We start from the raw sequence: 56,507 nt of genomic DNA on the forward strand, positions 1-56,507 counted from the left end.
GGCATCCGGCTCGGCTCGTTCGTCCTGATCCGCGACGTGATCGAGGAGGAGCTCGAGCAGGTGTTCGCCGGCAAGCGATCGGCGCAGGCCGCGATGGACAATGCCGTCGAGCGCGGCAACCGCCTCTTGCGCCAGTTCGAGCGTGCCAATCCGGACCGGTGAGGGAATGCGTTGTCTTACCTCCCCTTGAAAAGGGGAGGTCGCTTTGCTCGCCAGAGCAAAGCGGGTGGGGATCTGCTCTCTCCACGAGCGATCACGCCTGTGGCAGACCCCCATCCCGACCTTCCCCTTTCAGGGGGAAGGAGAAGAGTTCGTAGCTCGGATGAAGCGAAGCGAAATCCGGGGCCGGTCTTTTAGGTGGCGCAGAATCCCGGATTGCGCTGCGCTGCATCCGGGCTACGATGACATCGCGAATGCCGCTTCCTCTCCTCACCGACTACGACAGCTACCGCGCCTGGCGCGGCGACACGTCGCGCTGGCTGCCGGTCGCGCGCGATATTGCTGACGGCCACGGGCTGTCGTGCTTCGCGCAGCACGTGTTCTCGACCGGCACCAATCTGGTGGTCGGGCTGGACGATGGCCTGATCCTCAAGCTCTTCCCCCCGTTTCTGCGCCCGCAATTCGTCTCCGAGCGCGGCGCGCTGGCCGAGTTGCGCGGACGGCTCGGCATTCCGATCCCCGACCTTGTCGCGCAGGGCGAACGCGACGGCTGGCCCTATCTCGTCATCACCCGCCTGTCCGGCACCGTCGGCTCGGAGGTCTGGCCATCGTTGTCGGAAGCCGAGCGCGAGCGCGTGCTCGCCGAGATCGGGGCCGTGATCGCCGAGGTGCAGCGCGTGCCGCCCGGCGGCTTGCTCGCGATCGAGCCGCGCTGGGAGGCCTTCATGCGCACCCAGATCGCGCAGTGCCGGGCGCGGCACGAACGGCTCGGCCTGCCGGCGAAGTTCCTCACCTCGCTCGACGATCTGCTGCGTGACGCCACTGAGCTGATCCCGATGCACGCGCCGCCGGTGATCCTGACCGGCGAATACATTCCGGAGAACTTTCTGCTGGGGCGCCGGGCCGACGGCTGGCACGTTGCCGGCCTGTTCGACTTCGGCGACGTCCGGACCGGATGGGGCGAGTATGACCTGCTCGGCCCCAGCGCCTTCATGGCCGCCGGGCATCCGCGGCTTGTGCGCAGCCTGTTCGATGGCTTCGGCATCTCGCGCACTGATGTGACGTTCGCGCTGAAGCGGCGGCTGATGGCACTGCTAATGCTGCACTCGGCCAGCGATCCGCTCCGGCACATCTGCATCGAAGGCTGGCCGGACCGGGTCGATGACTTCGTGCAATTGCAGGAGCTGATCTGGCCGGATTAGCGCGCTTCAGCGCGCGGCCTTCATTGCCGGCCACAAAGCAAGCAGGAGCCATTTCTTGCTCATCTATTGAGCATATGGCCTGCCTTTGTATGCAATCGGCGATCCGAGATTTTGCCCGATCACGATACCGGTCGACATTTTCTCTCGTTCCGGCAAGATATTAGCAGGACATAAGGTTTCGTTAAGGGTTGGCACAATCCTTGCGATCCGAGTTCCAAGGCCGTTTCCCAAGGCGTTGGAGCATCACATGAAGCGTCGCGACTTCCTCAAATCGGTGTCCGGACTGGCAGCGGGGGCGTTGGCGCCGACCGCACCCGCGATCTGGTCGCCGGCCAAGGCCGATGCGCGCTCCGAGACGCTGCTGATCGTCTCCGAAGGCGGCCCCAACAATCTCGACATCCATGGCGTCGGCACCAACGTGCCGGGCTACGAGGTGTCGTGGAATTGCTACGACCGCCTGATCAGCCACGAGATGAAGAGCGGCCCTGGCGGCGTGCCCTATTACGACCGCGACAAGTTCAAGCCCGAGCTCGCCGAGGACTTCAACATCGGCGACATGTCGGTCACCTTCAAGCTGCGCAAGAACGCCAAATTCCACGACGGCACGCCGGTGACGGCGAAGGACGTCAAATGGTCGCTCGACCGTGCCGTCAGCGTCGGCGGCTTCCCGACCTTCCAGATGAGCGCGGGCTCGCTGACCAAGCCCGAGCAGTTCGTGATCGTCGACGACAACACGGTACGCGTCGACTTCCTGAAGAAGGACAAGCTGACGATCCCCGACCTCGCTGTCATCGTGCCCTGCGTCGTCAACTCCGAGCTGGTGAAGAAGAACGCCAGCGAGAAGGATCCGTGGGGCCTTGAATTCACCAAGCAGCAGACCGCGGGCTCCGGCGCCTACAAGGTGACCAAGTGGACCGCCGGCACCGAAGTCGTCATGGAGCGCAACGAGGATTGGGTTTGCGGTCCGCTGCCGAAGATCAAGCGCGTGATCTGGCGCATGGTGCCGCAGGCCGGCAACCGTCGTGCGTTGCTCGAGCGCGGCGACGCCGACATCTCCTATGAGCTGCCGTTCAAGGATTTCCAGGAGATGAAGGCGAACGGCAAGCTCAACGTGGTCTCGCTGCCGTTCTCCAACGGCATCCAGTATATCGGCATGAACGTGACCAAGCCGCCGTTCGACAATCCCAAGGTACGGCAGGCGATGGCCTACGCGATGCCGTATCAGAAGATCATGGATGCGGTGCTGTTCGGTCTCGCCAACCCGATGTTCGGCGCGGCAAAGGATAAGCCGACCGAGGTCGCCTGGCCGCAGCCGACGAAGTACTACACCGACATGGAGAAGGCCAAGGCGCTGCTCGCTGAAGCCGGCTACGCCAACGGTTTCGAGACCACGATCTCGTTCGACCTGAATTTCGCCGGGGTCAACGAGCCGCTCTGCGTGCTGGTGCAGGAGAGCCTCGCGCAGCTCGGCATCAAGACCACGATCAACAAGGTGCCCGGCGCCAACTGGCGCACCGAGCTCACCAAGAAGGAAATGCCGCTGTTCACCAACGTGTTCTCGGGCTGGCTCGATTACCCCGAGTACTTCTTCTACTGGTGTTATCACGGCAACAATTCGATCTTCAACACGATGAGCTACAAGTCGCCGGAGATGGACAAGCTTATCGACGGCGCGCGCATCGCCGCCGCGAATGGCGACACCGCGGCCTACGATACCGACGTCAAGGGCTTCGTCGACCTCGCCTTCGCCGACATCCCGCGCATCCCGCTCTATCAGCCCTTCGTCAACGTCGCGATGCAGAAGAACGTGACGGGCTACCAATACTGGTTCCACCGCCGCCTCGACTACCGAGCGATGGCGAAGGGGTGAGGCGCTCATGCTTGCGATGATCGGCAAGCGGCTGCTGTTCGCGATCCCCTCGCTGATCGGGGTCGTGATCGTGACGTTCCTTTTGACGCGTGCGCTGCCGGGTGATCCCGCGGTGTATTTTGCTGGCCCCGCGGCCACCAAGGAGGCGGTCGACCAGATCCGGAAGAAGCTCGGCTTCGACAAGCCGCTGATCGAGCAGTTCGTGCGCTACACCACCGATCTCGCCCACGGCGATCTCGGCTCATCGCTCACCACGGGCCAGCCGGTGGCGGCCGAACTGCGCAGCCGCCTGCCGGCGTCGGCCGAGCTCACTCTGCTCGGCCTTGTCGTCTCCATCGTGATCGCGATCCCGCTCGGCGTGCTGGCGGCGACGCGGCCGGGCTCCTGGATCGACCATCTCTGCCGCGTCACCACCACGGCCGGCGTGTCGCTGCCGGTGTTCTTCACCGGGCTCGTGCTGGTCTATGTGTTCTATTTCCGGCTCGGCTGGTCGCCGGCGCCGCTCGGCCGGCTCGACGTGTTCACCAGCGCGCCGCCGACGGTCACCGGCTTCTATCTCGTCGACGCGCTGATCGCGCGGGACTTCGAGGCGTTTCGTTCTGCGCTCAGCCAATTGATCCTGCCGGCGGTGACGCTCGCGATCTTCTCGCTGGCGCCGATCGCGCGGATGACGCGCGCCTCGATGCTGGCGGTGCTGGCGTCCGACTTCGTCCGCACCGCGCGCGCCAGCGGCCTGTCGCCCGGCAAGGTGATCGTCACCTACGCCTTCCGCAACGCGATGCTGCCGGTCATCACCACGCTCAGCATGGTGTTCTCGTTCCTGCTGGGCGCCAATGTGCTGGTGGAGAAGGTGTTCGCCTGGCCCGGCATCGGCTCCTACGCGGTCGAGGCGCTGATCGCGTCCGACTTCGCGCCGGTGCAGGGCTTCGTGCTGACCATGGCGGTCATGTACGTGCTGCTCAATCTGATGATCGACATCCTCTACGGCGTGATCGATCCCCGCGTCAGGCTGGAGGGCTAGAGCATGAGTACCGTAGCTCCAACCGTCGAACCCGCAGGTCCCGCCCGCTCGTCCGGGCTTGCCGCGGCTCTTGAGCAGACCCGCTACGTTTTGAGCGAAAACAAGGTCACCGGCTTCGCCTTCGCGCTGCTGGTCCTGATCCTGTTTGCCGCGCTGTTCGGGCCCTACGTCGTGCCGTACGACCCGCTCGCCTCCGACACCGCGGCAGCGTTGAAGCCGCCGTCGGCCGCGCACTGGTTCGGCACCGATCAGCTCGGCCGCGACATCTTCAGCCGCGTCATCGTGGCCACCCGGCTCGACACCTTCATCGCGGTCGCCTCCGTGGTGCTGGTGTTCCTGATGGGCGGGCTGGCCGGCATCGCCGCCGGCTATTTCGGCGGCTGGACCGACCGCATCGTCGGCCGCATCGCCGACACCATCATGGCGTTTCCGCTGTTCGTGCTGGCGATGGGCATCGTCGCGGCGCTCGGCAACACCGTGCAGAACATCATCATCGCGACCGCGATCGTGAACTTCCCGCTCTATGCCCGCGTCGCGCGCGCAGAAGCCAACGTCCGCCGCAACGCCGGCTTCGTGCAGGCGGCGCGGCTGTCCGGAAATGGCGAATACCGCATCCTGCTCGGGCACATCCTGCCGAACATCATGCCGATCATGATCGTGCAGATGTCGCTGACCATGGGCTATGCGATCCTCAACGCCGCGGGCCTGTCCTTCATCGGGCTCGGCGTCCGGCCGCCGACCGCGGAGTGGGGCATCATGGTCGCCGAGGGCGCGGGCTTCATGGTGTCGGGCGAATGGTGGATCGCGCTGTTCCCGGGCCTTGCGCTGATGATCGCGGTGTTCTGCTTCAACCTGCTTGGCGACGGCCTGCGCGACATCGTCGATCCGCAGCGGAGGACGTGACGATGATCTCCAGCCTGTGCCACCTCTTCCTTCGCCTCGCCCCGCCTGCGGGGAGAGGCCGGATCGCATGGAATGCGATCCGGGTGAGGGGGAGTCTCCGCGAACTCCTCGGCCAGTTGAGTTCGCTGCTAGAGGCCCCTCACCCTAGCCCTCTAAGAGCGAGCTTCGCTCGTCTCGACCCCGTAAGAACAGGGAGAGGAAACAAAGCGCGTCAGCGGAGAACATGATGCCTGTCTCGATCCGGTGTCATGCTACCGCTGCACTACTTTGCATGTGGTTGTTTTGCGGATTTTTGGATGACGCACCCTATGAGGAGGGATGCGCATGACCGCCCAGCCGCTGCTCGACGTCAGCGACCTCACGGTCGAGTTCACGACGCGTCGCGGCATCGTCAAGGCGGTGCAGCACGTCGACATATCGGTCGGCAAGGGCGAGACCGTCGGCATTGTCGGCGAGTCCGGCTCTGGCAAGTCGGTGACCTCCTATGCCGTGATGCGCATCCTCGATCGCGCCGGCCGGATCGCCGAGGGCTCGGTGATGTTCTCCGGCATCGACGTCAAGGCAGCGACCGAGAGCCAGATGCGCGATCTGCGCGGCCGCGAAGTCTCGATGATCTTCCAGAACCCGCGCGCCGCGCTCAATCCGATCCGCAAGGTCGGGCACCAGATCGAGGACGTGCTGCGCCAGCATGTGCAGCAGGCGCAGGTCACCGATCGCGGCGAGAAGGCGATCGAGGCGCTGGAGCAGGTCAAGATCGCGCGCGCACGCGAGCGCTACCACGCCTATCCGTTCGAGCTGTCCGGCGGCATGTGCCAGCGCGTCGTCATCGCGCTGGCGCTGGCCTGCAATCCGCAGCTTCTGATTGCCGACGAGCCGACCACCGGGCTCGACGTCACCACCCAGAAGGCGGTGATGGATCTGATCGTCGAGCTGACCCGGCGCCGATCGATGTCGACGATCCTGATCACGCATGATCTCGGCCTTGCCGCCGCCTATTGCGACCGCGTCGTGGTGATGGAGAAGGGCCGTGTGGTCGAGACCGCCAAATCCGCCGACATCTTCGCCGCGCCCCGGCACGCCTACACCAGGAAGCTGATGCGCGCGACGCCGCGGCTCGGGGTGTCGCTACGGGATCTGTTGCCGGAGGAGGATCCTCTCGCCTCTCCCCGCGTGCGGGGAGAGGCCGACACGCTCGGCAGCGCACTTGCGCGCCAGAGCGTGGCGGGTGAGGGGGGCTCTCCGCGGGTCGTGCCCGCGGATCCGGCCCCTCACCCCAACCCTTTCCCCGTAAAGAACGAGGAGAGGGGGCCGATAGAGCCCCTCCTATCAGTCGAAAAGCTCGTGAAGGAATATCCGCGCCAGGGCGCGGGCGGGATGCTGGCAAAACTGTTCGGGCGCAAGCCGCCGGTCGAGGAAGAGACCTTCCGCGCGGTCGACGGCATCAGCTTCTCGATCGATCATGGCGAGAGCGTCGGGCTGGTCGGCGAATCCGGTTGCGGCAAGTCGACGACGTCGATGATGGTGATGCGGCTGCTGGATCAGACCTCCGGCCGCATCATGTTCGACGGCGAGGACATCGGCGGCATCGCACCGCAGTCGTTCGCGCGGCTGCCGCGGCGCAGCCAGATCCAGATGGTGTTTCAGGATCCGACCGATAGCCTCAATCCGCGCTTCACCGCGGCGCGCGCGATCGCGGACCCGATCATGCAACTCGGCGACATCAGGGGGCGTGACGCGCTCCGCGCCCGCTGCGAGGAGCTCGCGCGGCTGGTCGGCTTGCCGGTCAATCTGTTGGACCGCTTCCCGCACCAGCTCTCCGGCGGCCAGAAGGCCCGCGTCGGCATCGCACGCGCCATCGCGCTGCACCCGAAGCTCGTGATCCTCGACGAGCCGACCGCGGCACTTGACGTCTCGGTGCAGGCGGTGGTGCTCAATTTGCTGCAGGACCTCAAGCAGTCGATGGGCATGAGCTATTTGTTCGTGTCGCACGACCTCAACGTCGTGCGCCTGCTGTGCGATCGCGTCATCGTGATGCGCGCCGGCCGCATCGTGGAGCAGGGTGCATCCGAACACGTCTTGGGCAATCCGCAGGATGCCTATACAAGGGAGCTGCTGACGGCGATTCCGCATCCGCCTCTGCCGGCGTCTTGACACATGATCCGGAAAAGTGGGGACCGGTTTTCCGAATGGATCATGCGCAAAATCGTTATTGGGAGCGAAATGACCGATCATCTCGACGACTATATGAACGCCGTTGCCCGCGCGATGGCGTTGCCGCTGGAGGACGCCTGGCGTCCGGCGGTGCGCGCCAATCTCGAGGTCTCGCTGCGGCTGGCTCGGCTGGTCGATGACTTCCCGCTGCCGGACGACGTCGTGTCGGCCGCCGTCTATTCGACCTGAGACGGCGATGTCCGAAACTCCCGTTCCCATGTCGGCCGCCGAGATCGCGCAGGCCGTATCGAGCCGCAAGATCACGGCTCTTGCTGCGACCGAGGCTGCGCTGGCGCGGATCGCGGCGCATGACAAGGTGCTCAATGCCTTCACCGACGTCACCGCCGATCGCGCGCGTGCCAGGGCCAGCGCGGTCGATGCCGCGATCGCCGCCGGTCAACCGGTCGGCCCGCTCGCCGGCGTGCCCTTCGCAGTGAAGAACCTGTTCGATGTGCAGGGTCTTCCGACCCGCGCCGGCTCGAAGATCAACCGCGATCTGCCGCCGTCGCCGCGCGACGCGACGCTGATCGAGCGGATGGAAGCGGCCGGTGCGGTGCTGGTCGGCGCACTCAACATGGGCGAATACGCCTACGACTTCACCGGCGAGAACGTGCATGACGGCCCGTCGCGCAATCCGCATGATCCGGCGCGGATGACCGGCGGCTCCTCCGGCGGCTCCGGCAGCGCCGTCGGCGGCGCGCTGGTGCCGATCGCGCTCGGCTCCGATACCAACGGCTCGATCCGCGTGCCGTCGTCATTCTGCGGCACGTTCGGCCTGAAGCCGACCTATGGCAGGCTGTCGCGCGCGCGGTCCTATCCGTTCGTCGCCAGCCTCGATCATCTCGGCCCGCTGGCGCGCAGCGTGAAGGATCTCGCGCTCGCCTATGATGCCATGCAGGGACCTGATGCCGATGATCCCGCCTGCATTGTGCAGTCGGTCGAGCCGACCTTGCCGTTGCTTGCCAATGATATTGGCGGGCTGCGAGTTGCGATCGCCGGCGGTTATTTCCAGCAGAACCTGTTTCAGGAGGCGACAGAGGCAGTCGCGCGCGTCGCGAAGGCGCTCGGTGCCACGCGGACCGTGGAGATTCCCGAAGCGGCACGCGCCCGCGCTGCGGCCTACATCATCACCACGACCGAGGGTGCCGCGCTGCATCTCGATCGCCTGCGCAAGCGTCCCAACGATTTCGATCCGGCGGTGCGCGACCGTCTCATTGCGGGCGCGATGATACCGGCGGTCTATGTCGACAAGGCGCAGAAATTCCGCCGCTGGTATCGCGCGAAGGTGCTGGAGGTGTTCCAGTCGGTCAATGTGATCCTGGCGCCGGCGACGCCGTGCACCGCGCCGAGGATCGGTCAGGCCAGTTTCACGCTCGACGGCGTAGAGCTTCCGGTGCGCGCCAATATCGGCATCCACACCCAGCCGATCTCCTTTATCGGCTTGCCGGTGGTCGCCGTGCCGGTGCCGCTTGAACCGATGCCGATCGGCGTGCAGATCATCGCGGCGCCCTGGCGCGAGGACGTGGCGCTGCGGGTTGCCTATGCGCTGGAACAGATGGGCGTTGCGGCCGCGCCGGCGCCGAGAGGGATCGGCGCATGATCCGGAAAAGTGGGAACCGGTTTTCCGATAAGATCATGTGCAACTAAGAGGAAGCCATGGAAATCGATCTTCCTGATGTGGTCGCCGAGGTCACGGCGCAGTTTGAGCGCTACGAGAAGGCGCTGGTGTCGAACGACGTCGCGGTGCTCGACGAGCTGTTCCACGACGACCGCCGTACGCTGCGTTACGGCATTGGCGAGAACCTCTATGGCTATGCCGAGATCATGGCGTTTCGCGCCGGACGCTCGCCGGTCGGGCTGATGCGCAAAATCGAGCGGACGGTGATCACGACCTATGGCCGCGACACCGCGATCGCCTCGACGCTGTTCTACCGGGACAGCGCACCGAGTAGAGTGGGGCGGCAGATGCAGACGTGGATTCGTTTCCCCGAGGGCTGGAGAATCGTCGCCGCCCATGTCAGCGTCATCGACGAACCCAAGAGCGTCTGAACAAGGGGGCTTTGCAAGGGTGATTGAAAGGGCGCTTCAGCCATGAGCCTGGACGATCTTCCGACCCGCGCGCCGCAACCGCCGGGCACCGAGTCCGAGCCGGCGCTGCGCCGCATCGATCGGCCGTCGTCGCTGGTCGACAAGGTCACCCGTGCCGAAGAGCTGCGGCTGCAGCTTGCCGACGAGATCGTGCGCGGCACGCTGCCGCCGGGCGCGGGGCTCGATGAGACCGACCTTGCGCGCCGCTTCAAGGTCTCGCGCACCCCGGTGCGCGAAGCGCTGCGGCAGCTTGCCGCCAGCGGCCTGATCGATGCCCGCGCGCATCGCGGCGCCGTGGTGGCGCGGCCCTCGCTTGAACGGCTCACCGGTATGTTCGAGGCGATGGCCGAGCTGGAAGCGATCTGCGCCGGCCTCGCCGCCGAGCGGATGACGCCGGCGGAGCGCCACGCGCTGGAGGCGATCCACGAGGAGTTGCGGGTGCTGAGCTACACCGGCAATCCCGAGCGGTTCCATGAGGTCAATGAGCGCTTCCACAACGCGATCTATGCCGGCTCGCAGAACGCCTACATTGCCGAGATCACGCTGGCGACGCGGGTGCGCGTGCAGCCGTTCCGCCGCGCCCAGTTCCGCAACCTCGGGCGTCTGGCAAAATCCCATGCCGAGCACGATCGCGTCGTCGTCGCCATCATGCGCGGCGACAAGATCGGCGCCGCCGCGGCGATGCGCGCCCATATCGAGCAGGTGCGCGGGGAATACGAAACCTACGCGGTGTCGGTGTAGGAACTCGCGCGCATGGCGGTCGTTGCTTCCGGTCAACACTCGATCAGGAGCAAGCGATGGCCTCCTCCGAAAAAGATCCCCGGCATCACACCCAGAAGATGAAGCAACGTTTGCAGGAACGGTGACCCATTTGCGTGAGGATATCCGCAAGGTGGATGAACCGCAGCTGGCGGCGATGTTCGAGACATCGGCCGAGGTTCTTTCCGGCCTCATCAAGGCGTTCGACGATTACGAGAAGAAGAACGAGGCCGCCTGGCGCAAGTCGGCCTAGTCTGCCGTCATATTCCCTCGCTGTACGGCCGTCCTCTCCGCCATGAACGTCCGCCAGCCGCCATAGGATGAAATATCCTTGGCGCCGTCGATCGCGGCCGGCTCGACGATGAAGCCCTTGGCCTGCCGTCCGTCGGCGAGCCTGATCGTACCGATCGACAGCGGTGGCGGGATCGCGGCGACGAACTTTCCGAATGCTGCCGGTGACATCGCCCACAGCTCGAGCTTGATCGATGCGCCAGTACCGGCCTCGATGCGCAGCATGCCGGGTTTGGGCGGCGTGGTGTCGAGTGCGTAGAGCTTGTAGTCCGGTGCGGTGACCGCTTCTTCAAGCAGGCGCGCATCGAGCGTCGTCAGCTCGTGGTTCAGCGCCATGCCGGAAAGATGCGCGCCGACCACCGCGATCGTGATCTCGCTGGATGCAGCCTGCGCTGACACGGCGGCGAGCGGCGGTTGTGGCAGCGACTTGGCGCCGAGGGTAAGTCCGGTGTCGGCATGGAACACGCGGCCGATGCTCGCAAGCTCCGCGTCGCGGCCGGCGGGCGCGAGCAGCGTGATGCCGAACGGCGCGCCGTCGGGCCGCATCGCGGCCGGCAGCGCCAGGCCACACATGTCGAGCAGGTTGACGAAATTGGTGTAGGTGCCGAGCCGCGAGTTCAGCTCGATCGGATTGGCGACCACATCAGCGGTGGAATAGACGGTCGGGGCGGTCGGCAGTACGATAGCATCGAGTTGCGCAAGGCTGCGCTCGGCGACGCGGCGCAGCGCCTCGAGGCGGTACAGCGCAGAAAAAGTGTCCGCGGCCGTGGGGCGCGATCCGCCGACGGTGATCTCGCGCGTCACCGGATGGACCGCCTCGGGTGACGACGCCAAGAGATCGCGGATCACGAGATAGCGTTCCGCCACCCACGGGCCCTCATAAAGCAGCCGCGCGGTCTCGTAGAATGGTGCGAGGTCGAATTCGACGAGATCGGCGCCGAGCGCCTGCCAGCGCTTGCACGCCTCGCCATAGGCCTTCTCGGCCTCATGATCGCCGAAGAATTTCAACTGGCCGCTTTGGGGAATGCCGAGCTTTGGCTTCGCCGGAAAGCTCGCCAGCGGGGCCAGCGGCCGGTCGCGCGAGTACGGATCGGAGTGATCCGGTCCGGACATGACGGCGAGCGCCGCCAGCGCGTCGTCGACGGTGAGCGAGAAGATCGAGACGCAGTCGAGCGTGCGGCAGGCCGGCACGACGCCGGTGGTCGAGATCAGCCCAAGGCTCGGCTTGAGCCCGACGATGTTGTTGAGCATCGCCGGCACACGGCCGCTGCCCGCGGTGTCGGTGCCGAGCGCTAGGGGCACCAGGCCCGCGGAGACCGCGACCGCGGAGCCCGAGCTCGATCCGCCCGGCACCAGATCGCCGCGTACCGGGTTCTTGGGAATGCCGTAGGGCGAGCGCACGCCGACCAGGCCGGTGGCGAACTGGTCGAGATTGGTCTTGCCGATGATGATGGCGCCGGCCGCGCGCAGTTTCGCGACCGCGGTGGAATCCTGCGCGGGCAGATAGGAGAACGCCGGGCAGGCGGCGGTGGTCGGCAGTCCCGCGACGTCGATATTGTCCTTCACCGCGACCGGCACGCCGTAAAGCGGCAATGTCGGATTGGCGAGCCGCTCGGCCTCGGCAAGCGCATCCTTCTCGTCGCGCAGGCTGATGAAGATGGCGGGGTCATTGTGCTCGCGGATGCGCTGGTAGCTGCGCGCCACGGTTTGGGCCGGCGTCATGGTCCCGGCGCGGTGCGCGGCGACGATCGCGGCGACAGTTTCAGTCACGTGCTTGGCCTCATCTCGTGAGCGGGAGGCGTCGGACGCCATCCGCAAGGGAATCGCAGCCTGACCGAAGCAAGCAATATGCCATTGTGTACAATTCGCTCGCGTCCGCCGCGAGACGGATTATTGCACAATATCAGTCGCTTGAAACGCTCGTCGGGAACGGACGCAGGCCGGTATGAGAGAGTATCTGCCCAATTTAAAGGCAAATCCGGTCAAGCCGAAATCTCGTCGCGAGGTCAGGTGAAGCAGGCGAGGATCTGCAGCAGTTGCTCGCGGTTTTCCTTGCCGATCTTCTCGGCGACATGCCGCTCATGCTCGGCGGCGAGCCGCTTGAACTGTGCCAGCGCGGTCTTGCCGCGCGCCGTCAAATGCAGCGCGTGGGAGCGGCGGTCGGTCGCGGAGGGGACGCGGCTGACGAAGTCGCGTTCTTCCAGACTGTCGAGCAGATGCACCAGCCGCGCGCGCTCGATCCCGAGCCGCTTTGCCACCGCCATCTGGCTGAGGCCCGGATTGGCCCCGATCACGGTCATCACCGAATACTGGGTTGGGCGGATATCGACCGTCGCCAGCGTCTTGATGAAGTCCTGAAAGATCCAGAGCTGGAAGCGCCGCACCGCATAGCCGGCGTGACCGACCAGTGCGTCGAGGCCGATGTCGTCGCCGGCCTCGCCGCGGGGCGCCCCGCCATTTGTTCTGTGCGACCGGGGGCGGCGGACTGCCGCTGCCGTTCCTGCCGCCTTGCGCGATGTCTTTTGCTGGCCTGCCATGACCGCAAGGCTAGCGCGGCATCGTCGCGATGGAAAGATTGTTGTTGACGACAACAATTGATGTCCGCAACATTATGGCCAAAGAGCCCGGCCGGGACCGCGGCGCCGCACCGTGTTGCAGCGCGATCCCGATAAGACACGGGTGACAAGACTTGGGCGAGGAGGAAACCATGACGATGGCCGCCGCCAGCGGAGACAATCCGAGCAGCCTGTTCGCGACGCCCGCGATCGTTGCGATCAGTCGCGACGACGGCAGCATCCTGGTTCACTCCACCGCGCCGCTGAAGCAAGGCGCCCGCTGCGTCGGCGACTGGCTGGAGCATTGGGCGCGGCAGGCGCCGGATCGCATCTTTCTCGGCGAGCGCGCCAATGCCGAGGCGCCCTGGAGCACCGTCAGCTATCGCGACGCGCTCGGCATCGTGCGGCGGGCCGCATCGTGGGTGCTGGCGCAAGGGCTGAGCACGGAACGGCCGCTCGTCATCCTCTCCGACAACGGCATCGATCACGCGTTGTTTGCGCTTGCCGCGCAGCATGTCGGCGTGCCCTCGGCCGCGATCTCGCCGGCCTATTCCTTGATGTCGAAAGACTTCGACAAGCTGAAGAGCATGATCGAGCTGCTTGATCCCGGCGCAATCTACGTCACGGGGACGAGGCCGTTCGCGGCGGCGCTTGGCGCAATCAAGCCGCTGCATCGCGCAACCATCGTCAGCGGCAATCCCGACGATGCCGACGCATTGCCGTTCCGCACCGTCGCTGCCACGCCGGAAGCGCCCGGGGTCGCGAAGGCGTTCGCGGCGGTGACGGCGGACACGATCGCCAAATTCCTGTTCACCTCGGGCTCGACAGGCACGCCGAAGGCCGTGATCAACACCCAGTGCATGCTGACCTCGAGCCAGCAGGCCAAGGCGCAGACCTGGACGTTCCTCGAGCAGCCGCGCGATGATCTGGTCATCCTGGACTGGCTGCCCTGGAGCCATACCTTCGGCGCCAACCACAATTTCAATCTGGTGCTGCGCAACGGCGGCACGCTCTATATCGACGGCGGCAAGCCGGCGCCCGGTCTGTTCGCGACCTCGCTGGCCAACCTGCGCAGCGTGGTGCCGACGGTCTATTTCAACGTACCGCGCGGCTTCGACATGCTGATCGCGGCGCTGCGCACCGACGACGAACTGCGGAAAAAATTCTTCGAGGGCACCAAATTCGCCTTCTATGCCGGCGCGGCGCTGCCGCAGAATCTGTGGGATGCGCTGGAGGACTTGTCGCTGCAGACGGTCGGCCGCCGGTTGCCGATGGTGTCGGCCTGGGGTTCGACCGAGACCTCGCCGCTCGCGACCGATTGCCACTTCCTGGCAAAACGCTCCGGCAATATCGGCGTGCCGATCCCCGGCACCGAGCTCAAGCTGGTGCCGTCGGGCGACAAGCTCGAGGTGCGGGTGCGCGGGCCCAACGTCACGCCGGGCTACTGGAAGGCGCCCGAGCTGACCGCAGAGGCTTTCGATGCCGAGGGCTTTTACAAGATCGGCGACGCCGTCACCTTCGCAGATCCCGCACGGCCCGATCTCGGCCTGTTCTTCGACGGCCGCGTGGCGGAGGATTTCAAGCTGAATTCCGGCACTTGGGTCAGCGTCGGCACTTTGCGCGTCGCCGGCATCGCGGCGCTGGCGCCGCTCGCGCAGGACATCGTCGTCACCGGCCATGGCCGCGATGAGGTGCGCTTCCTGGTGTTTCCGAACCTCGCCGCCTGCCGCGCGCTGGCAGGGCTGCCCGAGAGCGCCGATGCGCGGGAGGTGATCGGCCATCCGGCGGTCCGCGCCGCGGTTGGGCAGGGGCTGGCACGGCTCAAGGCGGCAGGCGGTCATTCCTCGGGCCACGCGACGCGTGCGCTGCTGCTGGCCGAGCCAGCCTCGGTCGACGGCGGGGAGATCACCGACAAGGGCTACATCAACCAGCGCGCCGTGCTGACGCGCCGCGCCGCAGCGGTGGCGGTATTGGAGGATGACGCGTCGGATGAGACGATCCGCTGCGCGGGCTTGTGAGCCGATTTGTGCCTGTGACCCGCCAGCGGCGCACCGCATAGACTGCGGTCGTCCCTGCGGAAGCTGGGACCCATACTCCGCGGCCGATACTGTGAACAAAGTTCGTCGTTCCGCCGCCATGCGATCATCGGCATTTGTGGTTATTGGTCCCGGCTCGGAGGCCGGGACGACACCGCGTTTGTGGCACGGATCATCCAAGTTTCAGCTGGCCAACCGCCAGGTCCCCGCTGCTTCCTCTCGCCGCGCCGCACACACGCCTTTTTAGTTGCCAGAGCAACTAAGCTGTGCGAGTTTCCACCCCAATCAGGGACAGGGCCGGTCAACGGCCAGGCGTTTGGGAGGAGAATGTTGCGCAGCACGGCGCGAACGGCACGCATGGAAGATCGGACGAATACCGTGGGGGCGCAGCGCGCCGCCCGTGGTCCCGCCGCGCCGTCAGGTCGTGCTTTGCCCGGTCACGGCGCCGAGATTCTCGTGCAGCCGGCGCAGCAGCTCGATCAGCACCTCGCGCTCGTCCTTCTTCAGGCACGACAGCAGCCGCCGCTCGCGCTCCAGCGCCGCGACGATGACCTTGTCGTGGATGGCGCGGCCGCGCGCGGTCAGCGTGATCGAATGGGTGCGGCCGTCGTCCGGCGCGGTGCGGATGGTCAGCAGGCCGCGCTTCTGCAATGCCGCGAGGTTGCGGCTGACCGGCCCCTTGTCGAAGCCGATCACCTGGCAGATCCGGGAAGCGGGAATGCCCGGCTCGATCGCCAGTTGCGAGATAATCCGCCACTCGGTGACGTTGACGCCGAAATTCTTCTGGTAAAACGCGGTGGCGCTGTTCGACAGCTTGTTGCCGATGAAGGTGATGAACGCCGGCACATAGCGATCAAGGTCCAGCAGCGGGCCGTCACTGGCGTCTGCGGGATCGGCCGGTCTCGGCCGGCGGGGCTTTCGGGGGAGGGGCTGGCTGCTCATCTCTCAAATCATCGCTGCGAAACTGTCCGGGAGCAATAGATATGCGGCCCGTGTTGACAAGATCAAACCTCGGGAGGTCCCGATGACTGCAACAGAAGCTGCGTCCGTCCCGCATCTCGACGTCGATCCGTTCGCGCTCGACTTCTTCGCCGATCCATTCCCGACCCATGAGCGGCTGCGCGAGGCCGCACCCGTGGTCTATCTCGACAAGTGGAATGTCTATGGCGTGGCGCGCTACGCCGAGGTCCATGCGGTGCTGAACGACCCCGCGACCTTCTGCTCCAGCCGCGGCGTCGGCCTCAGCGACTTTTCCAAGGAGAAGCCGTGGCGGCCGGCGAGCCTGATCCTGGAGGCCGACCCGCCCGCCCATACCCGGACCCGCGCCGTGCTGAGCACGGTGTTGTCGGCGACCGTGATGAAGCAGCTTCGCGGGCAATTTGCCGCCGCTGCGGAGGCCCGCCTCGATGCGCTGCTGGAGAAGCGCCGCTTCGACGCGGTCGCGGATCTTGCGGAAGCCTATCCGTTGTCGATCTTCCCGGATGCGCTCGGCCTGAGGCCGGAGGGCCGCGAGCATCTGCTGCCCTACGCCAGTCTGGTGTTCAATGCCTTCGGCCCGCCGAACGAGCTCCGCAAGGAGGCGATCGAGCGCTCGGCGCCGCATCAGGCCTATGTTGCCGAGCAATGCCAGCGCGACAATCTCACCCCGGGCGGCATCGGCGCCTGCATTCACGCCCATGTCGATACCGGCGCCATTACCGCGACCGAAGCGCCGCTGCTGGTGCGCTCGCTGCTGTCGGCCGGTCTCGACACGACCGTCAACGGCATCGGCGCCGCTGTCTACTGCCTCGCCCGCTTTCCCGACCAGTTCCAGAGGTTGCGCGCCGATCCGACGCTGGCGCGCAACGCCTTCGAGGAAGCCGTGCGGTTCGAAAGTCCGGTCCAGACTTTCTTCCGCACCACGACGCGCGACGTCGAGCTCAGTGGAGCCAGCATTCCTGAAGGCGAGAAGGTGCTGATGTTCCTGGCCGCGGCCAATCGTGATCCGCGCCGCTGGGAAGCGCCCGACAGCTACGACATCACGCGTCGTACGTCGGGCCATGTCGGCTACGGGTCGGGCATCCATATGTGTGTCGGCCAGCTCGTCGCCCGTCTCGAAGGCGAGGTGATGATGGCGGCGCTGGCGCGTCGTGTCGCCAGGATCGATATCACCGGCGAGCCGAAGCGCCTTTTCAACAACACGCTGCGCGGGCTCAGCAGCCTGCCGGTCGAGATCACGCCGGCCTGACGAGACGCTCAAGACCAGCAAAAGGTCGATTGAGGGAACATGGGAGGGGAGACGATGAGGGGCTTCGGGGTTGGGCGATTTACGATTGGACTTGCGCTGGCATTGGCCTGCGCCGCGGGCGGCGCACGCGCGGAGATTTCCGGCGACGTGGTCCGCGTCGGCGTGCTCAACGACATTTCCGGCATCTTCCAGGACACCAACGGCATGGGTTCGGTGGAAGCCGCGCGGATGGCCGCGGAAGATTTCAATGGTGGCGGCAAGGGCATCAAGGTCGAGATCGTCTATGCCGATCACCAGAACAAGGCCGACGTGGGCTCTGCGATCGCGCGCAAATGGCTCGATGTCGAAGGCGTCGATGCCATCGTCGACGTGCCGAACTCGGCGGTCGGGCTCGCCATCAACACCATCCTGCGCGACTCAAGGATGACGTTCCTGGCGTCGTCGACCGCGAGCTCGGATCTCACCGGCAAGGCCTGCTCGCCGAACACCATTCAATGGGTCAACGACGCCTGGGCCACCGGCAACACCACCGCGGCTGCGATGATGCAGCGCGGCGGCAAGGATTGGTATTTCGTGACCGTCGACTATGCGCTCGGCAAAGGCATTGAGGCCGAGGCGACGAACTACATCGAGAAGCACGGCGGCAAGGTTTTGGGCTCGAGCAAGCATCCGCTCGGCACGTCGGACTTCGCGTCGTTCCTGCTGCAGGCGCAGAGCTCGAAAGCAAAAGTGATCGGGCTCGCCAATGCCGGCGGCGACACCATCAACGCGGTGAAGCAGGCGGCCGAGTTCGGCATCCAGCAGGGCGGCCAGACCATGGTGGCGTTCCTGCTGTTCGTGAACGACATCCACGGCATGGGCCTGAAGGTGGCGCAGGGCCTGCAGCTGCTGGAAGCTTTTTACTGGGACATGAACGACGACACCCGCGCGTTCGCAAAACGTTTTGCCGCGCGTCCCGGCATGAACGGCAAGATGCCGAGCGGCAACCAGGCCGGCGTCTATGCCTCGACGCTCGCCTACCTCAATGCGGTCGCCGCGACCGGCAGCGACGACGCCAAGGCGGTGGTGCCGCAGATGAAGACCTTCAAGGGCAAGGACAAACTGTTCGGCGACACCTCGATCCGCCAGGACGGCCGCGTCATTCATCCGATGTATCTGTTCGAGGTGAAGAAGCCGGAGGAGTCGAAGTACCCCTACGACTATTACAAGCTGATCGCGACCATCCCGGCCGATCAGGCGTTCCGCCCGCTGGCCGATGGCGGCTGCTCCCTGGTGAAGTGACGAGGGTGGCTGCCGCGCGCGGTCACATCCTCCCCTGGAGGGGGAGGATCGGTTCGCATGAAATGCGAACCGAGGTGGGGTGAAGGTCCATCCAGTCGAACAGTGTCCGTGTTGAGAGATCACCCCACCCCGGATCGCACGTCGCTGCGCTCGTTGCGATCCGACCCTCCCCCTCCAGGGGAGGGTGAAGGAGGTGAGTTTTCTCCGCGGGCTATACTGCGTTGAGACCGAACTTCGCTACGCCGCCTTCGAACCCGCCATCTTCACTCGTGCCAGCATCTCGGCCGCCGTCATGACATGCGCGGTGGAGAATGCGAGGATCGTCAGCGTGGCGCGGTGCACCTCCTCGGCGGACAAGGCGCCCTGGCCGACATCGGGATAGTCGAACGTGCCGGTCGCGTCCGACAGGAAGACGACCTTGTAATTGTGGAACATGGCGTCGCGCGCGGTGGCGTGGCAGCAGTTCTCGGTCGTGGTCCCCGAGATGATCACCGTGGTGATGCCCCATTCGCGCAGGATGAGATCGAGATCGGTGGCGAAGAACGCGCTGTAGCGGTGCTTCTTGATGACGTGCTCGCCGAGGGCGGGCGCGAGGTCGTTGAAGATCTCGACGCCCTCGGTGCCGTCGACCAGCGACGACCGGTCGGCGATCGGCGAATAGAGATCGTCATAGAGGCCCATGTCGCTGCCGTCGCGGCGATGCACATGCGCGGTGTAGATGACGCGGATGCCCTTGTCGCGGCAGGCCTTCAGGGTCTGCGCCAGCCGCGGCACCGTGGCGGCGGCCTGGGCCGAACGCAGCTTGGCGCCCTCGGCCACGAAATCGTTCTGCATGTCGACGACGATCATCACGGTTCGCGCCGGATCGATGATTTCGCATTGGTAGCCCATGTGGTGTCTCCTCCTGGTGAGAGACGATTTCTACGCCGGTTCCCGCGATCGTTCTTGGCTGCGCCGGCCAGTCGCTGGTCTCTGCTTGCCAGAAGGGAGGGCCGGACGCAGAATATCCCGCTGCCGGGTTGGGCGGGAGCAAGGTCCGATGCAGACCCCAGATCATACAGTCGTCGCGCAAACGCTTGTTGCGCCGGGTGACAGTTTCGACCGCTGGCATCACGTCACCTGCCGCGAATTCTCGCTGACCGAATGCCGCCGCGTCGCCGACGAGGCGTTTGCCGCGTCGATCTCGATACGCAATCTCGGCCCGCTGGCCATCAACGACATCTGGTCGTCGACGCCGGCCGCCGACCGCATCCGGGTGACGCGCAGCGCGAGCGACGTCCGCAGGGATCCGCGCGACTATTTCATGCTGTGGCTCACGCTGCGCGGCGAGGTCGGCTTTGCGCAAGGCGGCCGCGACGTGCGTATGCGCCGGGGCGATCTGATGCTGCATGACCAGGCGCAGCCGTTCACGCTCGAATTCGCCCCAAGCGCGCGCGCGATCATGGTGTCGATCCCGCGGCCGCTGCTGCTCGCGCGCCTGCCGGATGCGCAGCGCCTGACGGCGCGGCGGGTCGGCAACGCGTCGAAAGTGGGAGCGCTGGCGGGATCGCTGATCCGCCGGCTGACGCGGCTCGATGACGCGGCCGGACCTGCGGCGATACGGCTTGCTGCGGCGGCACTCGATATTTTCGCAACCACGCTGCAGACCGAGCTGACGGACGAAGGGCCCCGGCGCGGCGACGAACGGCTGGCGCGGGTCAAGGCCTACATGCTGGCCAATCTCGACGATCCCGGGCTCGATCTCGATGCGATCGCCGCGGCGCAGAACATGGCGCCGCGCACGCTCAATCGCCTGTTCGCGCGCGAAGGCACGACGCCGATCCGCTGGCTCTGGCAGCAGCGCCTCGCCGGCGCCTATCAGGCGCTGGCCGAGCGGCGCTTCAACCATGTCACCGATGTCGCGCTGAGCTTCGGCTTCAGCGACGTCTCGCATTTCAGCCGCGCCTTCAAGGCCGCGTTCGGCCGCTCGCCGCATCAGGTGATGGGGTGAGAATGCGTACAGCGCTGAGAGGCAAAGACGGATAGCAGGATAGCGCAGTGCCGAGTCCCTACTGCGCGACCTTGCTGCTGCCTTGCGTGATCAGCCGTGCAGCGCGCTGGTCGCGGGTGTGGATCCAGAGCCAGTTCATCGCCACCGCAATCCGATGCCGCACGCCGATCAGGAAGTAGATGTGGGCGAGGCCCCAGATCCACCATGCCAGCGAGCCGCGCAGCTTGAGCCAGCCGAAATCGATCACCGCCTTCTTCTTGCCGATCTGCGCGAGGCTGCCGGCATGCTTGTAGCGGAATGGCGGCAGCGTCTTGCCGTCGAGCCGGGCCTTGATCAGCGCGGCGACATAGCGCCCCTCCTGCTTGGCGGCCGGCGCGATGCCGGGCACCGGATTGCCGTCGGGGTCCTTGATCGTGACGGTGTCGCCGACGGCGAAGACATCGGGATGGCCCGGCACGGTCAGATCCGGCTCGACCCGCAGCCGATGCGCGCGATCGGCCGGCGCGTTCAGCCACTCGGCGGCGCGCGAGGCGCGCACGCCGGCGGCCCAGACGATGGTGCGCGCCTCCAGCCTTTTGCCGCCGAACACCACGCCGTCGGCCGAGCATTCGGTGACCGGCTCGCCCAGCATCACCTCGACGCCGAGCTTTTCCAGCGACGCCTGCGCATAGGCCGAGAGATCGTCGGGAAATCCTGCCAGCACGCGCGAGCCGGCCTCGATCAGCACCACGCGTGCCTTGCGCGTGTCGATGTGACGGAAGTCTTGCGGCAGCGTGTCTTTGGCGAGGTCGGCGATGGTGCCGGCCATCTCGACGCCGGTCGGCCCGGCGCCGATGATGACGAAGGTCAGCAGCGCCGCGCGCTTGTCCGGATCGGTCTCGCGCTCGGCGCGCTCGAAGGCGACCAGGATGCGCCGCCGCAGCGTCGTCGCGTCCTCCAGCGTCTTCAGGCCCGGCGCGAACGGCTCCCATTCGTCATGGCCGAAATAGGCGTGGCGGGCGCCGGTGGCGAGGACCAGCGTGTCGTAGGGAATGCTGCCGCCGTCGTCGAGCTGGACGTGTTTCGCCGCCGCGTCGACGCCGCACACATTGGCGAACAGCGTCGTCACGTCGGGCCGGTCGCGCAAGAGATAGCGGATCGGCCAGGCGATCTCGCTGGTGGCAAGCGAAGCGGTCGCGACCTGATAGAGCAGCGGCTGGAACAGATGGTGGTTGCGGCGGTCGATCAGCGTGATCTCGACCGGCGCCCCTGCGAGACCGAAGGCGGCTTCCAGGCCGCCGAAGCCAGCGCCGACGATCACCACGCGATGAGGTTTGGCCGGCGCTTGCGTCATCTGATGTCGCTCTCGGTTTCGAACGGCTTCGTCGTTTGATTATGTATTCATTCGCTGCCTCATTCCAACACGAAATGCCCGATCGCCCGATAGCAAAACTCAATCGCCGCAAGCCTCACGCATCCTGCGGTGCGGCCGCGGCGACGGCCCGCCGCCGCATCGGCAGGAACAGTCCCGCGACCGCGCCGGCGAACGACAGCGTTGCGGCAAGGCTCATCGCCGACGCAAAGCCGCTGGTGAAATGTCCGGATGTATCGGCTGCGCCATTGGCGGAGAAACTCGCCACCAGCGCCGCGATGCCGAACATGCCGCCGAGGAAGCGGCCCATGTTGAAGATACCAGAGGCCTTGCCCATCTCGCTGACGGCGACCGCGCCCAGCACCGCGTTCTGCGCGGCCGGCATCGCCATCGACACGCCGACGCCGGCGAGCACCAGCGGCGCGACCAGCGCCGAATAGGGCACTGCGGGGCTCACGATCTCGCTGATCCATCCGAGCCCGATCGCCTGCATCAAGAGGCCGGTGACGACCAGCGTGCGCTCGCCGAACCGGTTGACCGCTGCGCCGGCGATCGGTGCGGTGACGAACAGCGTCGCCGTCCACGGCAGCAGACGCAGCCCGGCGCCGAAGGCGTCGAAGCCGAGCGCGATCTGCAGGAACTGCGGCAGCAGGAACAGCACGCCATACATCGCGGCGTAGAACAGCACGCTTGCGGCCATGCCCGATGCAAACGGCCTGACCGCGAACAGCCGCATCGGCACCATCGGGCTTGTCGCACGCAGCTCCCACAACACGAACATCGCTGCCAGCGCGACGCCGGCGATCAGCGCGCCCGTCACTTCCGCGCTGGCCCAGCCGACGCCGTTGCCGCGCAGCAGGCCCCAAACCAGCGCCAGCGCCGCGAGCGCGACCAGCGTGAGGCCGGCAATGTCGAGCGGCGCAGCCGGCCCAAAGCTTTCGCGCAGGCGGGCGATCACGAGCGCGATCGCGACCAGGCCGATCGGCAAATTGATCCAGAAGATCCAGCGCCAGCCGAGGTGCTCGGTGATGAAGCCGCCGATCGCGGGGCCGATGATCAGCGCGCATCCGGTGATGCCGCTGAAAATGCCGAGCGCCCGGGCGCGCTCCTCGCGGCCGAAGGCGCCGCTCAGGATCGCCATCGCCAGCGGCATCACCAGTGCCGCGCCTGCGCCTTGCAGGGCGCGGGCGGCGATCAGGGCCGCGGCATTGCCGGCCAGCGCGCAGGCCGCGGACGCCACGACGAACAGGCCGATCCCGGCCGCGAACATCCTGCGCCGCCCGAACCGGTCGCCGAGCGCCGCGCCGGTCAGGAGCAGCACCGCGAAGGTCAGGTTGAAGGCGTTGACGGTCCACTGCAGCGTCTCCACGGTGCTTCCGAAATCGGCGCGGATGGTCGCGAAGGCCGTGGTCATGATCATGGCGTCCAGCGCCATCATGAAGGATGCCAGCGCCGTGAGGCCGAGCACCCAGCGCTGTTCGGCGCGCTCTCGAGGGGTCTGCATGGTCGTTCTCCATTGCCGCGCCGTGAGGTTGCGGCGCGCTTCGCAGGCCAGGACGAACCGGGACGGGCAAAGGATGCGGCCTAAATTTATTTTTGCCGGACCGCATCCTTTGGCGGCTTGCAAACGTCCTTGGGTCTGAGGCGGCCGGTTCAGGCCGCAGGACCAGGCCAAGGAGGCTGCGATGAGACGGACCCTGATCAGGTACAAGGCGAAGCCGGAGATGGCGGAGAAGAATGCCGCGTTGGTGTCGGCGGTGTTCGCCGAGCTGAAGGCGGCCAGGCCGGACGGCGTGCGCTATCTGACCCTGCGGCTGGAGGACGATACCTTCATCCACATGGTCGAGACCGCCGCCGAGGACGGCTCGAGCCCGATCCCGAAACTGGCCGCGTTCCAGGCCTTCCAGGACGGCATCCGCGATCGTTGCGCCGAGCCGCCGCTGGTTCGCAGTGCGGTGATTGTCGGGAATTATCGTATGCTGGATGAGCCGTGAACCGGCGGGCAGTGCACCGATCTGGCGGAGCCATCATGACGTCACCACACCAAGCGCCGGCCGCGACCGACGTCGACGCGCTTTTGGCGGCGATGCGGCCAAGGCTGCATCGCTACTGCGCCCGCATGGTCGGATCGGTCATCGACGGCGAGGATGTGCTGCAGGATGCGCTGATCAAGGCGGTGGAAGCCTTCGGGTCCGCCGCGCCGATCCAGAATCCGCAAGCCTGGCTGTTCCGGATCGCGCACAACACCGCGCTCGATTTCCTCAGGCGGCGCAACCGCCAGGAAGCGCTCCGTGCGCCGGAGGAGGTGGACATGATGGCCGGAGAGCTCGATGATTTGGACCGCCGCGAGATCGCCGCGACCAGCCTGCGCACCTTCATGCGCCTGCCGGTGGCGCAGCGTTCCAGCGTGATCCTGATGGACGTGCTCGGCTGCTCCCTGCAGGAGATCTGCGGCATCATGGATTTCAGCCTGCCGGCGGTGAAGGCCGCGCTGCACCGTGGACGCACCCAATTGCGCGAATTTGCCAGCGAGCCGGACGACGCGCCGCGGCCCGGCCTGTCGCCGGCCGATCGCATCAGGCTCAACGCCTATGTCAGCCATTTCAACGCCCGCGACTTCGACGCCATCCGCGCCATGATCGCCGATGACATCAGGCTCGAGCTCGTCAACCGGACGCGGCTGAACGGCAAGGCCGAGGTGTCGCGCTACTTCGGCAATTATTCGAAGATCGACGACTGGCACCTGGTGACCGGACAGGTCGAGGGACGCCCCGCGATCCTGGTGTTCGATCCGACCGCTCTGGACGCGCCGCCGCGATCGTTCATGCTGCTCGACTGGTCGGCCGACAAGGTCGCGACGATCAGGGATTTCCGCCACGCGTCCTATGCGATCGACGGCGCCGAATGGGTGGTGGATCAAGGCTGACCGCCGATCAGCGCTTGGCGCAGTGACCACGCCACAAACTCGGTGTCGTCCCGGACAAGCGAAGCGCGATCCGGGACCCATAACCACGAATGGGAATCGTCTTGGATCGCTGGGGCCCCAGCGCTCTTCGACAATCTAAGCCTGCGGTTATGGGTCCCTGCTTTCGCAGGGACGACAACGGGGATGGAGCCGCTACCGCGTCTTGCCGCCGAATTCGCCGCTGGCAATCCGCGCCACGCGGCTGCCGGCTGCGGCCGGCGCGCTGTTTCGTTCAAACATGCCATCGCTGCCGCTCTCGCGCGGCAAGGACGACGCTTCATCGACACGGCCGCCGCCCGGCCAGAACAGCAGGACCAGGTTCATCACGCCATTGACGGCCGCGCCGACCACCGTCGCTGTGTGCTGATAGGTCAGCGCATATTCGGGGAATCGTCCGGCAACGGCCCTGTCGAGCACCATGAGGGCGACCCATGCCGCCATCACGCAGACCGGATCCCAGCCCATGTCGCGCACCCGCATCGATTGCAGCATGAAGCAGATGACGAGCATGCCGTAGAAGGCAATGACCAGCACGGGGTTGCTCGATGCCTGCGCCAGCAGCACGTCCATACTGCCGCTCGCCGGTGCGTTGCCGGTGACGCCGTAGACCAGCATCATAAAGCCGAGGCCCACGACGAAGGTGCAGAAGAAGAAAGCCAGTCGGCCCATCCGGGCATTGAAGCCGAAGATGTAATTCAGCATGTGACGCACCCCTTTGGCGGCAGCGTCGGCCAGGGATGCTTTCCGGACCATGAAGCCCGCAGGCGCTTGCCGGCCTGTGGTTTCCGGGAGCTTTACCGGATCGTTAAAGCCTGCTGCAGTGCGGGCGTGGGTCGTTGCCGAAGGCCGCCGCCTGCGACAATCGTTGCCCACGCAACCGGCATTATATTTCTTGCCATGGTCGATTTAGACGAATTATGATGCAAGGTGCTGAGGTATGCGCCGAAGGTTCTAAGTCAGCGCCATCGGTTCATGCTTGCTGCAGACTTGCGATATCGCGCACAAAATACGTCACAGAACGACGCGCGCAAAGCGTGACCCCCGGGCCCTCGTGATCGAGCCTCGTGGGATCTTTGGTTGAGGAGGGGAGTGAATATGAAAAAGGCATTTTGGCTGGCAGGCGCCACGGCTCTGGCGCTGGCGCAGCCCGCGACGGCGGCTGACAGCGTCAAGATCGGCTTCGTGTCGACCTTCAGCGGTCCGACCGCCGTGATCGGCAACGACATGCGCAATTCCTTCGAGCTCGCGCTCGACCATCTCGGCCGCAAGATCGACGGCAAGCCGGTCGAGGTGATCTACGAGGACGACCAGCAGAAGCCCGATGTCGGCAAGCAGAAGACCGAGAAGCTGGTGCAGTCCGACAAGGTCGACTTCATCGTCGGCTACATCTGGTCGAACGTGCTGCTGGCGTCGCTGAAGACCGCGGTCGATTCCAAGACCTTCCTGATCTCGGCCAATGCCGGTCCGTCGCAGCTCGCCGGCGAACTGTGCTCGCCTTACGTGTTCTCGACCTCCTGGCAGAACGACCAGACCCCGCAGGCGGTCGGCACCTACATGAACCAGAAGGGCGTCAAGTCGGTGTTCCTGATCGGCCCGAACTACGCCGCGGGCAAGGACATGCTGGCCGGCGTCAAGAGCACGTTCAAGGGCCAGGTCGTCGGCGAGGAATATACGGTGTGGCCGAGCCAGCTCGACTTCTCCGCCGAGCTCACCAAGGCGAAGAACTCCAAGGCCGAGTCGATCTTCGTGTTCTATCCGGGCGCGGCCGGCGTGCAGTTCCTGAACCAGTACGCGCAGGCCGGCATCAAGCAGCAGATCCCGCTCTATACCGCGTTCACCATCGACGAATTGTCGCTGCCGTTGCAGAAGGACAATGCGCTCGGCGTTCCCGGCGCGCAGCAATGGGTCAACGACCTGCCCAACGAGGAGAACAAGAAGTTCGTCGCCGACTACCGCAAGAAGTACCCGGGCCTGCGGCCGACCTTCTACGGCGCACAGTCCTACGACGCTGCCAACCTCATCAACAGCGCCGTGGTCGCGGTGAAGGGCGACCTGACGAAGAAGGACGCGATGAAGGCCGAGATGGAGAAGGTGAACTTCAAATCGGTGCGCGGACCGTTCAAGTACGGCAACAACCACATTCCGATCCAGAACTTCTATCTGCAGGACGTGGTCAAGGACGCCGAGGGCCAGCTGTCGCTGAAGACGGTCGCGACCATCGTCAAGGACGACCAGGATCGCTTCCACGACAAGTGTCCGATGAAGTGATTTAAAGTCACCTCGCCCCGCTCTTGCGGGGAGAGGTCGATTGCGCAGCAATCGGGTGAGGGGTTCTTTCCACGAGCTCGATTCGCGGAAAGAGCCCCTCACCCCGACCCTCTCCCCGCAAGAGCGGGGCGAGGGAGAACAACAAGCCGTATAAGCGGCGGCGCATGCGCGCTGCCGCTGTTTTGTTTCAGCCCGATGTATGAAGGATCCATGTATCTCGTCGTCGAACAACTGCTGAACGGCCTGCAATTCGGCCTCCTGCTGTTCCTGCTGGCGGCCGGGCTGACGCTGGTGTTCGGCATCATGGACTTCGTTAATCTGGCGCACGGCTCGCTCTACATGATGGGCGCCTATTTCGCGGCGACCTTCGTGGCCTGGACCGGCAGCTTCGTGCTCGGCGCGCTGATGGCGCTGGGCGCCACGCTGTTGCTCGGCATCGCGCTGGAATATGTCGCGCTCAGGCATCTCTATGGCCGCGACCATCTCGACCAGGTGCTGGCGACGTTCGGCCTGATCCTGTTCTTCAACGACGCCGTCCGGCTGATCTGGGGCCCGGCGGGCCTCGCGCTGCCGCTGCCGGCCTGGCTCACCGTGCCGGTGCAGATCATTCCCGGCGTCTACTATCCGGCCTACCGCCTCATGATCATCGTGGTCGCGCTGGCGGTCGCAGCAATGCTCTATCTCGTCGTGATGCGCACCCGCATCGGCATGCTGATCCGCGCCGGCGCCTCCAACCGCGAGATGATCGGGGCGCTCGGCATCAACATCAAGCTGCTGTTCACGCTGGTGTTCGGCCTTGGCGCGGCGCTCGCCGGCCTCGCCGGGCTGATGCAGGCGCCGATCCTCACCGTGCAGATCGGCATGGGCGAGAACATCCTGATCCTGGCCTTCGTCATCATCGTGATCGGCGGCATCGGCTCGATCCGCGGCGCGTTCATGGCCGCGATCTTCGTCGGCATCATCGACACGATGGGCCGCGCCTTCCTGCCCGACCTGCTGCGCAAGGTGCTGAGCGGAGCGGCGGCGTCCACCGCGGCGCCGGCGCTGTCCTCGATGCTGATCTACCTCCTGATGGCCATCATTCTTGTGCTGCGGCCCGAGGGGCTGTTCCCGGCGGCCAGACGATGACGGGAAAGCTCAACGTCTCCAATGCGGTCGCGGCGCTAATGTGTGCCGCCCTGATGCTGCTGCCGCTCTATTCGGCGGTCACGGGCAACATCTTCATCCTCACGCTGTTCACCCGGATCGTGATCTTCGCGCTCGCCGCCGCGAGCCTCAATCTGATCATGGGCTATGGCGGCATGATGAGCTTTGGCCACGCCGCCTATCTCGGCATCGGCGGCTACGCCGTCGGCATCCTCGCCGCCGAGGGCATCGGTTCCGGCTTCATTCAGTGGCCGGTGGCGCTCGCCGTCTCGGCGCTGTTTGCGCTGCTGATCGGCGCCCTCTCACTGCGCACCCGCGGCGTCTATTTCATCATGATCACGCTGGCCTTTGCGCAGATGGCCTACTACATCGCCTCCGCGCTGTCGCGCTACGGGGGCGACGACGGGCTTACCGTCTACAAGCGCAGCGATTTCGCTGGTCTGATCAACCTGTCGGATCGCAACCAGTTCTATTACCTCTGCCTGGCCTGCCTGTTCGGCGGCCTCTATCTGATCTGGCGCATCGTCAATTCGCGGTTCGGTCTCGTGGTGCAGGGCGTCCGCTCCAACGAGCAGCGCATGCAGGCGATCGGCTTCCATGCCAACCGCTACCGCCTGGTCTGCTTCGTGATATCGGGCACGATCTGCGGCCTGGCCGGCGCGCTGCTTGCCAACAACACCGATTTCGTCAGCCCGGCGGTGATGTACTGGACCCGCTCCGGCGATCTCATGGTGATGGTAATCCTCGGCGGCATGGGCTCGCTGTTCGGTCCCGTCATCGGCACGATCGTCTATCTCCTGCTCGAGGAGCTGCTGTCGCAGTTCACCGAATATTCGGGGCTGATCCTGGGCCCGGTGCTGCTCCTGATCGTGCTGTTCGCGCGCGGCGGCATCATGGGCCTGCTCGGGAGGATGCGCCGTGGTTGAGCCCCTGCCAAATCCGCTGCTGCGCGTCGACAATCTGGTCCGCCGCTTCGGCGGCATCACCGCGACCGACAACCTCTCGATGGAGGTGGTGCCAGGCGAATTGCACGCCATCATCGGCCCGAACGGCGCCGGCAAGACGACGCTGATCAGCCAGCTCACCGGGCAGGTGATGCCGAACTCCGGCACCATCCGCTTCGCCGGCCGCGACGTGACGAACCTGCCGTCCTACAAGCGCAGCCGGCTCGGGCTGGCACGCTCGTTCCAGATCACCTCGCTGCTGAAGGATTTTTCCGCGATCGACAATGTCGCGCTGGCGGCGCAGGCGCATGACGGCCACTCGTTCCGCTTCTGGGGCAATGCGCGCAAGGAGCGGCATCTGCGCGAGTCCGCACGCGCGGCGCTCGAACGCGTCGGCCTCGGCAGGCGCGCCGATATCGTGGTGTCGCAATTGAGCCATGGCGAGCAGCGCGAGCTCGAGCTCGCGGTCGCGCTCGCCACCAGGCCGCAGCTGTTGCTGCTGGACGAGCCGATGGCCGGGCTCGGCGTCACCGAATCGGCGCGGATGGTCGCGATGCTGAAGGAGCTGCGGAAGGAAGTCACCATCGTCCTGGTCGAACACGACATGGAGGCGGTGTTCGCGCTGGCCGACCGCATCACGGTCCTGGTTTATGGCCGCGTCATCGCCTGCGACGTGCCGGACGCGATCCGCAAGCACGAAGAGGTCAAGCGGGCCTATCTCGGCGAACAGCATGCGGTGACGCGCCATGGCTGAGACCAAGATGACTGAAACCCTGCTCGAAGTGGATGGCATCGAGACCTGCTACGGGCTGAGCCAGGTGCTGTTCGGCTTGTCGCTCAAGATCAAGTCGGGCGAGATGGTCGCGCTGATGGGCCGCAACGGCATGGGCAAGACCACGACGATCCGCTCGATCATGGGGCTGACGCCGGCGCGATCAGGCGCCATCCGTTTCGCCGGCGAGGCGGTGCGCGGCCTGCCGTCCTACAAGATCGCAAAGCTCGGCATCGGCCTGGTGCCCGAAGGCCGCCAGATCTTCCCCAACCTGACGGTGCGCGAAAATCTCGTCGCAGCGTCAGGCAATCGCCTTGGCGCCTCCGATCCCTGGACGATCGACAAGATCCATGCGCTGTTTCCGCGGCTCGCCGAACGCACGAACAATATGGGCGTCACGCTGTCCGGCGGCGAGCAGCAGATGCTCGCGATCGGCCGCGCGCTGATGACCAATCCCAAGCTGCTGATCCTCGACGAGGCGACCGAAGGCCTTGCACCCCTGATCCGCGACGAGATCTGGAGCTGCCTGTCGATGCTGAAGGGACGCGGACAGTCGGTGCTGGTGATCGACAAGAACGTCGGAAACCTCGCCCGCATCGCCGACCGCCACTACATCATCGAGCGCGGCAAGACGGTGTGGAGCGGCACCAGCGAGCAGCTGATCGCCGAGCCGGACCTGCAGCACAAGTATCTCGGGATCTAGCTAACGCCCGCCTTGCCGCGAAGAGGTCCGCAGCAAGCGCTTGGCTGCGTCGGCTGCCGCCGCAGCATAAGCTCGGTCGCCATGCACCAGCATCAAGGAGATCGCGCCCTCGGAGAGTAACCAGATCTCGCGCGCACGGCGGTGAGCTTCGCGGACACCGGCCCGCTTCAGCAAGTCGCCAAGATGGGTTTCGAGCAAGGCCTTGTGCCGGCGCGCAATCGCACGTGCAGGATGGCCCGGAAGATCGGCCAGCTCGATGACCAGCCTGGTGAATCCCGAGCCGGCCCATCGCGGCCTGTCCGCCCAGACCGCAAGGTCGCGGAACAGGCCATCGATGATCGCCGCCGGCGAGCCGGACAGCTTGTCGCCAAAGGTCGCGAACGCGGCCAAGGCCAGTTCGTTCTGGGCTTCGAGCACGAAGGCCAGCAGCTGATCCTTGCTTTGAAAGTGATTGTAGAGGGTGCGCTTCGTCACCCTCGTCGTCGATGCGATTTCGTCCATGCTGACGCGGCTGTATCCGCGCTGGCGAAACAGGACGTATGCGGCAGCAAGGATGCGCCGCCGGGTCGGTTCTGCAGATCGCGCCATGCAGTCACCCTCTTAAATATACCGGGTAGTGAATTTACATCGGTTGAAAAACCAATTGGAATGGCATCCGCGACTTTTTCAGCCCGTTGTAGTCGGCTTCCTCCCTCGAGCTGCGAAGGCAGATCATCATGCCCGACTCATTGACGCTCAGAGAAATCAGAGCTCGTCCGGTGGTGCTCAAGCTGAAGCGGCCGGTGGTCGCGCGCATTGTCACGATATCGGAGTGGCCGCTCGTCCTCATCGATCTGGTGACGGAGGAGGGCATTGTCGGGCGCGGCTATCTCGAGCCTTACGTCGTGAAATCGATGCGATATCTGGTTCCGGCGTTGCATGATCTCGGCGAATTGCTCAAAGGTCGGAGCGTGGCGCCTGTCGAGTTGTTCGAGGCGGCGCGCAAATCGCTTCACTTCGTCGGCTACGAGGGAATGTCGATGATCGCCGCGTCGGGCCTCGACATGGCCGCGTGGGACGCGTTGGCGAAAGCGGCAAACAAGCCGCTGTGCGTGCTGCTGGGGGCGACGGTCGGCGCCGTGAGATCCTACAACAGTAACGGCCTTTGGCTGAAGGAGCCGGCCGCCGTCGCCGCCGAAGCTTTGGAATTGCGGGACGAAGGAGGTTTCTCAGCCCTGAAACTGCGCCTCGGCAGGAGCGATCCGCGCGAGGATCTGGCGACCCTCGACGCCGTTCGAAAAGCCGTCGGGGATCGCATGCATCTGATGGTGGACTACAACCAGGGGCTCAATCTCGCCGAAGCCATCGACCGATGCCACATGATCGATGACCACGGCCTCGACTGGATCGAAGAGCCTGTGCTTTACGACAATCTTGACGGGCACGCCCAACTGGCGGCGGAGCTGAAGACGCCGATCCAGATCGGCGAGAACTTCTATGGTCCGAGGGAGATGCACAAGGCGATCGCGAAAAAGGCTTGCGACCTGGTGATGCCGGATTTCATGCGCATCGGCGGGGTGACGGGCTGGATGCGCGCGGCTGCGATCGCCGGCGCGGCGGGCATCCCCATCTCAACGCATCTTTATCCGGAAGTCGCCGCCCACGTCATGCGCGCAACGGAGACCGCTCACTGGTTGGAATGGCAGGACTGGGCCGATCCGATTCTCGAACGGCCCTATGAAATCAAGGATGGTCTTTTGCATATTCCCGACACGCCCGGTGTCGGTCTGGAATGGAACGAAGCGGCCGTCGCGGCTCATCTCGCGAAATTCTAGAGCACGTCAGAACATCTCGAAATATTCGCGGTGCTCCCAGTCCGACACCTCGGCCTGGAAGCGCTCGATCTCCGCGTTCTTGATGAAGACGTAGTAGTCCACGAACTCCGGCCCCAGCGCCTCGCGGAAGAACGGATCGTCGTTGAGCGCGAACACCGCCTCGCGCAGCGACTTCGGCAGCAGCGCAGCCTTGGTTTCATAGGGCGTGTCGGCCGACGGGCCGGGGTCGAGCTTGCGGTCGACGCCGTCGAGGCCGGAGAGGATCTGGCTTGCCATGTAGAGATAGGGATTGGCGGCGGGTTCGCCGATCCGGTTCTCCAGCCGGGTCGCCGGATCATTTGCGCCGCCGAGCACGCGGATCATCACGCCGCGGTTGTCGCGGCCCCAGATCGCGCGGTCCGGCGCCAGCGAATAGGAACGGTAGCGCTTGTAGCCGTTGATGGTCGGCGTCGTGAACACGGTCGAAGCGCGCGCGTGCTCGATCAGGCCCGCCAGCCAGGCGCGGCCGAGTGCGCTGAGCGGCTCGCCGGTCTCGTTCGCCATGAAGACGTTCTCGCCATCGGCGCGCGACACCAGCGACTGGTGCAGGTGCCAGCCGCTCGCGAACACGTTCGGCAGCTTCGGCCGGCACATGAAGGTCGCGTGATAGCCGTGGCGGCGCGCGATCTGTTTCACGGCCGAACGAAACAGCACCATGGTGTCGGCCGGCGCGAGCCCGACAGTCGGCGCGAAGGTGAATTCGCACTGGCTCGGGCCGAACTCGACCTCGACCGAGCGCAACGGCAGGTCGAGCGCGATGATGTCGCGGCGGATGATCTCGAGCGCCGGCTCCATCAGGTCGTAGCGCTGCTCGGTGAGGTATTGATAGCCGTGCGACAGCAGGCTGACCGACGGCGGCCGTCCGGGCTGGCCGGCATCCTCCGGCGCCATATGAGCGTCGTCGAGCTTGAACAGATGGAATTCGACCTCGAGACCGGCGACGAAATCGTAGCCGCGGCTTCCGAGCTGATCGAGCACCTTGCGATAGAGGTTGCGGGTCGCGAACGGCACCGGCCGGCCATCGCTGAAATGGAGGTCGCAGAGCAGCCAGCCGGTATTCTCGGCCCAGGGCAGCACGCGGAACGTGGTGGGATCGGCGACCATCAGCACGTCGGCCGCGCCCTCCATCTCCTTCATGCCAAAACCGCCGCCTGCGGTGAACACCGGAAACACCGTCTTGTGCGAGGTGTCCTTGGCGAGCATCGTCGTGGTGATGGAGCAGCCGCCCTTCAGCGAGCGCACCGCCTCGCTGGCGATCAGCGTCTTGCCGCGCAGGATGCCGTGCTGGTCGGGAAACGACAGGCGGATGACTTCGAGGTTCTTCTCCTCGACGATGCGGCGGAGGCGTTGTGCGGCCTCCTTCTGCTCATCCGACCAGAGGCCATGACGCTCGACGAAGCTCACCGCGTCACTCCTTTGCTTCTCCCTCGCCCCGCTCTTGCGGGGAGAGGGTCGGGGTGAGGGGCTCTCTCCGCCGATGGAATGGATCGATAGATCTGTACCCCCTCACCCGGATCGCATCTTGCGATGCGATCCGACCTCTCCCCGCAAGCGGGGCGAGGTGAAGGGTACGGCGCTGCGGCACTGAAGCCAACATCACTCCGCCGCCGTCAGATGATGCACCTTGCCCGCGATCTCGCGCGGCACCGGGGCTGCCCATGGCGCGCCGCGGCGGCGCTTGACGTCGACCTCCATCCAGTAGAGCTCCCAGCCCTGGGTCGGCCCGATGCCGTCCATCGTGGCCGGGCCCTGGATGCTGCGCGCGGAGGCGTCGTCGAGGAACAGCATCGGCTTCTCGCCGCCGGAAACCTTCTCGATCTCCTGCCGCAGCAGGCGGCGGTACTGCACGATCGCCTTGTCGCTCTGGCCGAGATGCTCGTTGGTGCGGTCCTGGATCGGTCCCATCGATTCCACCGCCCACTGGTCGTGGACGTTGATATCGGTGCCCATGCCGGTATAGGTCTCGGTCGCCTGCTCGTGCGGATCGAAGCCGTAATCGTTGGTCTTGTTCTTGCGCGACTTGTAGTCCGGCAGCGTATAGAGCTCGAGCCGCTGATCGCGCATCTTCTGCTTGTCGACCGGCGCCGCGTAGCTGGTGAAGATCGCATACCAGTAGCAGTTCTCGTCGTCGACCGGCACGTGCCACTGCGTGATCGTCATCTCGGTCGACATCGGGATGACGAAGCCGTGCGGGAACAGCTGGTTGGTGACGCGCACATGGGTGCGCTCCGCGTCGAGCTCGCGCAGCGCGATCAGGCGCAGCCCATATTCGGTATGCTCGACATTGATGATCGGCCGGTCATATTCGCGCAGGATCTTGGTCATCGGCATGTCGCTGCCGGCCGAGGCGCCGCGGAATTGCTTGCCGTAGGCCGCCGCCGTGTCCTCGTCCTCGAAGAAGCGATGCAGGAAGGAAGCGTGCGCCGGATCGATGCCGACCTCGAGCGCCTGCAGCCAGTTGCAGTTCATGTGGCCCTTGAACGCAAACGTATGGCTGCCGGGCGCGACGAAGCAGTCGAGTTCGGGAAAGGCGGGCGGGGCGCCTTCGCCGAGCCAGGCCCACAGGATGCCGCTCTTCTCGACCACGGGATAGGAGCGCTGCCTGATGCCCTTGCAGAGCTGCGAGCCGGCCGGCTCCGCCGGCGTCTCGATGCACTGGCCTGATGTGTCGAACAGCCAGCCGTGGAAGGCGCAGCGCAGCCCGCCATTCTCGAGCCGGCCGAAGGCGAGATCGGCGCCGCGATGCGCGCAGTGGCGATCGATCAGCCCGTAGCTCCCGTCCTCGCCGCGGAACAGCACCAGGTTTTCGCCGAGCAGCCGCACCGGCCGAACCGGGCGCGGCCCGTCCAATTCATCCACCAGCGCCGCCGGCTGCCAGTAACTCCGCATCAGCTTGCCGCACGGGTCCTTGCGGCCGGTGCGGGTGATCAGATCGTTCGCTTCCTGGCTCATCATGGCGGCGTCTCCCGGATTTGGATTTGTTCGCCTATTGAACGAATGTGCGAATTATGCCATGTCTGCTTCGGACAGCAAGCGCAATTTTTGAACCGTTCAAAGCCGAGCCTCATGCCCAAGCTGAAGCGGACCGACCAGGACGAGCGCGCCACCGACTTCGTCGAGGCGCTCGATCGCGGCCTGCGTCTGCTGCAGGTGTTCGGCACCGTTACCGGTCCTGCGACGCTGAGCGATCTGGCGCGTGCCGCCGATCTGCCGCGCGCCACCGCGCGCCGCATCCTGTTCACGCTCGCGCATGGCGGTTTCGTCGCGACCGACGGCAAGCTGTTCACGCTGACGCCGCATGTGCTGACGCTGGCCGGCTCGTTCCTGCAATCCAACCAGGTGGTGACGGTGCTGCAACCGGTGCTCGATCGCATCGCGACAGCGGCGCAGGAGATCGCCTCGCTCGCCTTGCTCGACGGCGACGACGTCGTGTTCGTCGCGCGCTCGAGCCCGACCCGTGTGTTCTCCGCCGGTCTCGACATCGGCTACCGGCTGCCGGCGTTCTGCACCTCGGTCGGCCGCGCCATGCTCGGCCGGCTCACTGATGCCGAACTGGCGGCGCGGCTGAAGGCGATGCGCCGCGATCCGGTGACGCCGCAGACCACGACCGATCCGAAGAAGCTGCTCGCGACGATTGTCGCCGATCGCGCGCAGGGCTATTCACTGGTCGACCGCGAGGCCGAGCCGCATTTCCGCTCCATCTCGGTGCCGGTGCACCGCTACGACGGCACCATCGTCGCCGCCATCAACATGGGCGCGCATGTCGATCGCGTGCCGATGCAGGAATTGATCGACCGCTTCCTGCCGCTGCTGCGCGACGGCGCTGATGATGTGAAGAGCCGGCTGCTCTAAGTGCTGCTAAAGCGCCACGCTGCGCAGCCCGAAGCTGCGCGCCTCGTTCTGCAGTACCGGCCGCACGGAATCGATCAGCCGCGCGGCGGCGGCGTCGACCGAAAGCCCGGCAGTATCGACCACCGCCGATGCGCGGGCGTAGAGCGGCTCGCGGCTGACCAGGATGTTGCGCAATTCCGCCATCGCCGAGCGGTCGTCGGCCATCGGGCGCAGATCGCCCTGGCGGCGGACGCGGGCCATGTGCTCTTCCGGCTCGGCCTTCAGCCAGATCGTGTAGAACGACGACAGGATCAGGTCGAAGGTCAGCGCCTCGGAGACGATGCCGCCGCCGGTCGCCAGCACCATCAATTCCTTGCGCGCGAGCAGCTGCGTCAGCGCCGCCTGCTCCATGCGGCGAAAGCCTTCCTGGCCGTACAGCGCGATGATCTCGGCAACCGAGAGGCCGTTCTGCGCCTCGATCTCCTTGTTGAGCTCGACGAAGCTCCAGCCGATCTTCTTCGCCAGCATCCGCCCGAGCGTGGTCTTGCCGGCGCCGCGCAGGCCGATCAGCGCGATCCCGGAGAAGGAGGCGCGGCGTGGCGCCAGCGGGCTGCTGCCGGCGAGCATGTCCTTGGCCTGCGCGATCTGGTTCGGTGAAGCCTTGCGCAGGAGATCGCGGATCACGGCCCAGTCCGGCAGCGGCTCGCTGGAGGGGATCAGGTCCTCGAGATGCGCCCCCATCGCGCCTGCGACACGGCGCAGCAGCACGATCGAGACATTGCCTTTGCCGCTTTCGAGCTGGGCGATGTAGCGTTCGGATATGCCGGAAACCTTGGCGAGCACCTTGCGCGACATGCCGCGCAGGGCGCGCATCGTGCGCACGCGCTGGCCGAGCTGTTCAAGGAAGTCGGTTTCCGGGTCGTTGGCTGCGGTCATGATCCCTGTGCGACGCGCGGTCCTGGCTGAATCAGACCGAGGTTCTAGGAAACATAGTGCCGATAAGGATTGACAGCAAGCCAACGTAGTGGCTTTGTATGAATTATAATTCTTAAATTCACAGGAGAGGGAAGCGTGGCACGTCCGGGTCCGAGGAGCGGAGCATGACTTACAACGCGGTCTCCTGGCTGCTCGACCGCAACGTCGATGAAGGCCGCGGCGACAAGGTCGTGTTCGACGATACGGTGTCGCAAATCACCTATGGCCAGTTGCAGCAGCAGACCCGCCGCGTCGGCAACATGCTGCGGCGGCTCGGCGTCCGCCGCGAGGAGCGGGTCGCCATGATCATGCTGGACACGGTCGATTTCCCGATCGTGTTCCTCGGCGCGATCCGCGCCGGCGTGGTGCCGGTGCCGCTCAACACGCTGCTGACCGCGGAGCAGTATGCCTACATCCTCGGTGATTGCCGCGCGCGCGTGCTGTTCGTGTCGGAAGCGTTGCTGCCGGTCGTGAAGGACATCATCGCGCGGATGCCCGACCTCGAGCATGTCGTGGTCTCCGGCAAGGACGCGCATGGCCACAAGAAGCTGTCGGACGAGATCGCACGCGAGAGCGACGTGTTCGCCACCGCGCCGACCCATGCCGACGAGCCGGCATTCTGGCTCTATTCGTCGGGTTCGACCGGCATGCCGAAGGGCGTGCGCCATCTGCATTCCAATCTCGCGGCGACCGCGGAGACCTACGCGAAGCAGGTGCTCGGCATCCGCGAGGATGATGTCGGCCTGTCGGCGGCAAAGCTGTTCTTCGCCTACGGGCTCGGCAATGCGCTGACGTTCCCGATGTCGGTCGGCGCCACCACGGTGTTGAACTCCGAGCGGCCGACGCCGGCGGTGATGTTCGCGCTGATGAACAAATATCATCCGAGCATCTTCTTTGGCGTGCCGACCCTGTTCGCGGCGATGCTGAACGACGAGGCGACCAAGGCGCAGTCCGGCGGCAACCGTTTGCGCGTCTGCACCTCGGCCGGCGAGGCACTGCCGGAATCGGTCGGCAATGCGTGGCGCGCACGGTTCGGCGTCGACATCCTCGACGGTGTCGGCTCGACCGAGCTGTTGCACATCTTCCTGTCGAACGCGCCCGGCGACATCAAATACGGCTCGTCCGGCCGTCCGGTGCCCGGCTACAAGGTGCGGCTGGTCAACGAGGCCGGCGCCGACGTCGCGGACGGCGAGGTCGGCGAGCTCCTGGTCGATGCGCCCTCGGCCGGCGAGAGCTACTGGAATCAGCGGGCCAAGAGCCGCGCCACCTTCGAGGGCGCCTGGACCCGCACCGGCGACAAATACACGCGCGATGCCGACGGCCGTTACACCTTCTGTGGCCGCGCCGACGACATGTTCAAGGTCTCCGGCATCTGGGTGTCGCCGTTCGAGGTCGAGAGCGCGCTGATCACCCATCCCGCGGTACTGGAGGCGGCCGTCGTGCCGGAGGCCGATCCGGAAGGGCTCTTGAAGCCGAAGGCCTACGTGGTGCTGCGGCCCGAGAGCTCGGCCGAAGGTTTGCACGAGGCGCTGAAGGAGCACGTCAAGCAGAAGATCGGCCCGTGGAAATATCCGCGTTGGATCGATGTCGTCGACAATCTGCCGAAGACCGCGACCGGGAAGATCCAGCGGTTCAAATTGCGCGACGGTGCGCAATAGCGTTTTCGCATGTCGTCCCGGCGAAGGCCGGGACCATACGCCGCGGCCTTTGTTCTAAGAGATGCTGTTCGACGGCTTTTGCGCAACAACTGAAGCCTGTGGTTATGGGTCCCGGCCTTCGCCGGGACGACGATGAGGAAGGTCGAGCATGCAGAACCTAAACCCCACAGGCTTCCTCAGCATCGACGGCGCCGAGCTCGAATACCGCATGATCGGTCCCTCGCCGGACGCGGCGCCGACCATCGTGATGCTGCATGAAGGCCTCGGCTCGGTCGGGCTGTGGGGCGACTTCCCCGAGAAGTTGCAGGCGGCGACCGGCGCCGGCGTGTTCGCCTATTCGCGCGCGGGCTATGGCTCCTCGTCGCCGGCGAAGCTGCCGCGTCCGGTCAACTACATGCATCGCGAGGCGCTCGACGTGCTGCCGAAGCTGCTCGATCGGATCGGCTTCCGCCGCGGCTTGCTGCTCGGTCATTCCGACGGCGCGTCGATTGCCGCGATCTATGCCGGCGCGCACCAGGATCATCGCCTGCGCGGCCTCGCGCTGCTGGCGCCGCACTTCGTCGTCGAGGACATTTCGGTGAAGTCGATCGCCGAGATCAAGACGGCATACGAGACCACCAACCTGAAGGAGAAGCTGGCGCGCTGGCACAAGGACGTCGACAACGCCTTTTATGGCTGGAACGGCGCCTGGCTCGATCCGGCATTCCGCGACTGGGATATCTCCGACTATCTCGCCTATATCCGCGTGCCGGTGCTGATCGTGCAGGGCGCGGCCGACCAGTACGGCACGATGCGGCAGGTCGAGATCGCCCAGGAGGAGTGCTACTGCCCGGTCGATGTCACGGCCATCGATGGTGCCGGCCATTCGCCGCATCGCGAAGCGCCCGCGGTGACGCTCGAGGCGGTCGCCGAATTCGCCAAAGCGGCGCTGCGCGACGACCCGGCGCTGGCGGCCTGACCTTTGGTGCCGGTGCCAGGTCATTGGCCGAGCGAGTGAATTTCCCGAACATGAAACAAAATGCATGTTTTTGCGTTTTGAACTAGACCAGATCGAAAACATGCATTATTGTGCATGAAGACCTCGACGACGAACCTTCGAACGAACAACGGCAAGACAACAGATAAGGGTGGCCCATGGCTGGTGACGATCGCGTCCTTGCAGGCGGGGCGAAGTACATCGACTTCCAGACCGACCCGTCGCGCTACCGGCACTGGAAGCTCGACGTCGCGGGCGACGTCGCGACGCTGACCATGGACGTCGACGAGAACGCCGGCCTGTTCGAGGGCTACCAGCTCAAGCTCAATTCCTACGACCTCGGCGTCGACATCGAGCTTGCGGACGCCGTGCAGCGGCTGCGCTTCGAACATCCAGAGGTCAAGGTCGTGGTGATGCGCTCGGGCAAGAACCGGGTGTTCTGCGCCGGCGCCAACATCCGCATGCTGGCGGGCTCGACCCACGCTCACAAGGTCAACTTCTGCAAGTTCACCAACGAGACCCGTAACGGCCTGGAAGACTCCAGCGAGAATTCCGGCCAGAGCTTCATCACCGTCGTCAACGGCACCGCGGCCGGCGGCGGCTATGAGCTGGCGCTCGCGACGGATCACATCATGATGGCCGACGACGGCGCCGCCGCCGTCGCGCTGCCGGAAGTGCCGCTGCTCGCGGTGCTGCCGGGCACCGGCGGGCTTACGCGCGTCGTCGACAAGCGCAAGGTGCGCCGCGACCATGCCGATTTCTTCTGCACCATCGAGGAAGGCATCAAGGGCAAGCGTGCCGTCTCCTGGCGCCTGGTCGACGAGATCGCGCCGAACTCCAAGCTCGAGGGCAAGCTGGCCGAGCGCGTCAAGGAATTCGCCGCGAAGTCGAAGCGCAACGGTGCCGGCAAAGGCATCGCGCTGGCGCCGCTGACGCGCACCATCGACGACAGTGCCATCCGCTACGGCTTCGTCAGCGTCGACATCGATCGCGCGGCGCGCATCGCCACCATCTCGATCAAGGCGCCGGAAACCACGGCGCCCGCCGATATCGACGGCATGATCGCGCAGGGCGCTGCATTCTGGCCGCTGCAGGTCGCCCGCGAGCTCGATGACGCGATCCTACATCTGCGCATCAACGAGCTCGAGATCGCGATGCTGGTGTTCAAGAGCCACGGCGACCGCGCCAATGTCGTGTCCTATGACGCGTTCCTGGAGGCCAACAAGGCGCACTGGCTGGTCAACGAGGTCAGGCATTACTGGAAGCGCGTGCTCAAGCGCATCGACGTCACATCACGCACGCTGGTGACGCTGGTCGAGCCCGGCTCCTGCTTTGTCGGCACGCTGGCCGAGCTCGTGTTCGCCGCCGACCGCTCCTACATGCTGATCGGCCAGAAGCAGGGCGACAACCGCCCGCCGCCGGCGATCGAGCTGACGGCGATGAATTTCGGGCCCTATCCGATGAGCCACGGCCTGACCCGGCTGCAATCGCGCTTCCAGGCCGACCCTTCGGATCTGGAGCGTGCGCAAGGCTCGATCGGCAAGGCGCTCGACGCGGAGGAGGCCGAAGAGCTCGGCCTCGTCACCTTCGCGCTCGACGACATCGACTGGGACGACGAGGTCCGCGTGTTCTTCGAGGAGCGCACCTCGTTCTCGCCCGACGGCCTCACCGGTATGGAAGCCAATCTGCGCTTCGTTGGCCCGGAGACCATGGAATCGAAGATCTTCTCCCGCCTCACGGCGTGGCAGAACTGGATCTTCCAGCGGCCGAACGCGGTCGGTGAGGACGGCGCGCTGCGCCGCTACGGCACCGGCCAGAAGGCGCAATTCGACATGACGCGAGTTTAAGGGAGCACGGCCATGAACATGAACATCATGAACGTCGATTACTCGACCAAGATTCCGAACAACGTGAATCTCGCCGAGGACCGCCAGGTGCTCAAGGCGCTGGAGGGCTGGCACCCCGGCTACATGGACTGGTGGAGCGACATGGGGCCAGACGGCTTCCAGGAATCGCTGGTCTATCTGCGCACCGCCTATTCGGTCGATCCGCGCGGCTGGGCCAAGTTCGACTACGTGCGGATGCCCGAATATCGCTGGGGCATCCTGCTCGCGCCGCAGGAAGAGAACCGCGTCATCCCGTTCGGCGAGGACTATGGCAAGCCGGCCTGGCAGGAAGTCCCCGGCGAGCATCGCGCGATGCTGCGCCGCCTGATCGTGATCCAGGGCGACACCGAGCCGGCCTCGGTCGAGCAGCAGCGCCATCTCGGCAAGACCGCGCCGTCGCTCTACGACATGCGCAACCTGTTCCAGGTCAATGTAGAGGAAGGCCGCCATCTCTGGGCGATGGTCTATCTGCTGCAGAAGTATTTCGGCCGCGACGGCCGCGAGGAGGCGGACGATTTGTTGCGCCGCCGCTCGGGGGATGCGGATTCTCCGCGCATGCTCGGCGCCTTCAACGAGGCGACGCCAGACTGGCTGTCGTTCTTCATGTTCACCTACTTCACCGACCGCGACGGCAAGATGCAGCTGCACTCGCTGGCGCAGTCGGGCTTCGATCCGCTGTCGCGCACCTGCCGCTTCATGCTGACCGAGGAAGCCCACCACATGTTCGTCGGCGAGACCGGCATCACCCGCGTCGTGCAGCGCACCTGCGATGCGATGAAGGAAGCCGGCATCACCGATCCGAACGACATCGCCAGGATCCGCGCGCTTGGCGTGATCGACCTGCCGACCATCCAGAAGAAGCTGAACCTGCACTATTCGCTGTCGCTCGACCTGTTCGGCTCGGAAGTGTCGACCAACGCGGCCAATGCCTTCAACGCCGGCATCAAGGGCCGCTACAAGGAAACCACGATCGACGACGACCACCAGCTCAAGAGCTCGACCTATCCAGTCATGAAGATGGTGGACGGCCAGATCAAGATGGTCGACGAGCCGGCGCTGACCGCGCTCAACATGAGGCTGCGCGACGACTACACGCAGGATTGCGTCAAGGGCATGCTGCGCTGGAACAAGGTGATCTCGACCGCCGGCATCGACTACAAGCTAGCGGTGCCGAACACCGCCTTCCACCGCCAGATCGGCGAGTTCAAGGACGTCAATGCGACGCCCGATGGCCTCCTGATCGACGACGCCACCTGGGCCAAGCGCAAGAACGACTGGCTGCCGTCGACCGCGGACGGCGATTTCATCGCCTCGCTGATGAAGCCGGTGACAGAACCCGGCCAGTTCGCCTCCTGGATCTCGCCGCCCAAGGTCGGCATCGACAACAAGCCGGGGGACTTCGAGTATGTGAGGATTGAGAGCTGAGGGCGAGCTAGCAGTTCCTCTCCTCCCGGAGGGGCCGAAAAGGGGTAAGCCGAGAAGGTCCTGGCTTGCCCCTTTTCTTTTGCGTCGTGCGCTCATTCCGTCATCACCCGCGAAAGCGAAAGCGGGTGATTCAGTATTCCAGAGACTGCCGAGCAGGATTGAGAGGCCGGCGTACTGGATGCCCCGGTCGAGCCGGGGCATGACAGCGATAGAATGGCGCCCAAAGTCGATCGTCGCGATACCGTGCTAGCCCGCGATCTCCAGCCCCGCGGTCGCATAGACCACGCCGCCGTCGACCGCGATGGTGTTGCCCACGACATAGTCGCCGGCGCGCGAGGCGAGATAGATCGCGGTACCCGCCATATCCTCGTCGGTGCCGACGCGCTTCGCCGGCACGCGCTTGGCGACCTCGTCGGCGTGGTCGCGCGCGGCGCGGTTCATGTCCGATTTGAAGGCGCCGGGTGCGATCGCGGTGACGTTGATGTTGTCCTTGATCAGGCGGGTCGCCATGCGGCGCGTCAGGTGGATCACCGCAGCCTTGCTTGCGGCATAGGAATAGGTCTCCATCGGGTTGACGAAGATGCCGTCGATCGAGGCGATGTTGATCACCTTGCCCGGCTTGTCGTGCGTCGCCGCTGCGCGCAGTGGCTTGGCCAGCGCCTTGGTCAGGAAGAAGATCGACTTGACGTTGAGGTTCATCACCTTGTCCCAGCCGCTCTCCGGAAATTCGTCGAAATCCGCGCCCCAGGCCGCGCCGGCATTGTTGACGAGGATGTCGAGCTTCGGCTCGCGCTTGATGATCTCGCCCGCGAGCTTGTCGCAGCCCTCGACGGTCGAGATGTCGATCGGCAGCGCGATGCATTCGCCGTCATAGGCGGCGGAAAGCTCCTGGGCGGTCGCCTCGCAGGGACCGGCCTTGCGCGCCGTGATATAGACCCTGGCGGCACCCTGCGCGAGGAAGCCGGCCGCGATCATCTTGCCGATGCCGCGCGATCCCCCGGTCACCACTGCGACGCGGCCCTTCAGCGAAAACAGATCCTTGAACATGCGCTCCTCCATTGCGTTGCCACTGGTTCTGGGCGCGGCCGGGGAACGAGTCAAGGAGAGCTCGAAGGCGCAAGTGGGAGCATGGCTTGCGGCCTCCCCTTGAAAAGGGGAGGTCGCTTTGCTCACAGAGCAAGGCGGGTGGGGATTTGCTCTCTCCACAGACGCCGTCGTCTGTGGCCGGACCCCCATCGCGACCTTCCCCCTTTCAGGGGGAAGGAGGAAACTGAAAATCCGCGGCGGTATCCTCCGCGCGCATCACGCCGCGTCGATGCGGCGAAAGCCGTTCCACACCGCGGTGGCGGCGCCTGACGTCAGCACCGGCAGCAGGCGCGCGTCCTGGTAATTGCCGTTCAGCGAGACCCGCTGCAAGGCGGTCAAATGGTCGGCGCTTTCGGGAAACAGCATGCCCGGCCGCGTCGTCACCGCGGTCCGGAAGCCGATCGACCGGGCGAGGGCGAATTCACGCTGCCCGGCGGCGATCCGGTCGCCATAGGGATAAGCGAGATGCAATGCCGGCCGCTGCAACGCATCCTCGATCCGCGCCCGGCTGGTCGCGAGCTCGAACGACGCGATGGTCTCGCTCTGCTTGGCGAGATTGCAATGGGTGATGGTGTGCGCGCCGATCGTCACCAGCGGGTCGTCGGCGAAGCCGCGCAACTCGTCCCATGACATGCAGAGCTCGCGCGCGATGCCGGTCTCGTCGACGCCGTGACGGGCGCACAGCGCTGATATCTCGGCCTGCATCTCCTGCTCGCCGGGCAGTGAACGCAGCCAGTCGTGGATGCGGCCGAAGGCAGTACGCTTGGCCTGCGGTGTCGCGGTGTCGATCCGCGTCATGGTGCCGTCGATCGGCACCTCGATCGCGGACGCCGCCGCGATCACCCGCTCCAGCGCGATCCACCACAATCTGCCGCAGCCCTCGGCGAAATCGCTCGCGACATAGACCGTGAACGGGGCGCCGAACTCGCGCATCACAGGCAGCGCGAAATCGCGATTGTCGCGATAGCCGTCGTCGAAGGTAAAGCAGGCGAAGCGCCGTGCGAAATTCCGTTCGGCGAGACGACGATGCGCCTCGTCGATGCTGATCACGTCGACGTCGAGCGCGCGCAGATGCGTCAGCATCGCGCGCAGGAAGTCCGGCGTGACCTCGAGATGATGGTTCGGCTGGAACGTTTCGCCGCGCCGCGGGCGGACGTGGTGCAGCATGAAGATGGCGCCGACGCCGGCGAAGATCGGCCGCAGCAGGATGTGCGCACCCGAGAAATACAACGCCTCCATGCCGGCACGGATCACGGTATTGCGGAGTTGTTTCATGAGGGCGCGGGCCGGCCGATTTGCATTCCGCGGCAAACTTAGCGAAAGACCACTGAAGAAACTGTTATCCCGGTCCGACATGGCGCCCCCGCCATGGCGCGTCATTTGGGGTTTGACAGTCAGCCAAGGGTTTGATTTCTCTCTGGTTCCCGACCCGCAGGACGCTGAATGCACGGACTTTTCAAGTGGAGTAGCAAGTGGTGGCCGGGGGTGATTCCACTGGTCGTGCTTTGGGGGCTTGCGGCCTGGACCAGCACTGCAACGGTCGAAGCGGACCTTGCCGCGCGCTCTAATGCCGCACTCAAGGATACCGTCCTCGACAAGCGCCGCATCAGCGTCGACGGCCGCGATGTGACGTTCGCGGCCAACGCCTTCTCCGAAGACGGCCGCCTCAGCGCGGTGGCGTCGGTCGAAGCCGTGCCCGGCGTGCGGCTGGTGAACGACGAGACCCGCCTTGTTCCCGAAGCCAAACCCTTTATCTGGTCCGCCGAACGCGACGTGGTGCGGGTCACGCTTGGTGGCAATGCGCCGCTGCCGTCGAGCAAGGGCAAGTTGACTGAGGCCGCGAAGGCCGGTCTCGGCGGCGTCGAGGTGGTGGATCAGATGGTGCTCGCCCGCGGCGCGCCGCTGCGGTTCGACGCGGCGGCGCTGCTGTTGCTCGACCAGATCAGCAAGCTGAAGGAAGGCAAGATCACGCTGACCGACAACAAGGTCAATCTCGCCGGCATGGCGCGCGAGCTCGGCGGACGCGAAGCGGTCGCCGCGGCGCTGAAGAACCTGCCGGAAGGCTATTCGATCGCCGCCAACGACATCAAGGCGCCGCCTTACGTGTTCCAGGCCTACAAGGACCCGGTCGCGGTGACGCTGACGCTGACCGGCTACGTCCCCGACAACAACGTGCACGCCGCGCTGGTCGCCGCCGCCGGCCGCAAGTTCTTCAGCGAAAAGGTGGTCGACAATCTCAAGGCCAGCATCGGCGCGCCGTCGGGTTTCGCGGCCGCGGTGGTGCCCGCGCTCGGCGCGCTGTCGCGGCTGTCGACCGGAACGCTGGTGGTATCGGACCGCGAGGTGAAGCTGTCGGGCGATGCGCTCTACGATGCCGCCGCCGGCCAGATCCGCGACGGGCTCGGCAAGGATTTTCCGCAGGGCTGGCAGTACAAGGCCGAGGTCACGGTCAAGCCGGCGGCTGCCCCGGTCGATCCCACGGTGTGCCAGCAGCTGTTTTCCGAAATTCTCTCGAAGGGCAAGATCCGCTTCGAGTCGGGGAAGGCCGACATCGTGCCGGATTCCGCGGGCCTGCTCGACCGCCTGATCGAGACCGCGTTGCGCTGCCCCAATGCGACGATCGAGATCGCCGGCCATACCGACAGCGACGGCGAGGAGGCCGCCAACCAGGCGCTGTCGGAGCGGCGCGCGCAGGCCGTGGTGGATTACCTCGTGCGCGCCGGTCTGCCCGCCAACCGTTTCACGCCGATCGGCTATGGCAGCACGCAGCCGCTCGCCGGCAACGAGAGTGAAGACGGCAAGGCGCAGAACCGCCGCATCGAATTCGTGGTGAAGTAGCGATGACCGTGCTCGCGACATTCTTCTGGGGTTGGCTGCTCGGCGCGGCGCTGCTCGGCTTTTGCATGGGCTGGATCGCGGTGGTGCATCGGGCGCAGGGCGTCTCGAAGGTCTGGATGCGCTGGCTGGCGCTGCTCGCCGCCGCGCTGGTGGCGACGTCGTTCGCGCGGATCGTGCCCGGCCGGTTCGGCTACTGGCTCGACCTCTTCCTGGTCATGTTCGCGCTCTATCTCGTCGGCTGCGCGATCGGCTCCTGGCTGCGCGACTGGGTGGTTTCGCGCAGCAAGCCCGCGAGCTGACCTCAACCTATTGATCCGGCAGGCCTGAGCGGCGTCGCCAAGCGCAAGGGCGAGCCGCATTCATCTTAGGGCTTGACTTTAATACGTACGTACGTATTAAATCGCGGTCATGCCAAAACCCTCTCTCCGCGATGCCATCCTCGACGCCGGCCTGAAGGAAATGTTCCGGACCGGCTATCACGGCACCAGCGTGCGCGACGTCACCGCCGCCGCCGGCGCGCCGCAGGGCTCCTTCACCAACCATTTCCGCTCGAAGGAGCTGTTCGCGTCCGAGGTGCTGGACCGCTACTTCCTCTATGTGCGCGGCCTCGTCGCCGAGGCGCTGGGCGACCTGACGCTGACGCCGCGCGAAAGGCTGAGAAGCTATCTCGATCTGATCACCGGCAAGCTCGCGCATGACGGCTTCACCCGCGGTTGCCTGATCGGCGATTTCAGCCTCGAGGCGTCGGGCTCGAGCGAGGTGCTGCGCGAGCAGCTCGACGACATCTTCCGGGAATGGCGCGCGCCGTTTGCGGCCTGCATCGCCGAGGCTCAGGCCACAGGCGAGATCGCCTCCGACTTCGATCCCGATCAACTGGCCGATTTCCTGCTCGCATCCTGGCACGGCGCGATGCTGCGCATGAAGGTCGAACGCAGCGAAGCTGCGCTGACGCGTTTCAAGACGATCGCATTCCAAACCGTGTTCAAGGAGTTGCCATGATCATATCCGCCGATATCAGCCTGCATCATCGCGCTGTGCTCGGGAGCACGATGGCCTATCGCGAGACCGGCCGCAGTGACGCGCCGCATGTGCTGTTCCTGCACGGCAATCCGACGTCATCCTACATCTGGCGCAACATCATGCCGCTGGTCGCCCCCGTCGGGCACTGCATCGCGCCCGACCTGATCGGCTACGGCCAGTCCGGCAAGCCCGACATCGGCTATCGCTTCTTCGACCAGGCGGACTATCTCGACGCGCTGATCGACGAGCTCGGCATCGCCTCGGCCTATCTCGTCGCCCAGGATTGGGGCACGGCGCTCGCCTTCCACCTCGCGGCACGCCGTCCGCAACTGGTGCGCGGGCTCGCCTTCATGGAGTTCATCCGCCCGATGCGCGATTGGTCGGACTTCCACCAGCACGACGCCGCGCGGGAGACGTTCCGGAAATTCCGCACGCCGGGCGAGGGCGAAGCGATGATCCTCGACAACAATGCGTTTGTCGAACGCGTGCTGCCCGGCTCGATCCTGCGCACGCTCAGCGAGGAGGAGATGGCCGCCTACCGCGCGCCGTTTGCGACGCGAGAAAGCCGCAAGCCGACCTTGATGCTGCCGCGCGAGCTGCCGATCGCGGGCGAGCCGGCCGATGTCGCGGAGGCGCTCACGGTGGCGCATGCGGCGCTCGCGGCATCGACCTATCCGAAGCTGCTGTTTGCGGGGTCGCCCGGGGCGCTGGTGTCACCGGCCTTTGCCGCCGAATTCGTCAAGACGCTCAAGCATTGCGCGGTCATTCAACTCGGCGCGGGCGCGCATTATCTGCAGGAGGATCATCCGGAGGCGATCGGCCGTTCTGTGGCCGGCTGGATCGCCGGCGTCGAGGCCGCCTCCGCGCAGCGCCACGCCGCATGAGTGCACGGAGGGCGTGACATGAGGAATGTCTCGATCACCTATTGCCGGCCGTGCGGCTATGAGAAGCGTGCCAAAGAGGCCGCGGCGCTGTTGCGCGAGCGCCTTGGCGTCGATGCGACGCTGATCCCCGGCAAGGGCGGCATCTTCGAGGTCAAGCTTGGCGACGAGGTTGTCGCCAGGCGCGCCAAGGGACATTTTCCCGATGCCGCCGAGATCGTCGCCGCGGTCACGGCCGCGCGGGATTGCTGATCAGCGGAGCGCCTCTCGGCGGGTACGGAAGATCATTCTCTATTCGGCCGTGCCGGTACTTCACCGTAGTTTTCCGGATGGCCTTGCGGGCTGTTCGGCGGGCTAACTGCCGCACGCGCATGTCAAGTCTTGTCGAAGGCGGCGGGAAACGCGCATATTTGTGCATCCGCTGTCATGAATCATCCCTAATATCTTGAAGATGCGCGTTTTATTGTCTTTTGACGAATTCCACTCCGGTTTAAAACGCGCTACACGGGCCAGGGCACAGCGAAGCGCCGGCGAAGTTCGCCCGGGAGCCGTCGTCGCGGGATCGCAATTCGAGGTCTAGATGCTGGAAGCAATACGCAGGGCGATGGCGTTTCTGCGCCAGAAGCAAATCCTGCATCGGCTGGGTGTTGTCATCAGCATCGCCGTCATCGGCATCGCCTGCTACGTCCTGTATCACATGCTGCGCGGCATCGACACCAACGAGGTGCTCGAGGCCATCAAGAGCACCGAGCCGCGGCAGATTGCCTTGGCGGGACTGTTCGTCGCGGCGGGCTACTTCACGTTGACCTTCTACGATCTGTTCGCGGTGCGCGCGATCGGCCACGCCCATGTGCCCTATCGCATCAACGCGCTCGCGGCCTTCACCTCCTATTCGATCGGCCACAATGTCGGCGCCAGCGTGTTCACCGGCGGCGCGGTGCGCTACCGGATCTATTCGGCGTGGGGGTTGAACGCGATCGACGTCGCCAAGATCTGCTTTCTCGCCGGGCTCACCTTCTGGCTCGGCAATGCCGCGGTGCTCGGGCTCGGCATCGCCTACCACCCCGAGGCCGCCGCCAACATCGACCAGTTGCCGCCCTGGCTCAACCGGGCGCTGGCATTCGCGATCATCACCGCGCTGGTCGCCTATGTGGTCTGGGTCTGGACCCAGCAGCGGGTGGTCGGCCGCGGCCCCTGGACGGTGACGCTGCCGGGCGGCCCGCTGACGCTGCTGCAGATCGCGATCGGCATCCTCGACCTCGGCTTCTGCGCGCTGGCGATGTACGTGCTGGTGCCGGACGAGCCAAATCTCGGCTTCGTCGTGGTCGCGGTCATCTTCGTGTCGGCGACCCTGCTCGGCTTCGCCAGCCACTCCCCCGGCGGCCTCGGGGTGTTCGACGCCGCCATGCTGGTCGGCCTCTGGCAGATGGACCGCGAAGACCTGCTCGGCGGTATGCTGCTGTTCCGGCTCCTCTACTATATTGCGCCCTTCGTCATATCTGTAATCTTGCTGACGTTTCGGGAGGTTATCGTCGGCGCCCGACTCAAACGGCTGCCGCAGGCTGATTCGGGTCCCCGCGCCGAGCCGCACCATGAGGCGGTTCTGGTTCGCAAGCGCGGTGACTCCGGGGTCTGATGAAGCGGCCCGATGCCTCCCGAGGGAAGGTCGATGTGACCGCGCCTGGGCGAGACATGAACCGACGGGATGAAAGCCGCCGCGATGGCAATTGACGATTCGCATTCCTCCATCTTCTCGCCCTGGCCCGACCGGTTGCGCCATTCCGCGCTGATCCTGCTTGCCGCAGCGCTGGCCTTAAGCGTGGTGGTCGCGCTCGGCGAATTGTCGCTGGTGCGCGCCTGCGCGGTGTTCGTCTGCATCGCGGCCGCGGCGCTGGTGCCATGGCGGCTGCATGATGCCGGAACCTCGCGCGAGGATGTCCGCGGCGTCAATCCGGTCGAGGCCGCCGCCGTCAGCGCGGTCGTCGCCGGCATGCCGGATCCGGCCGTGCTGCTCGATCGCGCCGGCCGCGTCATTCATCTCAACGCCGCCGCGGCGCAGCTCGCGCCGGCGCTGCGCAAGAACGAACTGGCGCAATTTGCCCTGCGTTCGCCGGAGATCATCACCGCGCTGCGCGAGGCGATCGCGACCACCGAGCCGCGCCGCGCCACCTACACCGACCACGTTCCGGTCGATCGCTGGATGGAACTGGTGATCACGCCGGTGCCGGTGCCGACCCAGTTCGGCGGCACCGAGAAGTGCATGCTGATGACCTTCCACGACCTGACGCCTCTGCGCCGGGTCGAGGAGATGCGCGCCGACTTCGTCGCCAATGCCAGCCACGAGCTGCGCACGCCGCTCGCCGCCTTGTCCGGCTTCATCGACACGCTGCAGGGACCGGCGCGCGAGGACGCGCGGGCGCGCGAGCGCTTCCTCGGCATCATGCACACCCAGGCGACCCGCATGGCGCGGCTGATCGACGATTTGCTGTCGCTGTCGCGGGTCGAGCTGTCGGCCCATGTGCGGCCCGAGGCCTCGATCGACATCGTGCCGATCATCCGCCAGGTCGCCGACGGGCTCGAGGCACTGGCCAGCGAGCGCCAGGTCGAGATCGAGGTCGACCTGCCTCAGGCCCCGGTCATGATCGCCGGCGACCGCGAGGAACTGCTCCGCCTGTTCGAGAACCTGATCGAGAACGCCCTCAAATACGGCGCCTCCGGGGGCCGCGTCATAGTGTCGCTGAATCAGGCCGTTTCGGGCGCATCGGGCGAGGGGGCCCCCGAAATCCGTGTCATGGTACGGGATTTCGGCCCCGGCATCGCCCCGGAGCACCTGCCGCGGCTGACCGAGCGCTTCTACCGGGTCGACGTCGGCGACAGCCGCAACCAGGGCGGAACGGGCCTCGGATTATCGCTGGTGAAACATATTCTTAACCGTCATCGCGGGCGTCTTTTGATCGAGAGCGTGCCGAAGAATGGCGCCACTTTTACCGCCTGTTTTCCCCGGCCGAAGACCCCGTTACCAACTCAAAGCTAAGCGTTTTCAGAAGCTTAGCGCTGTCATCCAACTGTCATCCAACCTTCGTAAAAGCAGCACCGACCGCTCCTAGATGGACCGGCGTGAGCGCGATCGGGCGCATTCGGCGCTTCGCTCACAGGATGGAGACCACCCATGAATTTCATCAAAGCAATCGTCGCAGCCGGCATGATCGCCGCTTCGACGTCGGCCTTCGCTGCCGATATTACCGGCGCGGGCGCGACGTTTCCGTTCCCGATCTATTCGAAGTGGGCTGACGCATACAAGAAGGAGACCGGCAACGGTCTGAACTACCAGTCGATCGGCTCCGGCGCCGGCATCAAGCAGATCCAGGCCAAGACCGTGACCTTCGGCGCCACCGACGCGCCGCTCAAGCACGAGCAGCTCGAGAAGGACGGTCTCGTGCAGTGGCCGATGGTAATGGGCGCGATAGTCCCGGTCGTGAACCTCGAAGGCATCAAACCGGGTGACCTGGTCCTGTCGGGCGAAGTGCTCGGCGACATCTATCTCGGCAAGATCACCAAGTGGAATGACGCGGCGATCGCCAAGCTCAATCCGAAGCTGACCCTGCCGGGCGATGCGATCACCGTCGTGCGCCGTTCGGATGGTTCGGGCACCACCTTCAACTTCACCGACTATCTCTCCAAGTCGAACGCCGACTGGAAGTCCAAGGTCGGTTCCGGCACCGCGGTCGAATGGCCGGTCGGCGTCGGCGCCAAGGGCAACGAAGGCGTTGCCGGCAACATCAGCCAGACCAAGAATGCGATCGGCTATGTCGAGTATGCCTACGCCAAGCAGAACAAGCTGACCTACACCGGGCTGGTCAACAAGGCCGGCAAGACCGTGCAGCCGACCATGGCTGCCTTCCAGGCTGCCGCCTCGAATGCCGACTGGGCCAAGGCTCCCGGGTACTACGTGATCCTGACCGACCAGCCGGGCGAGGCCTCCTGGCCGATCACCGCGGCGACCTTCATCCTGATGCACAAGGACTCGACCGACAAGGCGGCCTCGCAGGAAGCGCTCAAGTTCTTCAAATACGCCTTCGAGAAGGGCGACAAGGCGGCCGAAGAGCTCGACTACATCCCGATGCCGGACTCGGTCGTCAAGCTGATCGAGAAGACCTGGTCGTCGGACATCAAGAGCTAAGTCCGACGCTGCGACAGGACCTGTGCCGACTCGATCGAGGCACAGGTCGAGCGACCAAGACCCGGTCTCCATCACCGCGGCAACAAGCGCGGGATCGAGGCCGGGGTTCGCGCCTCAAGGGGCGTGGCTGGAACGACGACGCCCGGCCAAATGCGTCAGTGAAGATCGCTTCGGGGCGTAGCGGTTTGCGTGGCTTTTGCATACTAAAGAGGGGATTGGCGTGGCAGACATGGCTGTTCAGAGCGATGTGATGGAAGCCGCGGGACCTTACGATCGCGCCAAGGCCCTCAGCGCCTTCAAGCTCGGTGACCTCACCTTCTATTGGATCACCCGCATCTCGGCGATTTCGGTTCTGTTGATCCTCGGCGGCATCATCCTGTCGCTGATCGTCGGCGCCTGGCCGGCGATGAAGGAATACGGCTTCGCCTTCCTCTGGACGCAGCGCTGGGCGCCCTCGGCCGATCCGCCGGTGCTCGGCGCGCTCGGCCCGATCTACGGCACGCTGATCACTTCGGTGATCGCGATGCTGATCGCCATTCCGGTCGGCATCGGCATCGCCGTGTTCCTCACCGAGCTCTGCCCGCAAGTGCTGCGCCGCCCGATCGGCATCGCGATCGAGCTGCTCGCCGGTATCCCCTCCATCATCTACGGCATGTGGGGCTTCTTCGTGCTCGGCCCGTTCCTGGCCAACACGTTCCAGCCTTTCATGATCCGGATCTTCGAGGGCGTCCCGGTGCTGGGCGCGGTGTTCGCCGGCCCGCCGTCCTATCTCAGCCTGTTCAACGCTGCACTGATCCTTGCGATCATGGTGCTGCCCTTCATCACCGCGATCTCGGTCGACGTGTTCAAGACCGTGCCGCCGGTGCTGAAGGAGGCCGCCTACGGCATGGGCTGCACAACCTGGGAGGTCGTCCGCAGCGTCGTGATCCCCTACACCCGCGTCGGCGTGATCGGCGGCATCATGCTGGCACTCGGCCGGGCCCTCGGCGAGACCATGGCGGTGACCTTCATCATCGGCAACTCGTTCCGCATCTCGTCGTCGATCTTCGCGCCGGGCACCACGATCTCGGCGGCGATCGCCAGCGAATTCGCCGAGAGCGACGGCCTGCACCAGTCCGGCCTGATCCTGCTCGGCTTGCTGCTGTTCGTGCTGACCTTCTTCGTGCTCGCCGGCGCGCGGCTGATGCTGATGCGGCTTGAAAAGAAGGCGGGGAAGTAACGCCATGAACCCGATCTACAAATCCCGCCGCCGCAGCGACATCGTCATCCGCGCACTCTGCGTCGGCGCCGCGCTGTTCGGCGTCACCTGGCTGGCCCTGATCCTGATCACGCTGCTCTATAACGGCCTTGCCGGCCTCAGCGTGCAGCTGTTCACCCAGAACACGCCGCCGCCCGGCTCGACCGAAGGCGGCCTGCTCAACGCCATTGTCGGCTCGGTCATCATGACCGTGATCGGCGTCGGCATCGGCGCGCCGCTTGGCCTGTTCGCCGGTACCTACCTCGCCGAATACGGCAAGCACGACAAGCTGACCTCGGTGATCCGCTTCATCAACGACATCCTGCTCAGCGCGCCGTCGATCATCATCGGCCTGTTCATCTATGGTGCGGTGGTGGTGCCGATGCGCGGCTTCTCGGCGATCGCAGGCAGCCTCGCGCTCGCGGTGATCGTGATCCCGGTCGTGCTGCGCACCACCGAGGACATGCTGCTCTTGGTGCCCAATCCGCTGCGCGAGGCCGCCTCCGCGCTCGGCCTGCCGCGTTCGTTGGTGATCAAGCGGATCGCTTATCGCGCGGCGCGATCGGGTCTGATCACCGGCGTGCTGCTGGCGACCGCCCGCGTCGCCGGCGAGACCGCGCCGCTGCTGTTCACCGCGCTGTCGAACCAGTTCTTCAGCCTGGATCTGACCAAGACGATGGCCAACCTGCCGGTGACCATCAACAATTTCGTGCAGAGCCCCTACGCCTACTGGAAAGAGCTGGCGTGGAGCGGTGCGCTGCTCATCACATTCACCGTGCTCGCGTTGAATATCGGCGCGCGTATCCTTGGTGCCGAAAGGGCCGCAAAATGACCGAGCTTTCTGTCTCCACGACTGCCGCGGGCCACGTTCCCCAGGTTCCGCTGCCGGAAGCGCCGCCGAAAGTCACGGTGCGCAACCTCAACTTCTATTACGGCGAGCACCACGCGCTGAAGAACATCAACCTGACGCTCGGCACCAACCGCGTCACGGCGTTCATCGGCCCGTCCGGCTGCGGCAAGTCGACCCTGCTGCGCATCTTCAACCGGATGTACGACCTGTATCCGGGCCAGCGCGCGGTCGGCCAGCTGATGCTGGACCAGACCAACATTCTCGACCCCAAGCTCGACCTCAACTTGCTGCGCGCGCGGGTCGGCATGGTGTTCCAGAAGCCGACGCCGTTCCCGATGACGATCTACGAGAACATCGCCTTCGGCATCCGCCTCTACGAGAAGATCTCGAAGTCCGAGATGGACGACCGGGTCGAGAAGGCGCTGCGCGGCGGCGCGCTGTGGAACGAGGTCAAGGACAAGCTGAACGCCTCCGGCCTGTCGCTCTCCGGCGGCCAGCAGCAGCGGCTGTGCATCGCGCGCACCGTGGCGGTGCGTCCCGAGGTGATCCTGTTCGACGAGCCGTGCTCGGCGCTCGACCCGATCTCGACCGCCAAGGTCGAGGAACTGATCCAGGAGCTCTCCGAGGACTACACGATCGCGATCGTCACCCACAACATGCAGCAGGCGGCGCGCGTCTCCGACAAGACCGCCTTCATGTATCTCGGCGAGCTGATCGAGTTCGACGACACCAACAAGATCTTCACCTCACCGAGCGATCGGCGCACCCAGGACTACATCACCGGCCGGTTCGGTTGACCGGCGCATGATCCGGAAAAGTGGCAACCGGTTTTCCGATCAGGTCATGCTAAAATTCAGGACACGAAACCATGATCCCCGGGACCATGGTTGAGGGAGACAAGCGATGGCTTCTGAACATACCGCCAAGGCATTCGACAGCGACCTGCAGGAGTTGACCCGCCTGGTCGCCGAGATGGGCGGCCTGGTCGAACGGATGATTACCGAGTCGGTCGACGCGCTGATCCGTCGCGACGTCGCGCTCGGCAAGCGCGTGGTCGCCGCCGACATCG

At 65.4% G+C, this 56,507-nt stretch carries 52 protein-coding genes (2 of these 52 only partly in view); 39 read left to right on the forward strand and 13 right to left on the reverse strand.

Translation table 11 applies throughout. From position 1 onward, the window contains the following. From ugpB to QA639_RS04140, 10 genes are all read left to right on the forward strand, one after another. A protein-coding gene (ugpB, locus tag QA639_RS04095) for a sn-glycerol-3-phosphate ABC transporter substrate-binding protein UgpB (protein ID WP_038377396.1) crosses the window boundary here: on the forward strand, positions 1–162 show its final stretch. 1,170 nt of this gene lie to the left of the window's left edge; the window shows 162 of its 1,332 coding nt (coding positions 1,171–1,332); the start codon falls outside the window, past its left edge; it ends in the stop codon at positions 160–162. A 251-nt stretch (positions 163–413) separates the two neighbouring features. Next, on the forward strand, positions 414–1,361 hold the full coding sequence (locus QA639_RS04100; protein ID WP_283089226.1) for an aminoglycoside phosphotransferase family protein: 948 nt from the start codon (positions 414–416) through the stop codon (positions 1,359–1,361). 247 nt (positions 1,362–1,608) lie between these two features. Beyond that, on the forward strand, positions 1,609–3,231 hold the full coding sequence (locus QA639_RS04105; RefSeq protein WP_283089227.1) for an ABC transporter substrate-binding protein: 1,623 nt from the start codon (positions 1,609–1,611) through the stop codon (positions 3,229–3,231). Positions 3,232–3,238: 7 nt separating this feature from the next. Further along, positions 3,239–4,252 (forward strand): ABC transporter permease, encoded by a 1,014-nt coding sequence (locus tag QA639_RS04110; protein WP_283089228.1) that lies wholly within the window; start codon positions 3,239–3,241, stop codon positions 4,250–4,252. Positions 4,253–4,255: 3 nt separating this feature from the next. Continuing rightward, on the forward strand, positions 4,256–5,155 hold the full coding sequence (locus QA639_RS04115) for an ABC transporter permease (protein WP_283089229.1): 900 nt from the start codon (positions 4,256–4,258) through the stop codon (positions 5,153–5,155). A gap of 324 nt (positions 5,156–5,479) precedes the next feature. Beyond that, a complete protein-coding gene (locus QA639_RS04120; RefSeq protein WP_283089230.1) occupies positions 5,480–7,306 on the forward strand; it encodes a dipeptide ABC transporter ATP-binding protein in 1,827 nt (608 codons plus the stop codon). 69 nt (positions 7,307–7,375) lie between these two features. Further along, on the forward strand, positions 7,376–7,555 hold the full coding sequence (locus QA639_RS04125; RefSeq protein WP_028333795.1) for a DUF4089 domain-containing protein: 180 nt from the start codon (positions 7,376–7,378) through the stop codon (positions 7,553–7,555). A 7-nt stretch (positions 7,556–7,562) separates the two neighbouring features. After that, a complete protein-coding gene (locus QA639_RS04130; protein ID WP_283089231.1) occupies positions 7,563–8,966 on the forward strand; it encodes an AtzE family amidohydrolase in 1,404 nt (467 codons plus the stop codon). Positions 8,967–9,022: 56 nt separating this feature from the next. Then, complete coding sequence (gene hpxZ, locus QA639_RS04135; RefSeq protein WP_050383187.1) at positions 9,023–9,415, forward strand: oxalurate catabolism protein HpxZ; 393 nt, start codon at positions 9,023–9,025, stop codon at positions 9,413–9,415. 42 nt (positions 9,416–9,457) lie between these two features. Further along, positions 9,458–10,195, forward strand: a complete 738-nt coding sequence (locus QA639_RS04140) for a GntR family transcriptional regulator (RefSeq protein ID WP_028333792.1) — start codon at positions 9,458–9,460, stop codon at positions 10,193–10,195. A 267-nt stretch (positions 10,196–10,462) separates the two neighbouring features. Here the strand turns inward: QA639_RS04140 and atzF are convergent, their stop codons facing one another. Next, on the reverse strand, positions 10,463–12,316 hold the full coding sequence (atzF, locus tag QA639_RS04145) for an allophanate hydrolase (RefSeq protein ID WP_283089232.1): 1,854 nt from the start codon (positions 12,314–12,316) through the stop codon (positions 10,463–10,465). A gap of 194 nt (positions 12,317–12,510) precedes the next feature. Beyond that, entirely contained in the window at positions 12,511–13,041 is a 531-nt protein-coding gene (locus QA639_RS04150) for a MarR family winged helix-turn-helix transcriptional regulator (protein ID WP_283089233.1), read from the reverse strand. Positions 13,042–13,217: 176 nt separating this feature from the next. Between QA639_RS04150 and QA639_RS04155 the strand changes: the two genes are divergently transcribed. Next, positions 13,218–15,077, forward strand: coding sequence for a feruloyl-CoA synthase (locus QA639_RS04155; RefSeq protein WP_283090544.1), 1,860 nt, complete (start codon positions 13,218–13,220; stop codon positions 15,075–15,077). A gap of 435 nt (positions 15,078–15,512) precedes the next feature. On the opposite strand, the gene QA639_RS04160 is transcribed toward QA639_RS04155, so the two are convergent. Then, positions 15,513–16,037: a MarR family winged helix-turn-helix transcriptional regulator gene (locus QA639_RS04160; RefSeq protein ID WP_050383183.1), complete on the reverse strand. Its 525-nt coding sequence runs from the start codon at positions 16,035–16,037 to the stop codon at positions 15,513–15,515. 82 nt (positions 16,038–16,119) lie between these two features. Between QA639_RS04160 and QA639_RS04165 the strand changes: the two genes are divergently transcribed. Together QA639_RS04165 and QA639_RS04170 are read left to right on the forward strand one after the other, a co-directional pair. Next, positions 16,120–17,322 carry a cytochrome P450 gene (locus QA639_RS04165; protein ID WP_283089234.1) on the forward strand — a complete coding sequence of 401 codons (1,203 nt, stop codon included), beginning with the start codon at positions 16,120–16,122 and terminating at the stop codon, positions 17,320–17,322. A 54-nt stretch (positions 17,323–17,376) separates the two neighbouring features. After that, the gene (locus tag QA639_RS04170) at positions 17,377–18,603 is read left to right on the forward strand and encodes an ABC transporter substrate-binding protein (protein ID WP_283089235.1); all 1,227 of its coding nucleotides are present in this window, start codon (positions 17,377–17,379) and stop codon (positions 18,601–18,603) included. A gap of 237 nt (positions 18,604–18,840) precedes the next feature. On the opposite strand, the gene QA639_RS04175 is transcribed toward QA639_RS04170, so the two are convergent. After that, positions 18,841–19,494: an isochorismatase family protein gene (locus QA639_RS04175; protein WP_283089236.1), complete on the reverse strand. Its 654-nt coding sequence runs from the start codon at positions 19,492–19,494 to the stop codon at positions 18,841–18,843. A gap of 148 nt (positions 19,495–19,642) precedes the next feature. Here QA639_RS04175 and QA639_RS04180 point away from each other — a divergent pair, with 148 nt between their 5' ends. Further along, positions 19,643–20,593 (forward strand): AraC-like ligand-binding domain-containing protein, encoded by a 951-nt coding sequence (locus QA639_RS04180; protein ID WP_157348836.1) that lies wholly within the window; start codon positions 19,643–19,645, stop codon positions 20,591–20,593. A 58-nt stretch (positions 20,594–20,651) separates the two neighbouring features. Here the strand turns inward: QA639_RS04180 and QA639_RS04185 are convergent, their stop codons facing one another. Together QA639_RS04185 and QA639_RS04190 are read right to left on the reverse strand one after the other, a co-directional pair. After that, complete coding sequence (locus QA639_RS04185; RefSeq protein WP_157348837.1) at positions 20,652–21,926, reverse strand: NAD(P)/FAD-dependent oxidoreductase; 1,275 nt, start codon at positions 21,924–21,926, stop codon at positions 20,652–20,654. A gap of 115 nt (positions 21,927–22,041) precedes the next feature. Continuing rightward, the gene (locus tag QA639_RS04190) at positions 22,042–23,448 is read right to left on the reverse strand and encodes a DHA2 family efflux MFS transporter permease subunit (protein WP_157348838.1); all 1,407 of its coding nucleotides are present in this window, start codon (positions 23,446–23,448) and stop codon (positions 22,042–22,044) included. A gap of 181 nt (positions 23,449–23,629) precedes the next feature. Here QA639_RS04190 and QA639_RS04195 point away from each other — a divergent pair, with 181 nt between their 5' ends. Then, entirely contained in the window at positions 23,630–23,938 is a 309-nt protein-coding gene (locus QA639_RS04195; RefSeq protein ID WP_028333780.1) for a hypothetical protein, read from the forward strand. 35 nt (positions 23,939–23,973) lie between these two features. Beyond that, on the forward strand, positions 23,974–24,870 hold the full coding sequence (locus QA639_RS04200; protein ID WP_157348839.1) for a sigma-70 family RNA polymerase sigma factor: 897 nt from the start codon (positions 23,974–23,976) through the stop codon (positions 24,868–24,870). Positions 24,871–25,062: 192 nt separating this feature from the next. Here the strand turns inward: QA639_RS04200 and QA639_RS04205 are convergent, their stop codons facing one another. After that, complete coding sequence (locus tag QA639_RS04205) at positions 25,063–25,782, reverse strand: DUF805 domain-containing protein (protein ID WP_157348840.1); 720 nt, start codon at positions 25,780–25,782, stop codon at positions 25,063–25,065. Positions 25,783–26,004: 222 nt separating this feature from the next. Here QA639_RS04205 and QA639_RS04210 point away from each other — a divergent pair, with 222 nt between their 5' ends. The 5 genes from QA639_RS04210 to QA639_RS04230 all read left to right on the forward strand — a co-directional run bounded on the left by QA639_RS04210 (position 26,005) and on the right by QA639_RS04230 (position 30,742). Then, positions 26,005–27,177, forward strand: coding sequence for an ABC transporter substrate-binding protein (locus QA639_RS04210; protein WP_157348841.1), 1,173 nt, complete (start codon positions 26,005–26,007; stop codon positions 27,175–27,177). Between the two features lie 210 nt (positions 27,178–27,387). After that, a complete protein-coding gene (locus tag QA639_RS04215) occupies positions 27,388–28,305 on the forward strand; it encodes a branched-chain amino acid ABC transporter permease (RefSeq protein WP_028333776.1) in 918 nt (305 codons plus the stop codon). After that, complete coding sequence (locus tag QA639_RS04220; RefSeq protein ID WP_028333775.1) at positions 28,302–29,249, forward strand: branched-chain amino acid ABC transporter permease; 948 nt, start codon at positions 28,302–28,304, stop codon at positions 29,247–29,249. The genes QA639_RS04215 and QA639_RS04220 overlap by 4 nt, the downstream gene beginning before the upstream one ends. Before the next feature lie 4 nt (positions 29,250–29,253). Continuing rightward, complete coding sequence (locus QA639_RS04225; RefSeq protein ID WP_283090545.1) at positions 29,254–30,021, forward strand: ABC transporter ATP-binding protein; 768 nt, start codon at positions 29,254–29,256, stop codon at positions 30,019–30,021. Next, positions 30,014–30,742 (forward strand): ABC transporter ATP-binding protein, encoded by a 729-nt coding sequence (locus QA639_RS04230; RefSeq protein ID WP_038377393.1) that lies wholly within the window; start codon positions 30,014–30,016, stop codon positions 30,740–30,742. The genes QA639_RS04225 and QA639_RS04230 overlap by 8 nt, the downstream gene beginning before the upstream one ends. Here the strand turns inward: QA639_RS04230 and QA639_RS04235 are convergent, their stop codons facing one another. Continuing rightward, complete coding sequence (locus tag QA639_RS04235; RefSeq protein ID WP_028333772.1) at positions 30,743–31,330, reverse strand: TetR/AcrR family transcriptional regulator; 588 nt, start codon at positions 31,328–31,330, stop codon at positions 30,743–30,745. A gap of 128 nt (positions 31,331–31,458) precedes the next feature. Between QA639_RS04235 and QA639_RS04240 the strand changes: the two genes are divergently transcribed. Beyond that, a complete protein-coding gene (locus QA639_RS04240) occupies positions 31,459–32,556 on the forward strand; it encodes an enolase C-terminal domain-like protein (RefSeq protein ID WP_157348842.1) in 1,098 nt (365 codons plus the stop codon). Positions 32,557–32,562: 6 nt separating this feature from the next. Here QA639_RS04240 and QA639_RS04245 read toward each other — a convergent pair whose 3' ends face one another. Both QA639_RS04245 and QA639_RS04250 read right to left on the reverse strand, forming a co-directional pair. Next, positions 32,563–33,999, reverse strand: a complete 1,437-nt coding sequence (locus QA639_RS04245; protein WP_283089237.1) for a glutamine synthetase family protein — start codon at positions 33,997–33,999, stop codon at positions 32,563–32,565. Positions 34,000–34,191: 192 nt separating this feature from the next. After that, positions 34,192–35,550 carry an aromatic ring-hydroxylating dioxygenase subunit alpha gene (locus tag QA639_RS04250; protein WP_157348843.1) on the reverse strand — a complete coding sequence of 453 codons (1,359 nt, stop codon included), beginning with the start codon at positions 35,548–35,550 and terminating at the stop codon, positions 34,192–34,194. 111 nt (positions 35,551–35,661) lie between these two features. Here QA639_RS04250 and QA639_RS04255 point away from each other — a divergent pair, with 111 nt between their 5' ends. Next, positions 35,662–36,447: an IclR family transcriptional regulator domain-containing protein gene (locus QA639_RS04255; protein WP_050386779.1), complete on the forward strand. Its 786-nt coding sequence runs from the start codon at positions 35,662–35,664 to the stop codon at positions 36,445–36,447. A gap of 6 nt (positions 36,448–36,453) precedes the next feature. Here QA639_RS04255 and QA639_RS04260 read toward each other — a convergent pair whose 3' ends face one another. Then, positions 36,454–37,362 (reverse strand): helix-turn-helix transcriptional regulator, encoded by a 909-nt coding sequence (locus QA639_RS04260; protein WP_157348844.1) that lies wholly within the window; start codon positions 37,360–37,362, stop codon positions 36,454–36,456. Positions 37,363–37,526: 164 nt separating this feature from the next. Here QA639_RS04260 and QA639_RS04265 point away from each other — a divergent pair, with 164 nt between their 5' ends. The 4 genes from QA639_RS04265 to boxB all read left to right on the forward strand — a co-directional run bounded on the left by QA639_RS04265 (position 37,527) and on the right by boxB (position 43,346). Next, positions 37,527–39,059 (forward strand): benzoate-CoA ligase family protein, encoded by a 1,533-nt coding sequence (locus QA639_RS04265; RefSeq protein WP_157348845.1) that lies wholly within the window; start codon positions 37,527–37,529, stop codon positions 39,057–39,059. Positions 39,060–39,207: 148 nt separating this feature from the next. Further along, the gene (locus QA639_RS04270) at positions 39,208–40,017 is read left to right on the forward strand and encodes an alpha/beta fold hydrolase (protein ID WP_283089238.1); all 810 of its coding nucleotides are present in this window, start codon (positions 39,208–39,210) and stop codon (positions 40,015–40,017) included. 176 nt (positions 40,018–40,193) lie between these two features. Then, on the forward strand, positions 40,194–41,882 hold the full coding sequence (boxC, locus tag QA639_RS04275) for a 2,3-epoxybenzoyl-CoA dihydrolase (protein WP_157348382.1): 1,689 nt from the start codon (positions 40,194–40,196) through the stop codon (positions 41,880–41,882). Between the two features lie 12 nt (positions 41,883–41,894). Continuing rightward, positions 41,895–43,346 (forward strand): benzoyl-CoA 2,3-epoxidase subunit BoxB, encoded by a 1,452-nt coding sequence (gene boxB / locus QA639_RS04280; RefSeq protein ID WP_283089239.1) that lies wholly within the window; start codon positions 41,895–41,897, stop codon positions 43,344–43,346. 246 nt (positions 43,347–43,592) lie between these two features. On the opposite strand, the gene QA639_RS04285 is transcribed toward boxB, so the two are convergent. Then, a complete protein-coding gene (locus QA639_RS04285; protein ID WP_283089240.1) occupies positions 43,593–44,393 on the reverse strand; it encodes an SDR family NAD(P)-dependent oxidoreductase in 801 nt (266 codons plus the stop codon). A gap of 255 nt (positions 44,394–44,648) precedes the next feature. After that, a complete protein-coding gene (locus QA639_RS04290; RefSeq protein ID WP_283089241.1) occupies positions 44,649–45,707 on the reverse strand; it encodes a polysaccharide deacetylase family protein in 1,059 nt (352 codons plus the stop codon). 168 nt (positions 45,708–45,875) lie between these two features. Here QA639_RS04290 and QA639_RS04295 point away from each other — a divergent pair, with 168 nt between their 5' ends. The 12 genes from QA639_RS04295 to phoU all read left to right on the forward strand — a co-directional run. Then, entirely contained in the window at positions 45,876–47,270 is a 1,395-nt protein-coding gene (locus QA639_RS04295; RefSeq protein ID WP_283089242.1) for an OmpA family protein, read from the forward strand. Positions 47,271–47,272: 2 nt separating this feature from the next. Continuing rightward, positions 47,273–47,569: a hypothetical protein gene (locus tag QA639_RS04300; protein ID WP_016844056.1), complete on the forward strand. Its 297-nt coding sequence runs from the start codon at positions 47,273–47,275 to the stop codon at positions 47,567–47,569. 109 nt (positions 47,570–47,678) lie between these two features. Further along, a complete protein-coding gene (locus tag QA639_RS04305; protein ID WP_157348377.1) occupies positions 47,679–48,269 on the forward strand; it encodes a TetR/AcrR family transcriptional regulator in 591 nt (196 codons plus the stop codon). Next, positions 48,266–49,174: a haloalkane dehalogenase gene (locus tag QA639_RS04310; protein WP_283089243.1), complete on the forward strand. Its 909-nt coding sequence runs from the start codon at positions 48,266–48,268 to the stop codon at positions 49,172–49,174. The genes QA639_RS04305 and QA639_RS04310 overlap by 4 nt, the downstream gene beginning before the upstream one ends. Before the next feature lie 18 nt (positions 49,175–49,192). Next, positions 49,193–49,423, forward strand: coding sequence for a SelT/SelW/SelH family protein (locus QA639_RS04315; RefSeq protein WP_028333755.1), 231 nt, complete (start codon positions 49,193–49,195; stop codon positions 49,421–49,423). A gap of 328 nt (positions 49,424–49,751) precedes the next feature. Continuing rightward, entirely contained in the window at positions 49,752–50,807 is a 1,056-nt protein-coding gene (locus QA639_RS04320) for a putative bifunctional lysylphosphatidylglycerol flippase/synthetase (RefSeq protein WP_283089244.1), read from the forward strand. 84 nt (positions 50,808–50,891) lie between these two features. After that, a complete protein-coding gene (locus QA639_RS04325; protein WP_057019526.1) occupies positions 50,892–52,205 on the forward strand; it encodes an ATP-binding protein in 1,314 nt (437 codons plus the stop codon). Between the two features lie 135 nt (positions 52,206–52,340). Next, complete coding sequence (gene pstS, locus QA639_RS04330; protein ID WP_028333753.1) at positions 52,341–53,351, forward strand: phosphate ABC transporter substrate-binding protein PstS; 1,011 nt, start codon at positions 52,341–52,343, stop codon at positions 53,349–53,351. A 229-nt stretch (positions 53,352–53,580) separates the two neighbouring features. Beyond that, the gene (gene pstC / locus QA639_RS04335; protein WP_016844063.1) at positions 53,581–54,570 is read left to right on the forward strand and encodes a phosphate ABC transporter permease subunit PstC; all 990 of its coding nucleotides are present in this window, start codon (positions 53,581–53,583) and stop codon (positions 54,568–54,570) included. A 4-nt stretch (positions 54,571–54,574) separates the two neighbouring features. Continuing rightward, complete coding sequence (gene pstA / locus QA639_RS04340; RefSeq protein WP_050386784.1) at positions 54,575–55,420, forward strand: phosphate ABC transporter permease PstA; 846 nt, start codon at positions 54,575–54,577, stop codon at positions 55,418–55,420. After that, complete coding sequence (pstB, locus tag QA639_RS04345; protein ID WP_016844065.1) at positions 55,417–56,235, forward strand: phosphate ABC transporter ATP-binding protein PstB; 819 nt, start codon at positions 55,417–55,419, stop codon at positions 56,233–56,235. Before pstA ends, pstB begins: the two co-directional genes overlap by 4 nt. Positions 56,236–56,341: 106 nt before the next feature. Then, positions 56,342–56,507: the start of a phosphate signaling complex protein PhoU gene (phoU, locus tag QA639_RS04350; RefSeq protein WP_028333751.1), read on the forward strand. 551 nt of this gene lie beyond the right edge of the window; only the first 166 of its 717 coding nucleotides appear in the window; its start codon is at positions 56,342–56,344; its stop codon lies beyond the right edge, outside the window.

Source organism: Bradyrhizobium pachyrhizi (assembly GCF_029714545.1).
Lineage (GTDB): Bacteria > Pseudomonadota > Alphaproteobacteria > Rhizobiales > Xanthobacteraceae > Bradyrhizobium > Bradyrhizobium pachyrhizi.

What these genes read in the sequence shown, in the direction of transcription:
- QA639_RS04100 (WP_283089226.1), top strand. Translation starts at nt 414, where the DNA reads ATGCCGCTTCCTCTCCTCACCGACTACGACAGCTACCGCGCCTGGCGC.
- QA639_RS04105 (WP_283089227.1), top strand. Translation starts at nt 1,609, where the DNA reads ATGAAGCGTCGCGACTTCCTCAAATCGGTGTCCGGACTGGCAGCGGGG.
- QA639_RS04110 (WP_283089228.1), top strand. Translation starts at nt 3,239, where the DNA reads ATGCTTGCGATGATCGGCAAGCGGCTGCTGTTCGCGATCCCCTCGCTG.
- QA639_RS04115 (WP_283089229.1), top strand. Translation starts at nt 4,256, where the DNA reads ATGAGTACCGTAGCTCCAACCGTCGAACCCGCAGGTCCCGCCCGCTCG.
- QA639_RS04120 (WP_283089230.1), top strand. Translation starts at nt 5,480, where the DNA reads ATGACCGCCCAGCCGCTGCTCGACGTCAGCGACCTCACGGTCGAGTTC.
- QA639_RS04125 (WP_028333795.1), top strand. Translation starts at nt 7,376, where the DNA reads ATGACCGATCATCTCGACGACTATATGAACGCCGTTGCCCGCGCGATG.
- QA639_RS04130 (WP_283089231.1), top strand. Translation starts at nt 7,563, where the DNA reads ATGTCCGAAACTCCCGTTCCCATGTCGGCCGCCGAGATCGCGCAGGCC.
- hpxZ (WP_050383187.1), top strand. Translation starts at nt 9,023, where the DNA reads ATGGAAATCGATCTTCCTGATGTGGTCGCCGAGGTCACGGCGCAGTTT.
- QA639_RS04140 (WP_028333792.1), top strand. Translation starts at nt 9,458, where the DNA reads ATGAGCCTGGACGATCTTCCGACCCGCGCGCCGCAACCGCCGGGCACC.
- atzF (WP_283089232.1), bottom strand. Translation starts at nt 12,316, where the DNA reads ATGGCGTCCGACGCCTCCCGCTCACGAGATGAGGCCAAGCACGTGACT.
- QA639_RS04150 (WP_283089233.1), bottom strand. Translation starts at nt 13,041, where the DNA reads ATGGCAGGCCAGCAAAAGACATCGCGCAAGGCGGCAGGAACGGCAGCG.
- QA639_RS04155 (WP_283090544.1), top strand. Translation starts at nt 13,218, where the DNA reads ATGGCCGCCGCCAGCGGAGACAATCCGAGCAGCCTGTTCGCGACGCCC.
- QA639_RS04160 (WP_050383183.1), bottom strand. Translation starts at nt 16,037, where the DNA reads ATGAGCAGCCAGCCCCTCCCCCGAAAGCCCCGCCGGCCGAGACCGGCC.
- QA639_RS04165 (WP_283089234.1), top strand. Translation starts at nt 16,120, where the DNA reads ATGACTGCAACAGAAGCTGCGTCCGTCCCGCATCTCGACGTCGATCCG.
- QA639_RS04170 (WP_283089235.1), top strand. Translation starts at nt 17,377, where the DNA reads ATGAGGGGCTTCGGGGTTGGGCGATTTACGATTGGACTTGCGCTGGCA.
- QA639_RS04175 (WP_283089236.1), bottom strand. Translation starts at nt 19,494, where the DNA reads ATGGGCTACCAATGCGAAATCATCGATCCGGCGCGAACCGTGATGATC.
- QA639_RS04180 (WP_157348836.1), top strand. Translation starts at nt 19,643, where the DNA reads ATGCAGACCCCAGATCATACAGTCGTCGCGCAAACGCTTGTTGCGCCG.
- QA639_RS04185 (WP_157348837.1), bottom strand. Translation starts at nt 21,926, where the DNA reads ATGACGCAAGCGCCGGCCAAACCTCATCGCGTGGTGATCGTCGGCGCT.
- QA639_RS04190 (WP_157348838.1), bottom strand. Translation starts at nt 23,448, where the DNA reads ATGCAGACCCCTCGAGAGCGCGCCGAACAGCGCTGGGTGCTCGGCCTC.
- QA639_RS04195 (WP_028333780.1), top strand. Translation starts at nt 23,630, where the DNA reads ATGAGACGGACCCTGATCAGGTACAAGGCGAAGCCGGAGATGGCGGAG.
- QA639_RS04200 (WP_157348839.1), top strand. Translation starts at nt 23,974, where the DNA reads ATGACGTCACCACACCAAGCGCCGGCCGCGACCGACGTCGACGCGCTT.
- QA639_RS04210 (WP_157348841.1), top strand. Translation starts at nt 26,005, where the DNA reads ATGAAAAAGGCATTTTGGCTGGCAGGCGCCACGGCTCTGGCGCTGGCG.
- QA639_RS04215 (WP_028333776.1), top strand. Translation starts at nt 27,388, where the DNA reads ATGTATCTCGTCGTCGAACAACTGCTGAACGGCCTGCAATTCGGCCTC.
- QA639_RS04220 (WP_028333775.1), top strand. Translation starts at nt 28,302, where the DNA reads ATGACGGGAAAGCTCAACGTCTCCAATGCGGTCGCGGCGCTAATGTGT.
- QA639_RS04230 (WP_038377393.1), top strand. Translation starts at nt 30,014, where the DNA reads ATGGCTGAGACCAAGATGACTGAAACCCTGCTCGAAGTGGATGGCATC.
- QA639_RS04235 (WP_028333772.1), bottom strand. Translation starts at nt 31,330, where the DNA reads ATGGCGCGATCTGCAGAACCGACCCGGCGGCGCATCCTTGCTGCCGCA.
- QA639_RS04240 (WP_157348842.1), top strand. Translation starts at nt 31,459, where the DNA reads ATGCCCGACTCATTGACGCTCAGAGAAATCAGAGCTCGTCCGGTGGTG.
- QA639_RS04250 (WP_157348843.1), bottom strand. Translation starts at nt 35,550, where the DNA reads ATGATGAGCCAGGAAGCGAACGATCTGATCACCCGCACCGGCCGCAAG.
- QA639_RS04255 (WP_050386779.1), top strand. Translation starts at nt 35,662, where the DNA reads ATGCCCAAGCTGAAGCGGACCGACCAGGACGAGCGCGCCACCGACTTC.
- QA639_RS04260 (WP_157348844.1), bottom strand. Translation starts at nt 37,362, where the DNA reads ATGACCGCAGCCAACGACCCGGAAACCGACTTCCTTGAACAGCTCGGC.
- QA639_RS04265 (WP_157348845.1), top strand. Translation starts at nt 37,527, where the DNA reads ATGACTTACAACGCGGTCTCCTGGCTGCTCGACCGCAACGTCGATGAA.
- QA639_RS04270 (WP_283089238.1), top strand. Translation starts at nt 39,208, where the DNA reads ATGCAGAACCTAAACCCCACAGGCTTCCTCAGCATCGACGGCGCCGAG.
- boxC (WP_157348382.1), top strand. Translation starts at nt 40,194, where the DNA reads ATGGCTGGTGACGATCGCGTCCTTGCAGGCGGGGCGAAGTACATCGAC.
- boxB (WP_283089239.1), top strand. Translation starts at nt 41,895, where the DNA reads ATGAACATGAACATCATGAACGTCGATTACTCGACCAAGATTCCGAAC.
- QA639_RS04285 (WP_283089240.1), bottom strand. Translation starts at nt 44,393, where the DNA reads ATGTTCAAGGATCTGTTTTCGCTGAAGGGCCGCGTCGCAGTGGTGACC.
- QA639_RS04290 (WP_283089241.1), bottom strand. Translation starts at nt 45,707, where the DNA reads ATGAAACAACTCCGCAATACCGTGATCCGTGCCGGCATGGAGGCGTTG.
- QA639_RS04295 (WP_283089242.1), top strand. Translation starts at nt 45,876, where the DNA reads ATGCACGGACTTTTCAAGTGGAGTAGCAAGTGGTGGCCGGGGGTGATT.
- QA639_RS04300 (WP_016844056.1), top strand. Translation starts at nt 47,273, where the DNA reads ATGACCGTGCTCGCGACATTCTTCTGGGGTTGGCTGCTCGGCGCGGCG.
- QA639_RS04305 (WP_157348377.1), top strand. Translation starts at nt 47,679, where the DNA reads ATGCCAAAACCCTCTCTCCGCGATGCCATCCTCGACGCCGGCCTGAAG.
- QA639_RS04310 (WP_283089243.1), top strand. Translation starts at nt 48,266, where the DNA reads ATGATCATATCCGCCGATATCAGCCTGCATCATCGCGCTGTGCTCGGG.
- QA639_RS04315 (WP_028333755.1), top strand. Translation starts at nt 49,193, where the DNA reads ATGAGGAATGTCTCGATCACCTATTGCCGGCCGTGCGGCTATGAGAAG.
- QA639_RS04320 (WP_283089244.1), top strand. Translation starts at nt 49,752, where the DNA reads ATGCTGGAAGCAATACGCAGGGCGATGGCGTTTCTGCGCCAGAAGCAA.
- QA639_RS04325 (WP_057019526.1), top strand. Translation starts at nt 50,892, where the DNA reads ATGGCAATTGACGATTCGCATTCCTCCATCTTCTCGCCCTGGCCCGAC.
- pstS (WP_028333753.1), top strand. Translation starts at nt 52,341, where the DNA reads ATGAATTTCATCAAAGCAATCGTCGCAGCCGGCATGATCGCCGCTTCG.
- pstC (WP_016844063.1), top strand. Translation starts at nt 53,581, where the DNA reads ATGGCTGTTCAGAGCGATGTGATGGAAGCCGCGGGACCTTACGATCGC.
- pstA (WP_050386784.1), top strand. Translation starts at nt 54,575, where the DNA reads ATGAACCCGATCTACAAATCCCGCCGCCGCAGCGACATCGTCATCCGC.
- pstB (WP_016844065.1), top strand. Translation starts at nt 55,417, where the DNA reads ATGACCGAGCTTTCTGTCTCCACGACTGCCGCGGGCCACGTTCCCCAG.